At 45.0% G+C, this 51,515-nt stretch carries 39 protein-coding genes and 2 tRNA genes; 22 read left to right on the top strand and 19 right to left on the bottom strand.

The features are described 5' to 3' along the window. Positions 1 to 353: 353 nt before the first annotated feature. Positions 354 to 701 (bottom strand): nuclear transport factor 2 family protein, encoded by a 348-nt coding sequence (locus tag H595_RS0111465; RefSeq protein WP_037054567.1) that lies wholly within the window; start codon positions 699 to 701, stop codon positions 354 to 356. Positions 702 to 831: 130 nt separating this feature from the next. Beyond that, positions 832 to 1,548, bottom strand: coding sequence for an SIMPL domain-containing protein (locus tag H595_RS0111460; protein WP_051219851.1), 717 nt, complete (start codon positions 1,546 to 1,548; stop codon positions 832 to 834). Between the two features lie 145 nt (positions 1,549 to 1,693). Here H595_RS0111460 and fusA point away from each other — a divergent pair, with 145 nt between their 5' ends. Then, entirely contained in the window at positions 1,694 to 3,799 is a 2,106-nt protein-coding gene (fusA, locus tag H595_RS0111455; protein WP_370300555.1) for an elongation factor G, read from the top strand. 106 nt (positions 3,800 to 3,905) lie between these two features. Here the strand turns inward: fusA and H595_RS0111450 are convergent, their stop codons facing one another. From H595_RS0111450 to H595_RS0111430, 5 genes are all read right to left on the bottom strand, one after another. Then, the gene (locus tag H595_RS0111450) at positions 3,906 to 5,699 is read right to left on the bottom strand and encodes a M14 family metallopeptidase (protein WP_156885968.1); all 1,794 of its coding nucleotides are present in this window, start codon (positions 5,697 to 5,699) and stop codon (positions 3,906 to 3,908) included. 1 nt (position 5,700) lies between these two features. Then, a complete protein-coding gene (locus H595_RS0111445) occupies positions 5,701 to 8,769 on the bottom strand; it encodes an efflux RND transporter permease subunit (protein ID WP_027671341.1) in 3,069 nt (1,022 codons plus the stop codon). A 2-nt stretch (positions 8,770 to 8,771) separates the two neighbouring features. Beyond that, positions 8,772 to 9,866 carry an efflux RND transporter periplasmic adaptor subunit gene (locus H595_RS0111440; protein ID WP_037054565.1) on the bottom strand — a complete coding sequence of 365 codons (1,095 nt, stop codon included), beginning with the start codon at positions 9,864 to 9,866 and terminating at the stop codon, positions 8,772 to 8,774. A gap of 139 nt (positions 9,867 to 10,005) precedes the next feature. Continuing rightward, the gene (gene uvrB / locus H595_RS0111435) at positions 10,006 to 12,003 is read right to left on the bottom strand and encodes an excinuclease ABC subunit UvrB (protein ID WP_027671339.1); all 1,998 of its coding nucleotides are present in this window, start codon (positions 12,001 to 12,003) and stop codon (positions 10,006 to 10,008) included. Next, positions 12,000 to 13,358, bottom strand: a complete 1,359-nt coding sequence (locus tag H595_RS0111430; protein ID WP_037054562.1) for an MATE family efflux transporter — start codon at positions 13,356 to 13,358, stop codon at positions 12,000 to 12,002. Before H595_RS0111430 ends, uvrB begins: the two co-directional genes overlap by 4 nt. A 525-nt stretch (positions 13,359 to 13,883) precedes the next feature. On the opposite strand from H595_RS0111430, the gene H595_RS0111425 reads away from it, so the two are divergent. The 10 genes from H595_RS0111425 (at position 13,884) to nth (ending at position 22,648) form a co-directional block, all read left to right on the top strand. Beyond that, a tRNA-Asn gene (locus H595_RS0111425) sits at positions 13,884 to 13,960 on the top strand. Between the two features lie 28 nt (positions 13,961 to 13,988). After that, positions 13,989 to 14,065: transfer RNA gene (locus H595_RS0111420), tRNA-Asn, on the top strand. A gap of 142 nt (positions 14,066 to 14,207) precedes the next feature. After that, positions 14,208 to 16,133 carry an EAL domain-containing protein gene (locus H595_RS0111415; protein ID WP_027671337.1) on the top strand — a complete coding sequence of 642 codons (1,926 nt, stop codon included), beginning with the start codon at positions 14,208 to 14,210 and terminating at the stop codon, positions 16,131 to 16,133. A 114-nt stretch (positions 16,134 to 16,247) separates the two neighbouring features. Then, entirely contained in the window at positions 16,248 to 16,829 is a 582-nt protein-coding gene (gene rsxA / locus H595_RS0111410; protein WP_027671336.1) for an electron transport complex subunit RsxA, read from the top strand. Continuing rightward, a complete protein-coding gene (gene rsxB, locus H595_RS0111405; RefSeq protein ID WP_027671335.1) occupies positions 16,829 to 17,380 on the top strand; it encodes an electron transport complex subunit RsxB in 552 nt (183 codons plus the stop codon). Before rsxA ends, rsxB begins: the two co-directional genes overlap by 1 nt. Before the next feature lie 4 nt (positions 17,381 to 17,384). Then, the gene (gene rsxC, locus H595_RS0111400) at positions 17,385 to 19,604 is read left to right on the top strand and encodes an electron transport complex subunit RsxC (protein WP_027671334.1); all 2,220 of its coding nucleotides are present in this window, start codon (positions 17,385 to 17,387) and stop codon (positions 19,602 to 19,604) included. Then, complete coding sequence (gene rsxD, locus H595_RS0111395; RefSeq protein WP_027671333.1) at positions 19,601 to 20,668, top strand: electron transport complex subunit RsxD; 1,068 nt, start codon at positions 19,601 to 19,603, stop codon at positions 20,666 to 20,668. The genes rsxC and rsxD overlap by 4 nt, the downstream gene beginning before the upstream one ends. Then, positions 20,665 to 21,294 (top strand): electron transport complex subunit RsxG, encoded by a 630-nt coding sequence (gene rsxG, locus H595_RS0111390; RefSeq protein ID WP_027671332.1) that lies wholly within the window; start codon positions 20,665 to 20,667, stop codon positions 21,292 to 21,294. Before rsxD ends, rsxG begins: the two co-directional genes overlap by 4 nt. 13 nt (positions 21,295 to 21,307) lie before the next feature. Continuing rightward, positions 21,308 to 22,003 carry an electron transport complex subunit E gene (locus H595_RS0111385; RefSeq protein ID WP_027671331.1) on the top strand — a complete coding sequence of 232 codons (696 nt, stop codon included), beginning with the start codon at positions 21,308 to 21,310 and terminating at the stop codon, positions 22,001 to 22,003. 12 nt (positions 22,004 to 22,015) lie between these two features. After that, entirely contained in the window at positions 22,016 to 22,648 is a 633-nt protein-coding gene (nth, locus tag H595_RS0111380; RefSeq protein WP_027671330.1) for an endonuclease III, read from the top strand. A gap of 414 nt (positions 22,649 to 23,062) precedes the next feature. Here the strand turns inward: nth and H595_RS0111375 are convergent, their stop codons facing one another. From H595_RS0111375 to H595_RS0111365, 3 genes are all read right to left on the bottom strand, one after another. Then, positions 23,063 to 23,680, bottom strand: a complete 618-nt coding sequence (locus H595_RS0111375; RefSeq protein WP_027671329.1) for a hypothetical protein — start codon at positions 23,678 to 23,680, stop codon at positions 23,063 to 23,065. 126 nt (positions 23,681 to 23,806) lie between these two features. Then, positions 23,807 to 24,376 (bottom strand): hypothetical protein, encoded by a 570-nt coding sequence (locus tag H595_RS0111370; protein ID WP_156885967.1) that lies wholly within the window; start codon positions 24,374 to 24,376, stop codon positions 23,807 to 23,809. Positions 24,377 to 24,467: 91 nt separating this feature from the next. Beyond that, the gene (locus H595_RS0111365; protein ID WP_027671327.1) at positions 24,468 to 25,019 is read right to left on the bottom strand and encodes a hypothetical protein; all 552 of its coding nucleotides are present in this window, start codon (positions 25,017 to 25,019) and stop codon (positions 24,468 to 24,470) included. Between the two features lie 179 nt (positions 25,020 to 25,198). Here H595_RS0111365 and H595_RS0111360 point away from each other — a divergent pair, with 179 nt between their 5' ends. The 4 genes from H595_RS0111360 to H595_RS0111345 all read left to right on the top strand — a co-directional run bounded on the left by H595_RS0111360 (position 25,199) and on the right by H595_RS0111345 (position 29,624). After that, on the top strand, positions 25,199 to 26,650 hold the full coding sequence (locus H595_RS0111360) for a hypothetical protein (RefSeq protein ID WP_027671326.1): 1,452 nt from the start codon (positions 25,199 to 25,201) through the stop codon (positions 26,648 to 26,650). Between the two features lie 68 nt (positions 26,651 to 26,718). Beyond that, positions 26,719 to 27,876: an SUMF1/EgtB/PvdO family nonheme iron enzyme gene (locus H595_RS22175; protein ID WP_051219850.1), complete on the top strand. Its 1,158-nt coding sequence runs from the start codon at positions 26,719 to 26,721 to the stop codon at positions 27,874 to 27,876. An 89-nt stretch (positions 27,877 to 27,965) separates the two neighbouring features. Further along, positions 27,966 to 29,042 (top strand): SUMF1/EgtB/PvdO family nonheme iron enzyme, encoded by a 1,077-nt coding sequence (locus H595_RS23480; protein WP_051219849.1) that lies wholly within the window; start codon positions 27,966 to 27,968, stop codon positions 29,040 to 29,042. Positions 29,043 to 29,177: 135 nt separating this feature from the next. Beyond that, positions 29,178 to 29,624, top strand: a complete 447-nt coding sequence (locus tag H595_RS0111345; RefSeq protein WP_027671325.1) for a hypothetical protein — start codon at positions 29,178 to 29,180, stop codon at positions 29,622 to 29,624. A 39-nt stretch (positions 29,625 to 29,663) separates the two neighbouring features. Here H595_RS0111345 and H595_RS0111340 read toward each other — a convergent pair whose 3' ends face one another. Continuing rightward, complete coding sequence (locus tag H595_RS0111340; RefSeq protein WP_027671324.1) at positions 29,664 to 30,578, bottom strand: DUF808 domain-containing protein; 915 nt, start codon at positions 30,576 to 30,578, stop codon at positions 29,664 to 29,666. 199 nt (positions 30,579 to 30,777) lie between these two features. Here H595_RS0111340 and gloA point away from each other — a divergent pair, with 199 nt between their 5' ends. After that, positions 30,778 to 31,179: a lactoylglutathione lyase gene (gene gloA, locus H595_RS0111335; RefSeq protein ID WP_027671323.1), complete on the top strand. Its 402-nt coding sequence runs from the start codon at positions 30,778 to 30,780 to the stop codon at positions 31,177 to 31,179. A 50-nt stretch (positions 31,180 to 31,229) separates the two neighbouring features. Here gloA and H595_RS0111330 read toward each other — a convergent pair whose 3' ends face one another. From H595_RS0111330 to H595_RS0111320, 4 genes are all read right to left on the bottom strand, one after another. Continuing rightward, positions 31,230 to 32,129: an aspartoacylase gene (locus H595_RS0111330; RefSeq protein ID WP_027671322.1), complete on the bottom strand. Its 900-nt coding sequence runs from the start codon at positions 32,127 to 32,129 to the stop codon at positions 31,230 to 31,232. Between the two features lie 132 nt (positions 32,130 to 32,261). Next, positions 32,262 to 32,468: a bacterioferritin-associated ferredoxin gene (locus H595_RS23845; protein WP_084153583.1), complete on the bottom strand. Its 207-nt coding sequence runs from the start codon at positions 32,466 to 32,468 to the stop codon at positions 32,262 to 32,264. A gap of 139 nt (positions 32,469 to 32,607) precedes the next feature. Next, positions 32,608 to 33,810, bottom strand: a complete 1,203-nt coding sequence (locus tag H595_RS0111325) for an ABC transporter permease (protein WP_027671321.1) — start codon at positions 33,808 to 33,810, stop codon at positions 32,608 to 32,610. Further along, a complete protein-coding gene (locus H595_RS0111320; RefSeq protein ID WP_027671320.1) occupies positions 33,810 to 34,616 on the bottom strand; it encodes an ATP-binding cassette domain-containing protein in 807 nt (268 codons plus the stop codon). Before H595_RS0111320 ends, H595_RS0111325 begins: the two co-directional genes overlap by 1 nt. 300 nt (positions 34,617 to 34,916) lie before the next feature. Between H595_RS0111320 and H595_RS0111315 the strand changes: the two genes are divergently transcribed. Continuing rightward, positions 34,917 to 36,416 (top strand): OmpA family protein, encoded by a 1,500-nt coding sequence (locus H595_RS0111315; protein ID WP_027671319.1) that lies wholly within the window; start codon positions 34,917 to 34,919, stop codon positions 36,414 to 36,416. Here the strand turns inward: H595_RS0111315 and H595_RS0111310 are convergent. Next, entirely contained in the window at positions 36,413 to 37,234 is an 822-nt protein-coding gene (locus tag H595_RS0111310) for a DUF3025 domain-containing protein (protein ID WP_027671318.1), read from the bottom strand. The genes H595_RS0111315 and H595_RS0111310 overlap by 4 nt on opposite strands. Before the next feature lie 201 nt (positions 37,235 to 37,435). On the opposite strand from H595_RS0111310, the gene asnB reads away from it, so the two are divergent. After that, complete coding sequence (gene asnB, locus H595_RS0111305; protein WP_027671317.1) at positions 37,436 to 39,100, top strand: asparagine synthase B; 1,665 nt, start codon at positions 37,436 to 37,438, stop codon at positions 39,098 to 39,100. A 65-nt stretch (positions 39,101 to 39,165) separates the two neighbouring features. Here asnB and H595_RS0111300 read toward each other — a convergent pair whose 3' ends face one another. After that, positions 39,166 to 42,339, bottom strand: coding sequence for an efflux RND transporter permease subunit (locus tag H595_RS0111300; protein ID WP_027671316.1), 3,174 nt, complete (start codon positions 42,337 to 42,339; stop codon positions 39,166 to 39,168). Between the two features lie 3 nt (positions 42,340 to 42,342). Further along, positions 42,343 to 43,563: an efflux RND transporter periplasmic adaptor subunit gene (locus tag H595_RS0111295; protein WP_027671315.1), complete on the bottom strand. Its 1,221-nt coding sequence runs from the start codon at positions 43,561 to 43,563 to the stop codon at positions 42,343 to 42,345. 451 nt (positions 43,564 to 44,014) lie between these two features. On the opposite strand from H595_RS0111295, the gene H595_RS0111290 reads away from it, so the two are divergent. After that, positions 44,015 to 44,323 (top strand): isoamylase early set domain-containing protein, encoded by a 309-nt coding sequence (locus tag H595_RS0111290; protein ID WP_027671314.1) that lies wholly within the window; start codon positions 44,015 to 44,017, stop codon positions 44,321 to 44,323. 56 nt (positions 44,324 to 44,379) lie between these two features. On the opposite strand, the gene H595_RS0111285 is transcribed toward H595_RS0111290, so the two are convergent. After that, positions 44,380 to 45,495, bottom strand: a complete 1,116-nt coding sequence (locus tag H595_RS0111285) for a beta-ketoacyl-ACP synthase III (protein WP_027671313.1) — start codon at positions 45,493 to 45,495, stop codon at positions 44,380 to 44,382. Positions 45,496 to 45,701: 206 nt separating this feature from the next. Here H595_RS0111285 and tamA point away from each other — a divergent pair, with 206 nt between their 5' ends. From tamA to H595_RS23840, 3 genes are all read left to right on the top strand, one after another. Next, positions 45,702 to 47,432: an autotransporter assembly complex protein TamA gene (tamA, locus tag H595_RS0111280; RefSeq protein WP_051219848.1), complete on the top strand. Its 1,731-nt coding sequence runs from the start codon at positions 45,702 to 45,704 to the stop codon at positions 47,430 to 47,432. Further along, the gene (gene tamB, locus H595_RS0111275) at positions 47,429 to 51,214 is read left to right on the top strand and encodes an autotransporter assembly complex protein TamB (RefSeq protein WP_027671311.1); all 3,786 of its coding nucleotides are present in this window, start codon (positions 47,429 to 47,431) and stop codon (positions 51,212 to 51,214) included. The genes tamA and tamB overlap by 4 nt, the downstream gene beginning before the upstream one ends. A gap of 88 nt (positions 51,215 to 51,302) precedes the next feature. Continuing rightward, positions 51,303 to 51,515 (top strand): transposase (locus tag H595_RS23840; protein WP_156885966.1); only part of this gene is annotated, 213 nt, incomplete at its 3' end.

Raw genomic sequence — 51,515 nt, 5'->3', positions numbered from 1 at the left:
ACTGGAAACCGGCGATGAATCAGTTCATTATCATGTATGGTGACCGTGTATCGCTATGAGAAACAGCCACTTACACAGAAAATTTTACATACTCGCCTTATTTTTTCCATAACATCAGCCCAGTGTCCATCTAGACCCGCTTGGTATATTTGACCTATTAGCTCAGAAACAATCGGTAATGAAATGTTAGTTATTTTTGTAATGTCCATATTCTTATATCTAGTTATCATCACTAGTAACAATACTAAGACTATATATTTTTACAACACTTCGTCAATTTTCAATTTTTTATATAAAATAGCGAAGTAAACAAATTGAAAATGGCATAAAACACAGATTTAGTGGTACCTTGCTTACCCAACAGGATAAAACCAGGCATTAAGTATTAAACCTTGCTTTACTTCGTATACCACAACAACGTCATTTGGCTGTTCAGTCATACCGTAAACTCTTTCATGATCTATCACTTTGTTACCCACCACCATTCGGTTTAATACTTCGGCGCGCAGCGCGGCTATGGTAAAGCGCTCGGTTTTATAAAACGCTTCAAGTGCAGCGCGGCCTTTTAAGGAAGGTTCCGGAGCCGGCATGCGGTAAATGGCAATATCGTTGTGGTAACAAGCAATAAAGGCAGCTAAGTCTTTTGCGTTGTAGGCATCAAGCTGTTGCTGCACCGGTTGAACAATATTTGCATTTGACATCGAGTGTTCTCATCATAAATACACTATTGGGGTCTTCCGGTGACGTGGCATACATATCATCTAAATACCCCTGCAAGAGCTGCACAACCGTAGCTTACTCCAGCATACCGGGAGCAATTTTTAGCATAATTTAGTTTACCGTTAAATCGTAAACCGCATTCACGGTACTTTTAAACGTTATTGTTGCCTGCAAATAACGTCCAGCGCTAGCATTGATATTACGAGAATCTACTCTGGACCCTGTAACTTCTATGCGCTCATAACGGCCTTGCTGATGCTCAGTGTTAGAATTAATGCTATACACTTTGCCCAGTGTCGCATCAAAAGCATTGGCCATCGCTTCGGCGTTAGATTTCGCATTTTCAACTGCCAGGGCAGCAACTTTTTTACGTAGTTCATTGTTTTTTGTTGAGTGCAATCGAATATCTTTCACTTCATTTATTTGTTGTTCTAAAGCAAAGTTTAACAGGCTGTTTAATTGGTCAATATTTGTCAAACAAACTGAAAGTGAACGACTGGCACGATAACCACTTAGCAACTCGTTGCCATCGCTATCGTAGGTATAGTGCGGTTCAGTCAACAAATTAGTGGCCGTAACACCTGCTGTTTGTACAGCAAAAGCATCCAGTCCATCGAGAAACTGGTTCACGCGTTTGTCGACATCGTTTTTTGCATCTAACGACGTGGCCTGCTGGCTGCTTACCATAAAAGAAATAACGGCAATATCCGGTGTAGTAGTCAGTTCGGCGCTGCCCCTTACAGCAATATGGCGGTTTGCGGGTAAACTGTTGTCGGCTAATGCACAAAAACTGCAAACCAGTAATAGCGCACCAAACAGGGTTTTCATAATTTATCCTTATTATCAATGACGACTGTCAGTCTGCATTGACAGCATGGATAAAAAAATAGCGACCGACAACATTTTTTTTCCTGCAAATGTTTAAAAAATCCTGTATATTGTCGCACTATTTTCAAACCCCTAGCTTATAGAGATGACTATGTCAGCAGATTTATCCTTATACAGAAACATTGGTATCTTCGCCCACGTTGATGCCGGCAAAACCACGACTACCGAACGTATCCTGAAACTGACCGGTAAAATCCATAAGTTAGGCGAAGTTCACGAAGGTGAATCAACCACCGACTTCATGGAACAAGAAGCTGAGCGTGGTATAACTATCCAGTCAGCTGCTGTTAGCTGTTTTTGGAAAGGCTACCGTTTTAACGTTATCGATACACCAGGACACGTTGACTTCACTGTTGAAGTATACCGTTCACTGAAGGTATTAGATGGCGGTATCGGCGTATTCTGTGGTTCAGGCGGTGTTGAGCCTCAGTCAGAAACAAACTGGCGCTACGCGAACGACGCTGAAGTATCACGTCTGATTTTCGTAAACAAGCTGGACCGTATCGGTGCAGACTTTATCCGCGTAACCGAACAGGTTAAGAAAGTATTAGGTGCTAACCCACTTATCATGACCTTACCTATCGGCCGTGAAGACACGTTCTCTGGTGTTGTTGACCTGTTAACTCAAAAAGCTTACATCTGGGATGAAACTGGCCAGCCAGAAAACTACACTATCACTGATATCCCTGCCGATATGGCTGACGACGTTGAAATGTACCGTCAACAGATGATCGAAACTGCTGTAGAGCAAGACGACGACCTGTTAATGGCGTACATGGAAGGTGAAGAGCCTTCAATAGAAGACATCAAGCGTTGTATCCGTAAAGGTACACGTGACCTGGCATTCTTCCCAACTTACTGTGGTTCAGCCTTTAAAAACAAAGGTATGCAATTACTGTTAGACGCTGTTGTTGATTATCTGCCAAGCCCAACTGAAGTAATTCCTCAGCCGCTGACTGACGAAGAAGGTAACGAGAACGGCCAGTTTGCAGTTGTTTCTGCTGATGAGCCTTTCCGCGCCTTAGCATTTAAAATCATGGATGACCGTTTCGGCGCCCTGACCTTCGTACGTATATACTCTGGTGTATTGAATAAGGGTGACACCATCCTTAACTCATTCACGGGTAAAACCGAACGTATTGGCCGTATGGTTGAGATGTACGCGAATGACCGTATCGACCTGACAACTGCACAGGCCGGTGACATCATTGCGCTTGTTGGCATGAAGAACAATACGCAAACAGGTCACACCCTGTGTGATCCTAAGCACCCTTGTACACTTGAACCAATGGTATTCCCAGAGCCAGTAATCTCTATCTCTGTTACACCAAAAGATAAAGGTTCAGTAGAAAAAATGGGTATTGCTATCGGTAAGATGGTTGCTGAAGATCCAACGTTCCGTGTTGAAACTGACGTTGACTCTGGTGAAACCATCCTTCGTGGTATGGGTGAATTGCACTTAGATATCAAAGTAGACATCTTAAAACGTACTTACGGCGTTGAGTTAGTAGTAGGCCAGCCACAGGTTGCTTACCGCGAAACCATCACTCGCGAAGTTGAAGATAGCTATACGCACAAGAAACAATCTGGTGGTTCAGGTCAGTACGGTAAAATTGATTACCGCATTCGTCCGGGCGAGCAAAACTCTGGCTTTACGTTCAAATCAACTGTAGTTGGTGGTAGCGTACCAAAAGAATTTATGCCTGCAATCGAGAAAGGCTTCGAGTCAATGATGTCAACCGGTACTCTTGCTGGCTTCCCGGTACTAGACGTTGAAGTTGAAGTATTCGACGGTGGTTTCCACGCCGTTGACTCATCAGCCATCGCGTTCGAAATCGCTGCTAAAGGCGCTTTCCGTCAGTCAATTCCAAAAGCTGGCGCCCAGTTACTTGAGCCGATCATGAAAGTTGACGTGTTCACGCCAGAAGATCACGTAGGTGATGTTATCGGTGACTTAAACCGTCGTCGTGGCATGATCTCTGGTCAGGAAGCTGGCGTTACCGGCGTACGTATCAAAGCTGACGTTCCACTGTCAGAAATGTTCGGTTACATCAGTACACTGCGTACTATGACGTCTGGTCGTGGTCAGTTCTCTATGGAGTTCTCGCACTATTCACCATGTCCTACTAACGTAGCTGACACGGTAATTGCGAAAGAGAAAGAAAAGAAAGCTGCCGCTGCTAAAAACTAAGCAGTAAGCTGACAAAAAGCCCCGCCAGTGCAAACTGGCGGGGCTTTTTTTATTGCATCTATTTAATGACTAGGTGTTCATTTAAATATGTTGTTATAAAACTACGTTACATCTCAATCAAAACCGGGTATTTCAAATACTGCTGGTCATAATATGGCATCTGACGGTAGAACCAATTGTAGCGCTCACGTGGGTTATTCTTGAGCGCTTCGTCTTTGGCTAATGCCTGATCAAACTGTGTTTGTAGTTCTGGGTGTTGCACTAACATACGCGCAATTAATGGCTCTATGGCATAGGGCTCAAAATATTCGGTCCGCTCAAACATACCGGGGAAAAAGCCCCAGCTGAAGAATGAATCTGGTGCTGTTGGCTCCAACAAAGCAACAGCTAAACGCCCCAATGGCTGATCGGTACTGACCTTCATCCAACCGGCTGGCAAAGTACGGTTAACAGTCGCGCGGCTAAACATTGCCTCTGTCAGCATAAAACGGCCTTCAAACGGTTTATCGGCAAATTTATAGGCAGTTACGCCAAGCTGCTGTGCGCTGACTTTTTGCGGTTTTTCCAACACGCTGACATCAATGCCGTGTAATTTAAGCCGTTGCATTACACTGTATTGCTCCGGCGGCAGCCAATAAGCTTGCGGTATGGCTACCTCTTTATCTGTCACCTTGTCCCAATACACAGGCAACTGGGGGTATAGTTGTGGCTTACCGGTCCAAGCGACATAGCTGTCACCACTGATTGACGATTGGCGCAGCTCGTAACTCATGCCATTAAAATCGATAACATCGGCCTGTTCAGCGGTTTTAAAACTCAGTGCCATGCGTTTGGGTCTGGCTTGTAAATCGGCCTGGCGGGCTAATATCAGTGCTTTGCCCTGCTCGTTTAACAAGGTTAAACTTTGTTCCAGCAATACATAGGTACCTAGTACACGCTGTCGATAGGGTTTTAGGCTGTGGTTTTCAACCAGTACCGTTGGTAAATGCCGCACATCACCATAGCCATTGGAATAGCGCGGACTGGCCGTCCAGCCATTAATGCCTTTACTGAAGTCCTTACTGTCTACTCCAAATACCAAAGGGCCAGGAATATGGCCTGCTAGCTCCAGGGCGGCATTAACAGATGGACGATACAGTTTTGCCAACCAGGTTGCGCCATTCGGGCTAATAGCCGCGAAGGGCTCATTAAAGCCATAGGTTATGTCGTACTGGTAATCTTCGCCGTCAGTGACATGCACATCAATATATAAGTCTGGTTGGTAGCGATTAATCAGTGCCAACATAGCCTGCATTTCAGGTGCATCGGCTTTGGTATAATCTCGATTCAAATTCAGGTTTTGTGCCGTTGCACGCCAGCCCTGTTGTACCGGTCCGCGTTGATTCATTCTGTTGGTCGTTGAACGACGCTCGTGGCCATCGGGTGAAAATACCGGTATAAACAATAAATCTGTATTAGCCAATAAATGCGATTTACCGCCGTGGGCGATATCACGCAACAGCATTAAGCCGGCATCTTTGCCATCAATTTCGCCGCTATGAATTCCAGCCTGCACCAGTAATAAAGGCCGCTGAGGGTTTTGTGCAATTTTGTGTAATGCTTTACTGGCTTTGACAACATATAACGGCCGTCCTTGCGCACTTAAACCAAACTGCTCTAGTTCAAGCAAGTCTGAGCTATCAACCAACTTACGCAAATATTCCAGCGTGGTTGCATAATCCGGACTATCCGCTAAACCCGATAATTCGGCTGGACTAACCCAAGGGTTTTGCTTAGTAGCAATTAATGCTTCACTAGCTCCGCGCCATGCTGGTAAAGGGGGTAACCAATCATCTGCGCTATAACCACCCGCACTAAAAAGCAGGCTACTGCTTAGTAAAAAACTCCACGACTTGTTCATATTAGGCATTACCTGTTTTTATTTTAAATACACTACAATACAACACTGGTAAAAACAGCAGTGTCAGTACAGTGGCGAAACCTAAACCAAACATAATGACCACCGCCATACTCGCGAAAAAGTCATCTGCTAATAACGGCAGCATACCTAAAATGGTGGTAACCGCAGCCATCGCAACGGGTCTAACCCGACTCACTGCACTGTCGAACACCGCTTGGTAAGCCGCTTTACCCTCTTCCAGTTCAAGCCTTATCTGTTCTATCAATACAATTCCGTTTTTAATTAACATACCGGACAAACTCAAAAAGCCCAACAAGGCCATAAACCCAAAAGGGGCACCCATAATTTTTAAACCAAAGCTAACACCAATAATGGCCAGGGGTACACATGCCCAAATCACCAGTGCACATCGCATTGAATTAAATAGTAATACCGTGATGATAAACATCACCAGATAGCCCATGGGTAAAGAACCAAACAGCGCTTTTTGTGCTTTTTGCTGCGCTTCAAACTCCCCCCCCCATGTCAGGAAATAGCCCGCTGGCAATGGTATTGCCTCTATTTGTGTTTTTACGCGTTTTAACAAGTTGGCGGCGGTGTCATCACCTAAAATGTCGTGATCAGCCATCACCGTGAGAGTACGTTTACGGTCTCTGCGCTGCACTTGAGGGTCTTCCCATTGCAATTCAAAACCATTAACAACCTGCGTAATAGGGATATATCGTGCCAGTTTACTGCTGTACACCTGTATGTCATACAGGGCATCAACATTATCTCTTTCACTTAATGGCGAGCGCACAACGATAGGCAATAAATGCGTACCATCACGATAAACACCGAGTGTTTTCCCCGAAATACTGGTTAACAACACATCATCAATATCCTGCTTACTCACCCCTGCCCGGCGTGCCATCGCTTCATTAAAACGCGGGCGAATAATTTTCTGCCTGTCGCGCCAATTGTCGCGCACATTTCTGGCGCCATCGTCAGCACGCAAAATTGTTTGTGCCTGTTCAGACAAGGCTCTTAGTACGTCAGGATCGGCGCCGCTAAAACGTGCTTCAATTTTTGCCGGTGTCGAAGGACCTACCTCCAGCCGCATCAGCTTAGATTCTATCGCCGGGTGTTGCTGGTAAATATAATCACGCACCTGAGCCATCAACAGCGGTAGCTTATCTTTATCGTCCATCCGCACAATCAGCTGACTGTAGCTGGCATACATTTTTTCCGGTTGATAAGTCAGCATAAAACGTTCAGCGCCGCGACCAGAGGTTGAGGTAACATTGGTTACCCCATCCTGCAGCAACAGATACGCCATAATTTCTTCTGCTTGTGCGGTAGAATGACGGATGTCACTTCCGGCAGGCTGCCATAAATCGACCAGAAAAATTGGCGTATTTGATGGCGGGAAGAACACTTGTTTTACCTTACCAAACACCACTATGCTGCTAAGCAGTAACAACGCAGTCAGCACATAGGTTAAGCCACGATAACGCATGGCGCCGTGCAGCAAGGCACGATATACGTTAAAGATAACCCCCTGGTATATATCATCGTTATTATCTTGCTCAACCGCATCAGGCTGCGTTTTGTCTTTAAATAAAATACTGGCAAAAAAAGGTGTCAACGTTATCGCTGTTACCCAACTTAGCAGTAAAGACACTAACAACACCCAAAATAAGCTTCCTGCAAATTCACCGGTGGCATCACTGGATAAACCGATGGGAGCAAAAGCGGTTACAGCAATAACGGTTGCGCCTAGTAACGGCCACTGAGTTTGTTTAACAATAAGTGACGCAGCATCTGCAAATTTCAACCGGCGCTGCATGCCAATTAAAATGCCTTCGGTTATGACTATGGCGTTATCAACTAACATCCCCAATGCAATAATTAACGCGCCCAGTGACACGCGCTGCAGTTCAATCTGCATTTGCCGCATAAAAATAAAGGTCCCCAGTACCGTTAGCAGCAAAATCAGGCCAATTAAAAAACCACTGCGCAGTCCCATAAAAACCAACAGTACAACTACTACAATAACAACCGCTTCTGCCAGGTTAATGATAAAACCACTCACTGAATTAGCGACTTCATCCGGCTGGTTATAAATAGTATGCAGTTCTATACCAACAGGTTGATTATATTGAAGTTGCTTCAGGCGCTGTGCTATTTGCGCGCCGGCATCTACCACATTAACGCCCGAGGTAAAAGAAATGCCCAACGTTAACGCATTTTCCCCACCATGGCGAACCACCTGCATTGGTGTTTCCGTGGGAGCCCGATGAACCGTAGCAATATCACCCAGGTAAATCAGCTCACTGGCTGCAGGGTTACTAATAATCAGGTTTTCCAACTCAGACACCTGCTGAAACTCGCCAGTCGGAAAAATGCGCAGCCGTTCAGCACCGACCCGAATTGATCCGGCATTAGATACAACGTTTTGACTTTGCAGCAAACTGGCAAGTTGCCCGGGAGAAATGCCCAGTGCCGCTAAGCGCGAACGCGACATTTCCACAATAACTTGCTCTTGCTGCACACCACCAACGGCTATTTTGCCCACTGCAGGCACAGTGACCAGCTCACGTCGTAAGAAATCAACGTAATCGCGAAGTTCGTCATCGCTAAAGCCTTCACCGGTTATCGCATACAAGATGCCATACACATCACCAAAATCGTCCCGCACGGCGGGCGTGCCAACCCCTGGCGGTAACTGGCCTTGTAAATCGGTGATTTTGTGTCGTAATTCATCCCAAATTTGTTTTAACTGCGCCGCACGGTAAGTGTCTTTCATTTCTACCATGATTTGCGACTGCCCCGCCGTAGACACTGACGTAACGTGATAAACATAAGGCAGTTGCTGTATAGCATTTTCCAGCGGATAACTCACTTCCTCTTCAACCTGCTGCGGCGACGCACCAGGATATTGTGTCACAACCATCGCCTGTTTTAAGGTAAACTGCGGATCTTCCAGCCGGCCAAGCCCGCTGTAAGCAATAATGCCGCCAATAAACAGAATGCATGCAAACAGCCAGGATGAAGTCCGGTTTTTGATAAAATAACTGGCGACATCCATCGTTATAGCCCCCGCTCACGCACCCAGGGCCGCACTTGCTGGCCATCTTGTAGCTGCTGCACACCTGCACTCACAATTTGCTCACCGGGAGCTAAGCCATCGGTTACAGCCAAGCCTGCGCTTGTTAATTCGCCAACACTCACCTGACGAAGGGCAACGAGATGAGATTGCGGGTTATAGACCCAGACAAAGCTGTCTTTATTCTGCACGCTTTGCTGCGGTGGGCTAAAAATAGCACCTGCGGGAATATAACTGACATGGTTTTCAATGCGGCTAATTTTATCCATCTCAACAATCACATTTGCCGTCATGCCTGCCAGTAAATTAAACTCCTCTGGATTTGGCATACTAAACACGACCTTATAACTATTGGTCGCAGGATCGGGCCGGGTATCCCATTCTTTAACTTTGGCGCGGTATCGGTATTGCGGATGAGAGTCGAACACCACTTCTGGTTGATAATCCAGGTCTTTTTTTACATTTGAAATTACGTCTTCCGGCACTTGAATAGCAATATCGATACTGCCGCGTAACTGCAACTCAAGAATAGGTTGCTGAGCTGCAACGTTCTCATGATTTTCAATCAGTTGCCTCGAGATAATGCCGGAAAACGGCGCATGTAATTCAGTGTAACTTAGTGCGGTATTGCTGGTTTTCAAGTCGGCGGTTGCCACCTGAAATTGCGCTTTGGCTTCATCATATACAGACTGCGATACCAGTTTTTGGTTAATGAGTTGCTCTGAGCGTTCAAACTGAGTTTTTGCCAGCTCATAACGGGCACTGGCTTGCTCCATCTTTAAAGCAAAATCGGTATCATCTAATTTGGCTAACAGCTGCCCCTCTGTCACCGCCTGGCCTGGCCGAACCAGCATTTGCGTTAATTTTCCACTAACCCGAAATGTCAGCCTGACATTTTCACTTGGCTCTGCCACCGCGGGAAACTGCCGTATTACACCGACACCACCCGAATTGACCGTAAACAACTTTACAGGCCGAACCAAGGGTTCAACGGGCTGCTCTGAAACCTGATCGCAGGCTGAAAGAAAAAATACCGACGAAAAAACCACGGCCGGGAAAAGAGAATAGTGAGCAGACATAGTAAACATTCCTGACTTTAAATTTAACAGGCAATGGCCGCTGTATTGCTATATTTATTGCAATAACAGCAACATAAAGAGTACGAAACCAAACAAGTATAAACCCGTTGTTAAAATTCAGAAAGGAAAAACCTGTGCGCTAAATCTCCAGTAAAGCTTGTTTTAACAGCTGCACTTTGTCACGTAACTGTGCGGCTTGCTCAAACTCTAAATCACGGGCATGCTGCAGCATCTTCTGCTCCAATTGTTTTATTTCAGCCTCAACCTGATAAGGCGTTTTACCTTTAACTAAGCGCACCTTTTCTGCCACCATGGGCAATGTGGCTTTGGCGTCTTGCCCCAGATCCATCACGTCACCCACTTTTTTCGTAATCGCTTTGGGTGAAATACCATGCTCAATATTGAACTGCTGTTGTTTCGCCCGCCGCCGATCGGTTTCATCAATGGCTCGTTGCATTGAACCGGTAATACGGTCGGCGTATAAAATGGCTCGGCCAGACAGGTTCCGCGCTGCACGGCCAATGGTTTGAATTAACGAGCGTTCAGAACGCAAAAAGCCTTCTTTATCGGCATCAAGAATAGCCACCAATGACACTTCAGGGATATCCAGGCCTTCACGTAACAGGTTTATGCCCACCAAGACATCAAAGACACCAAGGCGTAGATCGCGAATAATCTCCATTCGCTCGACGGTATCGATATCAGAGTGCAAATAACGTACTTTAATACCATGATCGTGCAGGTACTCGCTAAGGGCTTCGGCCATTTTTTTGGTTAACGTGGTGACTAACACCCGCTCTTTACGTTCTGCACGAATAAAGGCCTCAGACAGTAAGTCATCCACTTGCGTTGCAACTGGCCGAATTTCAATTACAGGGTCAACCAATCCGGTTGGCCGCACAACCTGCTCAATAATATCACCAGCGGATTGCTCAAGCTCATATGCAGCTGGAGTTGCTGATACATAAACACGTTGAGGTGCAATGGCTTCAAATTCATCAAATTTAAGCGGCCTGTTATCCAGAGCGGAAGGTAAACGAAACCCATAATTGACTAAGTTTTCTTTACGCGAACGGTCACCTTTATACATAGCGCCAATTTGTGACACCGTGACATGCGACTCATCAATAAACATTAATCCGTCGGCTGGAAAGTAGTCCAGTAAGGTTGGTGGTGGTTCGCCATTGGCTCGACCAGATAAATAACGGGAATAGTTTTCAATGCCCGAGCAGTAACCCAGTTCTACCATCATTTCAATATCAAACAAGGTACGTTGGCTTAGACGCTGCTCTTCTACTAATTTATTATTCTGTAACAGCTCGTCGCGACGCTGTTTAAGCTCAACTTTTATGTCATCAACAGCCGCCAGAATTTTCTCACGCGGTGTTACGTAGTGTGTCTTGGGATAAACGGTGTAACGGGTGACCACTTTCTCTACTGAACCAGTAAGCGGGTCGAAAATACTGATGCGTTCAATCTCTTCGTCAAATAACTCTATGCGTACGGCAACATCGTCAGATTCTGCAGGGAAAACATCAATAACGTCTCCCCGCACCCGATAAGTTGCACGTTGAAATTCAATGTCATTTCGCGTGTACTGTAGTTCTGCTAAACGGCGCAATATAAAGCGCTGGTCGACAATGTCCCCTACTTTCAAATGTAACAACATTTTCATATACGATTCGGGATCGCCCAAACCATAGATAGCGGACACAGAAGCAATAATAACTACATCGCGTCGCTCCATCAGAGCTTTAGTCGCTGATAAACGCATTTGCTCAATATGCTCGTTAATTGACGCATCTTTTTCTATAAAAGTATCCGTCGATGGCACATAGGCTTCTGGCTGATAGTAATCATAATATGAAACAAAGTACTCTACCGAATTATGAGGAAAAAACTCTTTCATTTCGCCATACAGCTGCGCGGCCAGCGTTTTGTTATGCGCCATAATAAGTGTTGGTCTGTTCACGCGGGCAATAACACTGGCCATAGTAAAGGTTTTTCCGGAGCCGGTAACACCGAGCAGTGTTTGATGCGCCAATCCAGATTCCAGCCCCTCGACCAGTTTATCTATGGCTTGAGGCTGATCGCCTGCAGGTTTATAAGGTGATACCAGTTCAAATGCGCGTGTCATAACAATGCCTCTTCAGAGGTACGCCGAAGCGCCCGGTTAAACCAATTCCAGGCTAAAATAGCGGTAAAAAGGTTGGCAATAACACAACCAACAAAAAGCCCAACTACGCCATAAAGTTTGCCACCCAGCCAGGCGAACGGTAAATAAAACACAAACAAACGTACCAGACTGAGCAACAGCGCACTGCCAGGCTGATGCAAGGCATTGAAAGAAGAATTAGTTAAAATGGTAATGCCTTGCAAGCCATACGCTAACGGTAATATCCAGATAAACTGTCGTAAAATGGTCAGTACATCAGGTTCATCGCTAAACAAGCTTGCCAATGGCCAAGCCAATGCTGCCATTACCAGGTAGACGCCTAACTGCCACAACATGACAAAACGTCCACATAAACGATAAGCTTGCTGCACCCTGGACATTAGTCCAGCGCCGAAGTTTTGACTGACGAAAGGCGGTAACGTCATCGATAAAGCCAGTACAACCAGGCAAGCAAGGCTTTCAAGACGGGCGCCAACACCAAAAGCTGCGACGGCAGCAGCACCATAACTGGCCATAATAGCGGTTAATACTCCCATTGCCAGTGGCGTTAACATGTTGGCACCCGCCGCTGGTAGTCCGATACGGAGAATTTTGCGGCACACACTTAATAGCAACGTTATCGAAATCCAGCCGGTACTGATAAGATCACGCTTCACCAGCAGGTACAAGATCAACGTAGAACCAAATATCCACGATATTAATGTCGCAATAGCAGCACCTTGCATCCCCAACGCAGGCAACGGGCCAACACCGAATATCAGCACAGGGTCAAGTACCGCGTTGACCAAGCCTGAACTGGCCATAATGATACTAGGCGTTTTAGTATCGCCGGCAGCGCGCAGCACTGCATTACCTACCATCGGCAGTACAAGCAAAACCGCACCACAAAACCAGATATCCATATACTGCCGAATGTAAACCAACACCTCTTTCGACGCGCCAAGTGCCGTAAATAATGGTTCAGTTAATAAATACCCTAGCAGAGCAAGCGCAGCAACTAACGCTGCCGACAACCCCAGCGCAACCTGACCATCAGTTCGGGCTTCTGACAATCTTCCGCCACCCAGCGCTTTGGCAATTACTGCTGAGGTCCCAATACTTAATCCGATGGACAAGCTAATAAGAGCGAAAGACACTGGAAATGTAAAACTGATTGCAGCCAACTGCACAGTACCCAACATACTAATGAAAAAGGTGTCGACCAAATTAAACGTCATCAATGTAATCATCCCCACAAGCATGGGCAACGTCATTGATACCAGGGTCGTTTGAATATTGTCTTTCGTTAGCGAAGCAGGAGATTTGGCGTTTGTCATAGTCACAGCTTGAATTCGGTAATGGGTCATTGTAGATAAAACAAGGGCTACAGGCCATGGTGTTTTGGTACGAATTGATAAATTGTACCAATCTTCAGCTTTATATCGCCAACCAGGCAAAACAGTTCACAATTTCAACGTGATTTACTGCTACCTTTCTGTTTGACACGACGACCGACAACCAAATACTTAAGCCATTGTTTATATTGAATATAAATTTTCATCGCAAGTTACTTGACCTGCAACAAAACCAGTGAAAACAAGCCTTAGCCAAAGTAACACTCACACCGTACACAGAGTTATCCACAGATTCTGTGGGTAACTCTGTGTAATCCCTGCCAGCAAAGGGTTGATCGATAATTGGAATTGTCATTTTTTTCTGTCGGCTTTTTGGCCAAAAAATGCTCCTAGAATCGACGCTTTGTTCAAACATTATGCAAGTGATGCAACTTAGCAAAAATCCCTGTGGCAAAGTGTTGACAGGGGGTATAGCTGGCATTAGTATTGCGCCCCGTTGAAAGCTGTTCCCTAGTAGCTCAGTTGGTTAGAGCGGCGGACTGTTAATCCGTAGGTCACTGGTTCGAGTCCAGTCTGGGGAGCCACCTGTTTTTAACGTTACTGATTCACCCTTCCCTAGTAGCTCAGTTGGTTAGAGCGGCGGACTGTTAATCCGTAGGTCACTGGTTCGAGTCCAGTCTGGGGAGCCACCTTTACTTAACGTTTTTCCTCCTTTCTGTCTTATTTTGTATATTTATCACTATTTTGATTTAATTAGCTTTCTATTGCGCGTGCCTAAAACTATATTAAGCGTTAGGACAAGGAAACTGGTTTATCTGGTGGTCATTGCTTATGAGAATATTGCGTACTTTATTTATTAGTCAGCTTTTGTCGGCCACTGTGCTGGCAGTTGCAGCTATGGCTGTTTTGGTGTCTTACACTCAACAAGAGCTTTCAACAACAGAAGAAAATAGCCGGACGACAATCAGTCAAATTTTAGCGCATCACATTACTGGTGATGCAAAAGTGTTAAGTAGACAACTCGATCGTAGTTTTACGCTAAAAAATCTGCGCATAAGCCAAACGGATGGCACTGTGCTACATGAACAAAATGTGTCTGACAATAAGGCTCCTTTTGCGGTTTGGCTGTTGAAGATGTTTGGTTCAGAATTTAAACAACAAACGCTGCGTAACCAGGAAAATAACATTCAAGTCAGTTATCAGCTTGATTTCGGTCAACGACTGGGACAGTTTCAGTTAATGTTGTTTATCCTAATGATAATGCCGTTTTTACTTGGTTGGTTCCCTGTTTTACTTAGCAAAAGTAGCATTACCCGCAGCTATCGCCGCACCACAACGGCAGTCAACGATCTAATAGACCGCTTTATTCAAGACCCACAAAAAGCGGAACCAGATTGGGATAAAATCCCCGCAGAATTTACCGAAATTAACACTGCGTTGCAAAAACTAGCCAATTATACCCGGTCGCAATACAGTGAGATGGCATCAAACGCCCATCAGATAGCTGAAGAAGCCTATAAAGACCCGGTAACAGAGCTACCCAACCGTAATCGCTTTGTACAATTCTACGAAGAAACTATCCGACAAAGCGAAACCAATGATTTTGGCATTTTTGCCATCACGCGCTGCACTGAACTACAAACACTTAACCAAACACGTGGCTTTCAAGAAGGCGATAACTACGTAAAAGAAGTCGCAGACCTGGTGAAAAAGCTGTGTGGTACTTATACCGGACATAAAGTTTACCGCCTTAATAGCTCTGACTTTGGTATTTTGTTACCGCGGGTTACCCCCAAAGAAGCTGAAAATTTTGCGCTGCAGCTACAAAGCCGTTTTAACGAGTATCAAAAAACTGCAGAACTGGACTCTGTGGCGTATACCGGTTTGGTAAGCTACGAATCTGGCAAAGCACTTGGAGAACTACTCGCGATAGCGGATACGTCGATTAGTTTGGCACAAACCAAGCAGCCAAACGCCTGGCATTTACAGAAAGAATCTGCTGGATTAGAGATGTCTAGCAGTGGCTATGGTAACCAAAACTGGCGTAATGTCATCGATGACGTGTTAACTAATCATCGTATTTCATTACTGGCGCAGCTCATTCAACCGTCAAACCGATCCGCCAAAGCTTATTCTGAAATTTTGGTTCGTTTTAAAACCCAAGAAGGTCAGATATTACCTACCGCATCCTTTTTGGCTATGGCCGAAAAATTAGACCGAATTGTCGCTGTAGACAGACTTATTATTGAAACAGCGTTAACAACGATTAAAAATAAAAACCTTCAAGACCAATACTTTGGCTTAAATTTATCGGCTCGTTGCATACATGATGATCAATTCATTATCTGGCTGGAACGACGTTTATTAAAAGACGCACACATTGCAGCCAAGTTGGTATTTGAGGTTACTGAATTTGGTTTACAACAAAATCTAAAAACATCAAAACGCTTTATTGATATGGCACACAGGGCAGGCGCACGTGTCACAGTAGAAAAATTCGGTGTTGGCATTACGTCGTTTAAATTTTTCCGTGATTTAAAACCTGACTACGTCAAGATGGATGGCAGTTACACCCGACATATTAACGAAGACAAAAACAACCAGTATTTTATGCGTTTAATGATTGACCTTGCACACCGTATAGGGGTTGGCGTATTCGCTGAAAGTGTTGAAACACAAGAAGAGAAACATATGCTTGAATCGTTGTTTATTGACGGTAATCAAGGTTATTACGTCGGTAAACCCGCCGCACTTTAATTCACTACAGCGGCTGAGATTTACACTTGGCCGCAATACCCTCACGCTTTGTCTGGTTGTGTCTGGTGCCGCTTAATAGCATAATATAGCCCTTATTTTCCCCTGAGCGATACGATGACTGAATTTCTGCTGTTGTTAATCAGTACCGTACTAGTGAACAATTTTGTGCTGGTGAAATTTCTCGGCCTATGTCCGTTTATGGGCGTGTCCGGTAAACTAGAAACCGCTATAGGTATGTCGCTTGCCACGACCTTTGTTCTAACCCTTGCCTCTTTATGTAGCTATTTAGTCGACCATTATTTGCTGGCACCGTTAGATTTACTCTATTTACGCACCCTTGCATTTATTCTGGTTATCGCTGTAGTGGTACAGTTTACTGAGATGGTCGTGCATAAAACCAGCCCAACCTTGTACCGTTTGCTCGGTATTTTTTTACCCTTAATCACCACTAACTGTGCCGTACTTGGGGTGGCCTTATTAAATGTTAACGAAAGGCACAACTTCATTAATTCGGTGGTGTATGGGTTTGGAGCTGCAGTGGGCTTTTCTCTAGTATTAATTTTATTTGCTGCCATGCGCGAACGCCTTGTTGCTGCCGATGTGCCAGTGCCGTTTAAAGGCGCAGCCATTGCCATGATCACGGCGGGTTTAATGTCACTGGCATTTATGGGCTTTACCGGTTTGGTGAAAGTCTGATGACAATACTATCTGCACTTATTTCCATTGGATTACTGGCGCTGGTATTCGGCGCGGTACTGGGTTACGCCGCTATTCGATTTAAAGTAGAAACTGACCCATTAGTTGAGCAGATTGACGACCTACTGCCACAAACACAGTGTGGTCAATGTGGTTATCCAGGCTGCAAACCTTATGCCCAAGCCATTGCCGATGGTGATGATATTAATAAATGTCCTCCAGGCGGCGAGGCAACCATTCGTAAATTGGCCGATTTAATGGGCGTTGACGTAAAACCATTAAATGAAGCTCAAACAGAAAATGTAAAACGCGTGGCATACATTCGGGAAGATGAATGTATTGGTTGTACCAAATGCATTCAAGCTTGTCCGGTTGATGCCATTGTTGGCGCCTCAAAACTAATGCATACCGTTTTGGTTGACGAATGCACCGGTTGTGATCTGTGTGTTGAGCCTTGCCCGGTAGATTGTATTGATATGATACCGCTACCGGCGACAACAGATCGCTGGAAGTGGGACCTTACAGCAATTCCTGTAAAAGTGGTGGAGTAAAGTCGTGCCAAGTTTATTTAAGCAAATTCAGGCCGGTACCGTATGGGATTTTCATGGCGGTATACATCCACCTGCACGCAAAACACAAACCAACCAAAAACCTATTGCCACTCTGCCGATGCCAGATCGTTTGTATATCCCTCTGCGACAGCATATTGGTGTACCCGGGCAATTATTGGTGCAGATTGGCCAACGAGTATTAAAAGGCCAAGCGCTTACCAGCGCAGATAATTCAATGGCAGTGCCTGTTCATGCCCCTACGTCTGGCGTGGTGCTAAGTATTGCCCCGCATACCAGCCCTCACCCGTCAGCACTGCCTGAGCTCACGTTAGTCCTTGCTCCAGATGGTTTGGATGAGTGGCGAGTACGTGAACCATTAAATATTAGTCACTGTGACAAAGTTCAGTTACTCAACCGTATCCAAGACAGCGGTATTGCTGGCATGGGCGGCGCAGGCTTCCCAACACATTTAAAAAGTGGCGTGGCGCAGCCGGTCGATTATTTAATCATAAATGCAGTAGAATGCGAACCTTACATAAGTGCTGATGATTTACTGATGCAGGAAGCCGCCACCACTATCGTTAAAGGTATAGACATTCTTTGCCGGCTGTTAAGCCCCAAAGCAGTGTTAATCGGCATAGAAGATGATAAACCGATTGCAACCGCAGCCATGAAAGCGGCTTGCAGCCAACGCGAGCATTATTATGTTCGCACGGTACCAACGAAGTACCCGTCAGGTGGTGAAAAACAACTGATCCAGCTACTTACCAATAAAGAAGTTCCCAATGGACGGCGCCCTATAGACATTGGTATCGTTATGCAAAATGTCGGCACCGCGTTTGCTGTTGCTCAGGCTGTTTTAGACGACCACCCGCTAATATCCCGTATTGTTACAGTAGCGGGCGATACGCTGTCCCAACAACAAAATGTATTAGCTTTGCTAGGCACGCCCGTTTCAGACTTGTTAGATGCCTGTGGTTTTCAACCTGAACATAAACAGCGCATTATTATGGGCGGCCCTATGATGGGCTTTACCCTGCCCGATTTAAGTGTGCCCGTGGTAAAAACCACCAACTGCATTTTAGCTCCTACCGTGGCAGAACTCCCGGCTGCAACAGAGGAAATGGACTGCATTCGCTGCAGCGCTTGTGCAGATGCATGCCCAGCGTCTTTATTACCGCAGCAACTGCTTTGGTACAGCAAAGCACGAGACAATGAAAAACTAGCAGAATATAACCTTGCCGACTGTATTGAATGTGGTGCCTGTGCATATGTTTGCCCCAGTGAGATTCCGTTGGTGCAATATTATCGTGTTGCCAAAGCAGATATACGCGAGCAACAACGTGAAGCGTTGAAAGCCGAGCAGGCCAAAGCACGATTTGAAGCACGCAATGAACGATTAGAACGTGAAAAGCAGGAGCGACTCGAGCGAAATCAACAGTTAGCTGCTGCACGACAACAGCAACAAACATCCGGTGCTGGCAATGCCGTCGCTGACGCTCTGGCGCGTATTAAAGCCAAGCAAGCTCAAGCTGCACCACAGGATGAGCAAAATAAAGCACAAATACTGGCCGAGCGTGAATTGAAAAAACAGCAGGCTCGCGAATATCAGCAGCAAAAAGCGCAACAGCAAGCCGTTGAAGAGCACGCTGAACAACACAGCCAAACGCCTGCTACAAGCAATAGCACTGACAGCAAAGCCGCTGCTGTAGCCGCTGCAATTGCCCGCGCTCAGGCTAAAAAAGCAGCGCAAAAACCTGAACAACTAATAAAGCCGGCTCAAAGCGTTGACGAAATGAACAAACCAGTGCGAGCAGCTGAGGCTGATCCACGCAAAGCAGCAATTGCTGCAGCTATTGCACGGGCTAAAGCTAAACAACAAGCGCAAACTGAAACTGAAAGTGAAACTAAAACTGAAACTGAAACCACTGCGCCACTAATTGCAGCAGATGCAGTAAATAAATCAGCCGTAGAGTCTAACGCAGCTTCAGCAATAGAAGATCCACGCAAGGCTGCCGTCGCCGCAGCTCTGGCTCGTGCTAAAGCTAAAAAACAAGCCAATGCCGAACCGACAGAACAAACCGAAGCCAGCACAACTGACCCGGTTGTGCCAGAAACAGTTGTGGCAGAAACGGTTGTAGCAGAAGACCCGCGTAAAGCCGCTATAGCAGCGGCGATAGCGCGAGCTAAGGCTCGTAAACAAGCAGATAGTGAGAACTCATGAGTTTTAAAATAGCCAGTTCACCGCATCAGCATAACCAACGCAGTACAGCTCAAATTATGCGGTTAGTGGTGCTTGCGTGTTTGCCTGGTATTGCAGTACAAGCCGTTTTATTTGGCTATGGTGTATTAATTCAGCTTTTATTAGCCATCATTACAGCTTGGCTTAGCGAAGCATTGATCCTAGTCCTGCGCAAAAAAGCAATAATGCCACGCCTTAAGGACAACAGCGCTTTGCTAACCGCAGTATTACTTGCCGTTGCCATACCGCCCTACGCCCCATGGTGGATAATCGTTATTGGTACCGCCTTCGCCATCATTATGGTTAAGCAGCTATATGGCGGCCTTGGGCATAACCTGTTTAACCCCGCTATGGCAGCTTATGTTTTACTGTTGGTGTCATTTCCGTTGCAAATGACGCAGTGGTTACCGCCAATGTCACTCCAAAGTGTTGATTTAACACCACTAGATGCCGTATGCAGTATTTTCACCCAGTTTAGCTGTAGTGGTTTTAGTTTAACGCAACTGCAAACTAGCGTAGACGGCATAACAATGGCAACGCCGTTAGATACCTTACGCACCGATCTCAGCCGCGGCTTAACATTAAGTGAGTCCATGCAACGACCGGTGTTTTTTAGCTTTGCCGGTACTGGTTGGTTGTGGGTCAATTTAGCTTATCTTGCTGGTGGCATATTATTGATCCAGCAGAAAATCATCAGCTGGCGCATTCCGGTATCTATTTTAGCAGCACTGTTTTTGTTGTCTGGTATTGCAAGTTTGGCATCTCCTGACACTGTTGCCGGCCCATTATTTCATTTGTTTAGCGGCGGCACTATGCTGGCGGCTTTTTTTATTGCCACAGACCCCGTATCTGCATCGACAACAAACCGTGGCCGACTGATCTTTGGTGCAGCCATTGGTGTAATCGTATTTTTAATACGTAATTTCGGCGGCTATCCAGATGCTTATGCGTTTGCTGTTTTGTTAGCCAATATGGCCGTGCCACTGATTGACTACTACACCCGGCCACGCACATACGGCCATCGTACCCGGAGCGAACTAAAATGATCAGAGTAGTCAGTAAAAATGCTCTGGCACTTGGCGCAGTAGCCATATTTTGTGTTGCTATTCTCAGTGTGGTTAATCAGCTAACCGCGCCACGTATTAGCGAGCAAAAACTAGCCAACAAAATGGCCATATTGGCAGAAGTGTTACCGGGTGTTGAAATTAACCAGGCTCTGCTGCACGACTGTGTGATGGTGACCGATGAAGAACTTCTCGGCCGATCAGAAGCTCAAACAATGTATCGCTGGCGCAAAGAAAACGAGCTGGCAGCCTACGTTATTGCAGCAACCGCACCAGCTGGCTACAGCGGTAATATTGATTTAATTGTTGCGATAGACCCTAACGGCACCGTGCTGGGCACCAGAGTTTTAAGCCATCAGGAAACGCCTGGCCTTGGAGACAAAATAGAAAGCCGCCGTTCGCCATGGATACTTAGTTTTAGCGGTAAAAGTGTGACTGAAGACAATGCACAGCAATGGGCTGTGCGCAAAGACGGTGGCAATTTTGACCAGTTTACAGGCGCAACGATAACGCCGCGTGCTGTAGTCAATGCAGTTAGAAATGCCGTGTTATTTGTACAACAACATCCTGAACTGGCCACATTGACTGCCAACTGCCCCACGGAATAAGGTGCCAAAGCGTATGAGCCAATTGAAAGAATTAACCCTACAGGGTTTGTGGAAAAATAACCCTGGCCTGGTGCAATTGCTTGGCCTGTGTCCGCTATTGGCTGTCACCTCAACAATAACAAACGCGTTAGGGCTAGGTTTAGCAACCTTACTGGTATTACTTGGATCTAACGTTGCCGTATCACTGGTACGCAATCATATTGCCAATGAAATACGGATCCCGGTGTTTGTTTTGATCATTGCCAGCTTAGTCACTGTTGTTCAGCTAATGATGAATGCCTATACCTTTGGCTTATATGAATCGTTGGGGATTTTTATTCCGCTTATTGTTACCAACTGCGCCATTATTGGCCGGGCAGAAGCGTTTGCCTCAAAAAATGCCGTACTGCCCTCAGCGTTGGATGCCATTATGATGGGTTTAGGCTTTTTACTGGTATTGCTTATCCTCGGTGGTATGCGTGAAATACTTGGTCAGGGCACCTTATTTGATGGCGCTGATTTATTGTTCGGCAGCTGGGCGAAGGGGCTGCGCATAGAGCTATTTACTGTCGACAGCCATTTTCTGTTGGCCATGTTACCGCCTGGCGCGTTTATCGGCATGGGGCTACTTATCGCGTTGAAAAATGTCATCGATAACCGGATCAAACAACAAAACGCTATTGAAAAAGGCAGTATCGCCCGCGCCCGGGTTACCGGCGCGGCGCAATAACGCAACGACCTTATGAATAAACAAAAACGTATTGAAATATTAAGCCGGCTTAGAGCACAAAATCCACATCCAACCACCGAGCTTGAATACAGCTCGCCGTTTGAATTGTTGATAGCCGTGCTGTTATCCGCACAAGCGACTGATGTTGGGGTAAATAAGGCGACCAAACATCTGTTCCCTGTCGCTCGCACCCCCCAGGCAATGTTAAATCTGGGTGTTGATGGTCTGAAGCACTACATTAAAACCATCGGTTTATTTAACACCAAAGCTGAAAACGCCATTAAAACCTGCCGTATGTTAGTAGAACTACATGGTGGTAAAGTACCCGAAAACAGGGAGGCCTTAGAAGCCCTGCCCGGCGTTGGCCGTAAAACCGCAAATGTGGTGCTTAATACTGCCTTTAAATGGCCAACTATCGCCGTTGATACCCATATTTTCCGCGTATCCAACCGCACCAAACTGGCACCGGGTAAAAATGTCGACGAAGTCGAACACAAATTGCTTAAAGTGGTGCCCGCCGAGTTTAAACTCGACGTACACCACTGGTTAATTCTTCACGGACGCTACACCTGCGTGGCACGTAAACCGAAATGTGGCAGCTGCCTGATTGAAGATTTGTGTGAGTTTAAAGATAAAACCGAATAATTACAGTCAACATAATTGCTTCAATACCACGCTGACAATCTGGGTTAACCGCGTTGACTGTCAGACGCGACCAAGCATGCATTAGTTGCCGAGTGCCATATTAAAGTGCTTCTGTCTTCAAAAACTACAGCAACACCTTATCATTTTGCTTTTGACCGCTGCCCTGCCAAGTTTGTATTCATAATACTAATTGCGCCAATTTCGGTCTGCGCTTGGTATCTTAAGATGGCGCTTTCTGCCCGCCCCCATCTGGCGTGGGTTGATTTTTCTTGCTGCCCTGTTTAATGGCAATAAATAAGGTTAAAGCAGGACCTGCGTTAAGGGTAAAGAGCAGCAGTATTCTTAACCGTCGTATTTTTATCTGTATAGCCCACACAGGAAGCAGCTTTAATCTGGCAACTCAAGCTATCGTTATTACAAATCTACCGCTTTTTTAGCGCCAAAATGTTTGATTAAATTTTTTCTCAATTTTTGGAGTTCTTTAACACTGTAATATCGTTGCATTTCAGGCGTCAGTAAAATCTTATCGATAAAATCAATAATCGTTTCAGGCTCGCCATCAACATATTCGACTGCGTTAACATCAACCTGCTTATCTTTAAGTAAAAAACGATAGAAAAAATTACTGTCTTCCCCAAGATTAATCATACGTTTTAGCAAGTGCTCTGACTCGCGGTATTGTGTATTGATTTTCCCCAAACAAATAAAATCGTTTTGGTTGGTATTCCAAAACTGGGTGACCTTGGTTTGATAGTCTGGGTCAGTGACGTTAATGCCTAGGTGTTTGGCAAATTCGTTTTTAATCAGGGTGGGGATGTCTTCGCCTGACATGTTTCTAGCATGATGCACAGCAAAACAAAGGTCTTGTGCAAACTTTCTATTCTGCTCATTTTTAGCCAAGGAGACGGAGGTAACACTACCCATGTTGTCAGTTGTTGCGGAACTTGATGATTTAGCCAATGCTGCTGAGTTAGCAGCCAGTGCAAAAATAACACTGCATAATAAATGAAGTCCTTTGCTGTAAATTGCCATATATGCCCCTGTTATACCTTAAATTGACGTTACAACATCAATGCTAATGATGCCTAAAGCTTGCAATCTCAGCAAAGACGCGAGAAAGAAACACTCAAAATTTGAATCTTTCGACGCCAAAGTTGGCTACAAATCTACGGCTTTTTTAGCGCCATAGTAATCGACTAACATTGTTCTCAATCTTTTGAGTTTGTCAAAACTGTAATACCGTTGCTTTTCAGGCGTCAGTAAAATCTTGTCAATAAAGTCGATTACCGTTTCTGGTTTGCCATCAACATTTTCTAACGCATTAACCCGAACATTCATATCATCAAGTAAGAAGTTATAGAAAAAATTACTGTCCTCATTCAAGTTAATCATACGTTTTAACAAGTGCTCTGACTCGCGGTATTGTGTATTGAGTTTACCCGAACAAATAAAATCAGTTTGGTTGGCATTCCAAAACTGGGTGACCTTGGTTTGATAGTCTGGGTCAGTGACGTTAATGCCTAGATGTTTAGCAAATTCATTTTTAATCAAGGTAGGAATGTCTTCGCCTGTTGCATTTCTTGCAAAATGAATTCTTGTACACAATGTCTCTGCAAACTTTCTATTCTGCGCTTGTAGGGATTGCTTGGTATTGCTAGTTGAGTCAGCGTGCACGCTAAAGGTGATACTTGCCAATATCAACGCTGACAAAAAGGACAAAAATCGCATAAGTAAAATGCCTCTTGCAAAATGAATAAAATACAACAGCAAAGACTAAGTGCCAGGGGTGTTTAGTGCAACTGATGGCGTGATAATACGCTCAGTCTTGCTTAAATATATCAATAATACCGCTGCAGCCTAAAGCCTCTGGCTTATCACAGCCATTGCTATCTAAAAACCTTATTTCGGCCATGCCGTTATCATCCAAGCTTTCTAAGCTGGCAATAAAATAGTCTGAAATCACCGCAACAGGCTTAACAGTTGAGGCGTTGCTTAAATACGCATCTGTCAGGTAAATAATAAAACTGGGGTGGCCTTCTTCGGCTTCACCCATAATGGTGTATTTACCCCCTGTTGAAAAACCATGTAGCCACATCAATGCTATATCGCCATGTTTAGCGTGAAGCAAGGTTAATTGCTGTTGTTTATCACGATGATAAAACACCACATCGTTTACGGGGTTAAACTTGGCTTGTGTGGTGGCTACACATATTTGCTCATGACGAGTAGGAATGGTTTTACATTCAAGCGGCAGATTTACTGTGGCACTAACTGTGGCAGGTAAAAAATCTGCAATATCAGCTTTTTCTCTCTTTTGCACTGCGCAGGCCGTCATAACAACTAGACTGATACATATCAGTGACTTAATCATTCTGCTCATCCTAATCATTCTATTTACATTCCACTTTTAACCTAAAGGCAGAAAATTTGATTTTATATTCATTAATGGTTATTAGTATATTTTTTGTGCCGCTAGTCTTAATTAGTGATGCTCGACTGATATTACTGCTCGTTAATTACCAACGAGCTTTTTTAAAATAAGAAGAAAAAATGCTAGAAAAATTCAAGCTTAGTATTGCAAGAGTCATCGCCATCACCTGTTTGGCCGCTGTATTTACCTTACCAACGTTCGCAAGCTCAAATTGGGACGATTATGATAGTAAAAACAGTGAAGATTACAGCGCCACCATTCAGTTAAATGCCAATAAGCGTTTTCACGGGCAAATTAAAGGCTATGGTGACTTTGATTATATGCAGGGCTTCACCTTACAATTCCAGTGGTGGACTTCCATGGGCGAACCCATTGAACTTTATGCCTTTGGTTGGAAATCCCGCGATAACAAATACCCTTATGGCGATAAGAACCAGCCTACTTTTTTAAAACGTGCAGATTTACTTGCCCACAAAGATTTATTGCATCGTTTTGATGTAATCAAACCAACTAAAATTAATCTTCGACTTGAAGGGACTGCGCGCAGAAAAGAGGGAAATTCGGGTTATGAGTCTGAACATTTTTTCTATGACATACCGGATAGTAAACTGTTGTATGGCGGCAGTGGTCAGTTAGTCAGCGACCCTGTACCTGGTAGCCCTCAAACTTGGAATGATTTTATACATTACCACTACTCCGCCAACTCACTAAGCAGGCAAAAAGCCGATCCGAAAGAATTTGATGCCCTCTCAGCGACTCAAAAAAAAGCGCGTTTAACTAGCCTTAAAAACAAGTTCATCAACACTAACCAATTGATTGGCGTAAAAGTTTCTATTACTGAGATTCAATGGCCTAAATCTGAAATCGCCGCTATCGCAAAAGCCTTGCAAGAACGAAAAGACAAACAAAACAAAACGAACAAAAAAGACGATGACTTTTGGAGTGGTGAAGATGATACCGCCAAAACAGACTCCCAAAAAGATGATGATTTTTGGTCGGGTGGCAGTGACGCACAAGTAAGTAACAGCAGTAGCAAAAAAGATGATTTTTGGGACGGTGCGGACAGTAAAAACGATAAATCCAAAGACGGATACTGGTCTGGTGAAGATGGCGCTCTCGACAAGGATGATTTTGCAATAACCAAAAAAGACGGCAAACAAGGCGTAGTGGCTAAAAATGGTAAAGTCCTCATCCCCTTTCGGGATTGGCAGATTGTTTCGTACCGGGATGGCTTGGCCGAGGTGGAATTTGACTCAAAGTGGGAGCAAGGCGAAAAATGTGAGTATTGGGGGGATGATGAGTATTGGTCTTACACAGTCTTTATTCGTAAAAAAGCCATGGTATCAAAAACAGGGGAATATTTAACCACCCCAACGATGCAGGTGAGTGGAAGAGCCGGAAATCATACTGGGTTTTATTTAACGGTAACAAATGACAACTGCGACCAAGCTTGCAAGCAAAGAAGTGCAAATAATAAGGCGGAAAAATCGCAACAGTGCAAAAACAGAGTAATGAACGACATGGAGAAAGTTATTCAAGATTATGTGCGCCAAGGCTACAAACGGCAATAGTCAGCTTATAAACCTAAAAATACACAAGCACAAACTAAAGAAAACAAAAAAACATGGAGAGTCACCCAATGAGAGTAGTTAACACCCTGCTTATCGTCATAATTCTGAGCCTTGCGCCACTTAGCCTGCACGCGCAATCCTCGAAAGACAATCAAGCCAAGGCTTATTATTTTGTCGCCCTAGAAGCCTTTGAAGCAAAGCAATACGATGAAGTACTGGCATCGATTAAAAACGTCGAGGACCTGCTCGGCAGCAGCAATGCACGATTGTCTGCCTTAAAGGTAAAAACCTACTTTGAGCAAAACAAATTGGATAAAGCCAAAGCCGAACTCGATACTTTTTTTAGTTACCAATCAAGTGATGAGCAAGGCCGAGAAATGGCCTCTTATTTGCGTAAAATAGAGAGTGCTAAAGCGCAAATAGAAAAAGAGAAGGAAGCAGAGGCAGCAAAGTTGCTGAAATTAAAAGCAGAAAAAGAGGCTGAAATAGCTAGGTTAGTCAAAACACTGGGGATGGTAACCATCCCTGCAGGCAGTTTTATGATGGGCAGTAATTATGATACTTATTATTTTGGTATTCAGGACACAAAACCTGTTCACCAGGTAAATATAAACACTTTTAAACTAATGGAAGGCGAGGTCACATTTGCCCAGTGGGATGCCTGTATCAGTGCTGGGGGTTGTTGGCACAAACCGGATGATGAGGGTTGGGGTAGAGGTAACCGCCCGGTTATCAAAGTCAGCTATAACGATATCACCCAGCAGTTTATTCCTTGGCTAAATAAACTTACCGGCCAAACCTATCGCCTGCCGAGCGAAGCGGAATGGGAATACGCCGCGCGCGCAGGCTCCACCACAAAATACAGCTGGGGCGATAGTATTAATTGCTCACTGGCTCGATATGGTCAGTCTTCTTATAAAGACGGTGGCGAATGCGGTAAAGGTGGAAAAACCGTGCCGGTCAAAAGTTATCAGGCTAACGCTTTTGGTCTTTACGACATGCATGGCAATGTGGGGGAGTGGATCCAAGATTGCTGGAACGAAAATTATAACGGCGCACCGAGCAATGGCCAAGCCTGGACAAGTGGAGACTGTGCAAAACGGGTTAAGCGCGGTGGCTCCTGGGCCATGGATTCGAACTACCAGCGTTCTGCTGGTCGCGACTACATTTCCTTAAAGACACGTCTCTGGGGTCTCGGCTTTCGTTTAGCCCAGGACATTCAGTGAGCAACGCGAGCGTATACTTTTGCGTGCAGCGCTTTATTCTGTATCTCTAATAAAAAGATAGTAAAAAGAAAAACACGGAGAGTCACACAATGAGAGTAGTTAACACCTTGCTTATCAGCATACTATTAAGCCTTGCACCACTTAGCCTGCACGCGCAATCCTCGAAAGACAATCAAGCCAAGGCTTATTATTTTGTCGCCCTAGAAGCCTTTGAGGCCAAGCAATACGATGAAGTACTGGCATCGATTAAAAACGTCGAGGACCTGCTCGGCAGCAGCAATGCACGATTGTCTGCCTTAAAGGTAAAAACCTACTTTGAGCAAAACAAATTGGATAAAGCCAAAGCCGAGCTAGACCGGTTTTTTAGCTATCAGTCTAGCGATGAGCAAGGCCGAGAAATGGCCTCTTATTTGCGTAAAATAAACAGCGCAATTGAATTAGAAAAGAATAGTGGCGCATTAAAAAGTAAGTTTGGCATTGGCATGATAACCATCCCCGCAGGTAGTTCTATGATGGGCAGTAATGATGGTGATGCTGACGAACAGCCCATCCATCGAGTAACTATCAATGCTTTTAAATTAATGGAAAGTGAAGTGACCTTTGCCATGTGGGATGCCTGTGTGGCCGCAGGGGGCTGTAGCCACAAACCAGATGATGGAGCCTGGGGCAGAGGTAATCGCCCGGTGATAAATGTGAGTTGGAATGATGTTACAACGGAATTTGTTCCTTGGCTTAATCGCGCCACAGGCCAAACCTTTCGCCTGCCCAGTGAGGCAGAGTGGGAGTATGCGGCGCGTGCGGGTAGCACCACTCAGTACAGTTGGGGCAACGACGTAGGGCGTAACAATGCCAACTGTGATGGTTGTGGCAGTCAGTGGGATGACAAACAAACAGCGCCGGTTAAAAGCTTTAGGCCCAACGCCTTTGGTTTATATGACATGCACGGTAACGTGTGGGAGTGGACACAGGATTGCTGGAATGACAGCTACAGTGGTGCCCCCAGTACTGGCAGCGCCTGGCAAGCTGGCGATTGTTCACGCCGTGTGGTGCGGGGCGGCTCCTGGTACAATGCTCCGTCCGGCTTGCGTTCGGCTTTCCGCAACTGGCCTTCGGCCTCTGTTCGCTCCTCCTCCCGCGGCTTTCGTTTAGCCCAGGACCTTCAGTGAGCGCAGCGAGCGTATCCTTTTGCGCGCAGCGCTTTATGCTTTGTCCTTTTTTAGATTTAAAGCGCAGTAGATGGATAATAAAACAAGTTTGAACAGCATACCCGCGTAGCGGGTACGATTTTTCACAGGAAGATGATGCCCGCTGAGTTACAACACTTTGGGTTAAGGCTCCACCCGCATGAAGGGCGTGAGCAGGTGTTTGAGTTATTGGTTGATTACCAGCCATATTTACCTGTGCTGAGTGATTATGAAACCGCTTTTGCTGGCAGAATAGCGGGCGACTACCAACCAGGCTTAAGTTTAAAATCACTTATTGATAACAGTAGTAAAGTAGTGCCCTTTGTATGCACCTGCCCCGACCCATTTTGTTGGTTTATCACCGTAACCGTTGAGATAATAAAAGACATTAACGCCGATTATGTGATGTGGCACCGCTGGCGCAATCCGTTTCGTGCAGATAAAAACAAAGCCTCGCAAGGCCTGTTTTGGAATTATTCAGGCTTACCGCCTTTGGTGTTTGCCTATGATCAATACCACGCTGAAATAGAACGGGCGCGTCTGTTAGTCACTCAAGGCGAATAAAGTAGAAGAATATAAGCTGCTTATAAGCCAGCGTGGCTGCTAGCTTTTTCGCCAGCGGGCAATCAGGCTCCAACTGCCCAGGACAATAACACCGGCGACAAATCCTGTGAAACCGTCAAATAACAACGATATAAACCAGCTGAGTGCCGGGGCGGCTTGCAGCACAGCTAATGACAGATGGAGAAGCACGGTAATGTTATGGCTAAGGATACCGCCACCGACCAGAAACATCGCCAGAGTACCTATAATACCCAGCGCCTTCATCAGTAGTGGCGCCGCTATTAGCAATCCCCGACCCAGCATGCGTTGTATGTTATTCCACTTGCCGCTAACTGCTTTTCTAAGCAGGTATAAACCCGCGTCATCCATTTTCACTATTGCCGCCACCAGACCGTAAACGCCTATAGTGATCGCAATACAAACAGCACTGAGCACGCCTACCTGAGTAATAAAATCGGCTTGTTTTACGCTGCCAAGTGCAATGACCACAATCTCGGCAGACAGAATAAAGTCAGTACGAATTGCGCCTTTTATTTTTTCTTTTTCCAGCGCAACAATGTCGATATTGTCATCTGCTAACGCCTTAAGTCGGGTTTCACGCTCCACCGGCGATTGATGCAGGAAAAACCGGTGTATAACTTTTTCTGCGCCCTCATAACATAGATATAAACCGCCCAGAATAAGCAACACGGTGATGAGTACCGGTAAAAAGGCGCTTATCAGCAATGCTGCTGGAACTAAAATAAGTTTGTTGAGAAAAGAACCTTTTGCTACCGCCCACACCACGGGAATTTCCCGCTCAGGTTTAACACCAGTCACCTGATTTGCGTTTAACGCCAGATCGTCGCCCAGCACACCTGCGGTTTTCTTAACTGCCACTTTTGACAGCACGGCGACGTCGTCAAGCAAAGTAGCAATGTCATCAATGAGGGCGAGAAGATTAGCTGCAGCCACAAATAAATCCTTTTATTATCAATAAATATTTCAGCATAATGAGGTTAGCCGGATTTGTACATGTTATGTTGCAGCTATTGGCGACATGGCACATCACGGTATATTACGGTTATAGCTGTGTTGTCCGAAAACCACGTTGTGGCAATTATAATATTGAAAATATAGGTAAGTTTAGAGCCAAAACCGAATAGGAGTTTGTATGCGAATGCTACATACCATGCTACGCGTGGGTAACCTGGAAAAATCTATCGCCTTTTACACTGAAGTATTGGGCATGAAACTATTACGGCAGTCGGAAAATACCGAATACAAATACACGCTGGCCTTTGTTGGTTATGGCGATGAAAGTGAGCACACTGTGCTGGAGCTAACTTACAACTGGGATACCGACAGTTACGATTTAGGCAATGCTTATGGCCATATCGCGCTGGAAGTTGAAAATGTGTATGAAGCTTGCGATAAAATTCGTGCCAAAGGCGGCGTAATAAGCCGTGAGCCCGGTCCGGTAAAAGGCGGCAGCACAGAAATTGCTTTTGTACGTGACCCCGACAACTACGCTATTGAATTGATCCAAAAGAAAGAACGTTATGAAACGCTATAATATCCGCCACAGGCCAGAGATTCTATGATCTGTGGCCTTATCATAAGTTTTTACGCATCTTCCAGGGTAATCAGTACTTTTTCATTTAGCGACATCGCCAGATTATTGTCGTAATACGCCGCTTCGTTAATAAAGGTAGGGTACACCGTAACATCGCCGTCGTAACAAATTTCAGAGCCGTCAAACAAAGTAAATATTGGATCACCCGGGTTTATCGGTTGGTAGTCATTGTCTTGCACATTTTTATGTACCATACCAATACGTTCGCCTTTTTCATTCATCGGTAATTTGATGCTATGTAAATAACGAAACGCTTCAGTGTGCTTGGGTAGTTCAGGCAAACTATTACTATTGTATAACTCAACGAAATCGAGGATATGTTGTGTCATCGTGTGCATCAATTCCAGAATATCCTGACGCAAAACGGATTGAGATTGCGGCCCTACTTCAACCAAAATCCCATAGCGGCCTACTGTACACATTAACGCATGGTCTTCTGCGGCGAAATGATCTTCATCCCGTGAGATGATGGCTTCTGGCATCACCATTTTGACATAAGCCGCCAGCCGATTATAAAACGGCCCGGCTTGCGTTAAAATTAAGCAAGCGCCCATATTGCTGGTGGTGTTATGTAAATCGATCAACAGATCAGTTTTGGCGTTGCCCTTAGGCCCCAACTGCGCATTTAATACTTTAGCGCGGCTTTGTTCATAGTTGGCGAGCGCCGGATTACTTAAATCAGCATTTTTGAACTGCCGATTTAAATCTGCGTGCAAATAACGTTTATTGGCGTAATGCGCTTCAGGGTTAGCCCAAACAAGCTCGGTATTAAAGCTGTTCCGTGTGGCGAATCGAGGAAAAGCCTGGTACTTTTTAATTAAATAAATACCCGAAAATTCATTGCCATGCACCCCGCCAACAATAGCGACCTGATTAATTTTGTCTGTCATCGTAATTACCATTCATTCGTGTTGAGCTAAGCATTAAGCTTAGCCTAAAGTATTGAAACGATTATGAACAGCTTTAAGCAGAAAGAGAATAGAAGTTGAATTTAAATTCGAATTAAAAGAATATAAATTCAATTATGCTGCAGGTTGGGCTAATTTGAGATCACTGTCAGACAAACGCACTAACTCGTTGTGAATAATTTGCGTTGCCTGGCATGTACATTTACCGCATTGACTCCCTGCCCCCGTGCACATTCTTAACTCGCGCATAGTGGTTATACCATCAGCTACTTTTTGCTTTATGGTTTTATCAGTCACCGCTTTACAAAGACAAACGTACATAATAGTGCCTCATCAGTTAGACAAAATTATTTTAATACTATTAAGAACTATTATCAATAGTATTTATAAACTGGAGCTATTCGTAATAAAAACGCCAGCGAATGCTGGCGTTCTGTAATTGCAGTTAATTTGGTTTGTTTTAACGAAATAACACTTTTTCTTGTTGAAACCAATGCACGCAAAATGCAATTGCCGCAGTGGCTAACGCAATGGTTGAAGCAAAAATTAACGCTAACAAACCATAATCAGCGGTGCCTTTTATTAACTCTTTAATGGCCAATGCCACATTCATAATAGGCACTAATGCGGTTATGGCCGTTAATTCAACACCGGGCATCATTGCCGCAACTAACGGCAAAAATATGAAAATTGATAATGGGCTAATGTAATTTTGCGCTTCTTTAAAGGTTCTGGCATAAATAGAAATAGCCAATAACAGTGCCGCAAACACTGCAGAAATGGGTAGCAACAACGAAAATATTAAAATAAGCTCAGTAATTGCGATTGCGGACATAGCCTCTTGCACCACCGCCATACCGCCTAAGGAGCCAATAACTGCGCCCCAAATACCAAAGCTGGCAACGGTAATAAGCGCCCCCACTAAGCCCGTTGTCAGCACGGTTAAAAACTTACCTAAAACAATACTGACCCGGCTAATTGGACAAATTAGTAAGGTTTCCAACGTACCACGCTCTTTCTCGCCGGCCCCCATATCAATAGCCGGGTACGATGCTCCTAACAAACACAACGGAATTAAAATATACGCAATTAGCGCACCGAACTTTTCACCGATATTTTCGCGTTTAGCAGCGGTATCTACCTTCTGAACATCAACAGGTTTGATAATGGCGCTTAATTTGGTTTGATCTACATTGAGCTGGGTTAATGCCGCACGCTGTAAGGTTTCATTATAATCAGACATCATTTCGTTAAAGTAACGATACATAAAATCGAATTGTGATGACTGGTTATAAATAATTTGCCATTTAGACTGTTCAACTTGTTGGCGCTTAGTCGCAAAATCAGCAGGTATCACCACAGCAACATCAAACTCATCATTGCGTATGGCTTCTATTAAATCAGCTTCAGATGTTTTATCTGAGTTAACTTGTTTAAAATTTTTATGATAAAACACCTTTTCAGCAAAATCAGGCGCTTGATCGGCATTTACAATGACATAGCGGTGTTCTTCCTGCATTGCTTTACTGGTCGTGCTAGACAACACTAATCCCATAACACCAAAGATAACCGGGAAGATGAAAATTGGTAACAAGATTACAAAAATCAGCGTCTTTTTATCCCGCATTAGTTCGGTAAGCTCTTTAAAATAAACCTGCCACATTATGCTGCTCCTTGCTGTTGGGTTATAACACTGCCTTGTAACACGGATAAAAACGCATCACGCAAATCGCCATTGTCAGACAACGCTCTAAACTGGCCAATGTCGCCACTAAACGCACTTACGCCTTTATCAATTACCACCACCCGGTCACACAAGGACGCAACTTCGTCTAAATGATGAGTAGAGAAAATAACGGGTGTACCAGCAGCTTTTAAGCCTTTGATAAAATCCAATACCGTTTGCACGGTCATAATATCCAGCCCTGTTGTAGGCTCGTCCAGAATAACGACTTTAGGCCCGTGCACAACGGCACGCGCAATAGCGGTCTTTTGCTTCATACCCGTAGACATATTATCCGCGCGGCGATTGGCAAAGTCATGCATGTTTAACAAGGTAAATAGCTCATCAATACGTTGCTTTAGGGCCTCTTCTTTCATGCCATGTAAACGGCCAAAATAAGCAATATTTTCAAAGGCAGTCAGCTTGCCATATAAGCCGGTGTCGGCAGATAAAAAGCCAATTTGTTGCCTGGCTTTAACGGGCTGCTTTAACACATCGACACCATTTAATAACACTGAGCCAGCATCTGGCTTTAGTGCTGTTGATAGCATACGCAGCGTAGTGGTTTTACCGGCACCATTTGGCCCGAGCAAACCCAACACCTCACCCGGCCCACAGCTAAAGCTAACATTACGCACTGAATGAAACGCGTCTTTGCTATAACGTACATCTTGTTTTTCGGTGTCAGATAATTTGCTGCTTTTACCAAGCGCAAAAGCCTTGGCTAGCTCCTGAATTTCTATCATGTAACCATCCTGTCGTTATAATTCTACATTTAATTATCAAGAAGACTCAGATCAGAAGCAATTAGTTGATGAAATTTAAGGCAAATAAACTGTAAGCAGTTGTTTGTAATTAGCCAAGTTCCATACTCACTATGATAACGGGGCTCATTGTACTTTAATAAGTTCCATCAATAGTGTTAACTTACTATTAGCACACGTACTGCTATCATTACACCCGTTTTAGAGCCATGCGTAACCCAATAGCTATTTGTTACTCGGTTTCTACTTTTACAACGTCTTTTAAAAAATATAAGGACTGTTATGCGTTTTTTGTTACTCATTTTACTATTTTTAACCAGCACTGTGCTTCTGGCCGAAGTGGATCACCCGCTGGTAGGGGCTTATCCCGGAACTTCGATTAAAAGCTACGCCGTGACAAATTATGCTGAAATAGTGCTGCCACTTAATAAAATCACCGACAACGCCGAATTTAGTAGCAAGTCAATTCTGGGTAAGCACACCGGCCATATTTACTTTATTGAAGGCGAACATTCGCCACTGCAAATAGCTGAAAATTATCTCGATGTTGTAAAACGCTTGGGAGGAAAGCTGATTTTGGTTTGTCGTTCTGACTGCGGAAGAAATTTTTCTGATGAATTATTAAAAAGCCGACATTGGACACGTAACGTTTTTCTTAGCATGGCTACCTTTTCGCAAGGCAGTAACGAGCATTATTATATTCTGGCGCAGCTAGGGCCTGATACACATCCTACTTACATACAATGGTTCATTAGACAACCTTATGGCGACAGAGTTGAAATTGGCCAAATAATTAGCGAGCCTCAGCAATTACAACTGGGGCTGGTAACTATTTCGCCTGAAGCATTAAGCAATTCGCCAGGTAGCAGCCCAGCTGCAACCAGTTTAGGGCCAGATAGCGCTAAAGGTGGTGACCACCCGCTTATTTCACGTTATGCCGGCGCTAAGCTTACCCACCGTACTGACACCGAATATACCGAAGTGCGGCTACCAACCGGTATTGCCAATAATAACAAGCAGGTTCCACATTTAACGCTGGCAGGTAAGTCTACCCTGTTGCACTACGAAGCCAGTAAAGATCAGTCTACCTTGCAGGTGTTTCGTAATTACCAACAGGCGCTTAAGGATGCTGGCTTTAACATTTTATTTAGCTGTGAGCACCAAAGCTGTGGCGATGAACAACGTAAATTATTGTGGCAAGGCAGCCCCGATTGGAATCGTTTTAAAAGTTATTTAAGTAATAGTAACGATAAAGATGATGACTACCGCATGCTAACAGCCCATAAAACAGTAAACAAACAAGACATCTACCTGTCGATATATGTACTAAAAGCGAGTGGCTCAACCAATGTGAATATCGCACACGATATTGTTGAGCTAAGCAGCATGCAAACTAACCGCGTCAGTATTGACACCGCCTACCTGCAAAACGAGCTAAGCCGCAGCGGTAAAGTGGTATTGCATGGCTTACATTTTGCCACCGACAGCGCCAGCTTGTTGGCAGAATCGGATACTGCTTTAGCAGTTATTACCGACTACCTGAAAACCCATCCATCGCAGCAGTTTTATGTGGTGGGCCATACTGATAACAGCGGTAGCCATAGCCACAATATACAACTGTCTAAAGCACGCGCTAACAGCGTGTTGCAGGCTCTAATTAAACAAGGCATTAGTACCGAGCGGTTATTAGCAGAAGGTGTTGGCGCCATGTCACCACAGCAGCACAATGCCAATACCGAGGGTAAAGCCGCTAACCGCCGGGTAGAGCTGGTTTTACGTTAAACGGTACTGTGCCGCTTGGGGCGAAAGTAATCCTGATTACTATAAAATTGCGGCTGCTGGTTGGCCGCATACCATAGCGGCACACCTAACAACGGCAAAGGTGTTAACTGTGATTTATTTAACAAATCACCTTGGGTTATTTGTCTTACTAACTGCTCATCCACATACGCATAAGCTTGGGGTAATGGCCATTGGCAAAAACCGCTTGGTACTTCAACAAACAATGCTTTTGCCGTTAAGCCAATAAAAGGGGCTGTCGCCATTTCATATAGTGCATGGCCAAAAATCATTGGCCGTATGCCTTGCCACCAGTCGTGACGTTTATTAATAAAACTGTGCTGCCATTGATGTTCTCGAAGCAGGTTAGCATGTTCATAAGTACTGGGTTGCAAACAAATGACTAAGCCGCATTCATCAAACAACGTGAGCTTATTACGTAACTTGCTACGTTGCTTTAATCCGTGTTCAGTTATTTCGTTGATATGCAGCTTATTGAGTAAACTTTTGGTCTTTGGAAACAAACTCCAGATTAAAGCACCAAAAAAGTCATGCCAATTTTGCCGCCGGGTTGGCACCCGCTTAGTTGCATAAATATATTCTTCATAATAGCGACCATCTGCACTGAGCTCATCGTTATCAACAAAGGTAACAGCGGTATGTTGCGCGCATTGGTTCAACCAGTTTAGATCTGGCCAGTGCTTGAGCTGGCAAACATTAAAACACTGACACAGGTCGTTAAAGATGCTGTTGCTATTTAACACAGTGGCATCCCAGTGCAGTGGTGGCATAAAACGGTTTTTTACATCAGTTTTTTGCATAAGCATTATTTTCTGTTGCTGTGGCTGAAAGTTCTCAGCATGAATTACTTACAAAAAGCGCGAAAAAGCGCTTGCAATTTTACCATGGCATGGCACATTCAAGGGGTGCGTTTAGACGTACATACTGCCAAATTACCCGCGTAGGTTGAAATCTATAGGGTACAAAATGTGTTTACACTAAATTAATTAATAGAGGTTATCATGTGTTCGATATTCGGGGTGCTTGACATCAAAACTGATGTTAAAGCCTTGCGCCAACAAGCGCTACAGTTATCCAAGTTATTACGTCACCGCGGGCCAGATTGGTCTGGCGTGTGGAATAACGACAATGCCATTTTAGTGCACGAGCGCCTGGCAATTGTAGATACTGAAAATGGAGCCCAACCCCTTATCAATGATAATCGAAATCACATTCTGGCAGTGAATGGTGAAATCTACAATCATAAGGCGCTGGAAAAACAACTTGGCGAGCCTTATCCATTCAAAACAAAGTCAGATTGTGAAGTGATATTACCACTGTATTTGGAGCATGGCGTCGAGTTTATTGACATGCTACAAGGGATGTTTGCATTTATTCTGTATGACGCAGAGCAAAACCGATACCTGATAGCACGCGACCATATTGGTATAATTCCACTGTATTATGGCTATGATGAACATGGTCAATTGTTTGTCGCCTCGGAGCTAAAAGCATTAGTACCGGTTTGTAAACAAATTAAAGAATTCCCGCCAGGCCACTACTTTGATAGTAAAGTTGGTGAGCTACGCAAGTATTATCAACGTGACTGGCAAAGCTTTGATGCAGTAAAAGACAACCCTGCCAGCCTGGAAGAGCTTAAAGCGGCGTTGGAGAATAGCGTTAAAACGCATTTGATGTCAGACGTACCTTACGGGGTATTACTGTCGGGGGGCTTAGACTCGTCGTTAACGTCAGTTATTGCCCAGCAATACGCCAAACGCCGGGTAGAAGATGACGACCAAAGCGAAGCCTGGTGGCCACGGTTACACTCGTTTGCTGTTGGCCTTGCCGGATCACCGGATTTAATTGCCGCGCAAAAAGTCGCTGATGCCATTGGCACAGTGCACCATACGGTGCATTTTACTGTGCAAGAAGGCTTAGATTCATTACGCGATGTGATTTACTTCCTGGAAACTTACGATGTAACCACCATTCGCGCCTCTACCCCTATGTACTTAATGGCGCGTAAAATTAAAGCCATGGGCATTAAAATGGTATTGTCGGGTGAAGGCTCAGACGAACTATTTGGTGGTTATTTGTACTTCCATAAGGCGCCGAATGCGAAAGAGTTTCATGAAGAAACGCTGCGCAAACTTGACCGGCTACATATGTTCGACTGCAACCGTGCTAACAAAGCGATGTCGGCTTGGGGTATTGAAGCCCGGGTACCATTTTTAGACAAAGAATTTATGGACGTGGCCATGCGCTTAAACCCACAAGCCAAAATGTGTGGTGGCGGCAAAATGGAGAAACACTTTTTACGCCAGGCGTTTGATGGTGTGTTGCCTGACGAAATACTGTGGCGGCAAAAAGAGCAGTTTTCAGACGGTGTAGGTTACAGCTGGATTGATAGCTTAAAAGCCCATGCTGAAAAAGAAGTGTCGGATCAGCAAATGGCTACTGCCAGCTTCCGTTTCCCCATCAATACCCCAGATAGCAAAGAAGCTTATTACTATCGGGTCATTTTTGAAGAGCACTTCCCACATGCGGGCGCTATTGCCTGTGTACCTGGCGGTAAATCAGTAGCTTGCTCTACGCCAGAAGCCTTAGCGTGGGATGAAAAAATGGCACAAATGACCGATCCATCAGGTCGTGCGGTGCGGGACGTTCACACTCAAGCTTACTAAAGCTTAACCTTATACAAAATCAAAGGCCACGCTATTGCGTGGCCTTTTTGCTTTAGATTTTTTAATTACTCAATTTGAGCAGAGCCTAATCGGGTATCTTGTTTTTGCTCTTTGCTACGAAACAGGTTTTTCACATCTTCTAGTATTACGTACAGCGCCGGTATTAGCACTAAGGTAATTACAGTCGCAAACAAAATACCAAAGGCCAGGGATACTGCCATCGGCACCACTATTTTAGCTTGCAAGCTACGCTCTAACACAATGGGTGCCAAACCTACAAAGGTAGTCAGCGATGTCAGTAAGATGGCTCTAAAGCGCTGCGAGCCGGCTTGAGACACTGCATCTCGCACTGATAACCCCTCTTCCCTCGCTCGGTTAACAAAATCCACCATAACCAAAGAATCGTTCACGACAACGCCAGCGAGGGCAACTAAGCCAAACACTGACATAATACTCATGCTCAACCCCAGTACCATATGGCCAATTACCGCTCCCACCAAACCAAATGGAATGACACTCATTATTATCAGCGGTTGGCTGTATGATTTTAACGGAATAGCCATTAACCCGTAGATACAAAACAGTGCAAAGATACCCGCTTTAATTAAGTCGGCTTGCGCATCCATTTCATCCTGACTTGCACCGTCTAGCTCACCGGTTACCCCTTCATATTTGTCACTAATTTGCGGAATAAAGTCGCGTTGCATCTCGCCAATAACTTTACCCGGTTCAACTGTCGCCTTGTCTACAGCCGCGGTTACGGTAACAGCACGTTCACCATTAACACGATTTATTGCGCTATAGCTTGGCTGCAAGGTGTAACTGGCAACCTGAGCAAACGGAATTTCACCACCCCCGGCAGTACGGATACGCATATTTTCCAAGCTGCCAATAGAGCTTCGCTCATTGCGTGGATAACGCACCATCACTTTTACTTCTTCGCCATCGCGCTGCATACGCTGTGCTTCAGCACCATAAAAACCATATCGAACCTGACGTGCAACATCAGCTAGTGTTAAACCCAACAAATGCGCTTCCGGTTTAAGCTCTAATACAATTTCGTCGTTGCCGCCAAGCAAATTATCTTCAATGTCATACACACCGGCATATTCCGCTAACTTTGCTTTTAGCTCTTCCGTTGCCAGTTTAAGGTTATCCAGGTTTGAACCTCGTAGCTGCAATGCTACATCACTGCCACCACCGCCACCGGTTGCCGCATCAATTTTAAATGCTTTTAAACCCGGAATTTCTGGCATTTCTTCGCGCCAGCGATTGGCAATTTCAAAACCGTCGATTTCACGACCTTCGCTTTTCTCAAGCTCCACCACCATTTGACCGGCCGTGTCACCATTTAAGAAAACTAAACGGTGCTTAACAATATCTTCATCAAACTCAGCATTGAGCTTTTCGTTAGCTCGCATAAGCGCAGCTTCAGCTTCACGCATGGCATTTACGGTTGCCGCATTTGAAGACCCGTCCTGCATCGTCAAGTTTGCATTGATAAAATCACTTGGGATATTGGGGAAAAACACCCAGCGCACAAAGCCGCCACCCAGTACACCAAACATTAAGATCAGCATGGCAAAAAAAGCGGCCATAGTGACATAGCGATAACGAATGCAGCGTTCAACAAACGGCTGGTAGGTATTGTAAATAAAACGATTCATCACATTTGAAACCGATAGGCGAACGCGTTTTAAGCCATTGCTGCAGGCACGGCCCATGCTGTAAAACAGGCCTTTGCGATCCGGATCCCACGGTTTAGTGTCCATATTGACAATGTGTGATGGTAGAATCATTTTTGACTCTACCAATGAGAAAATTAAACACAGCACAACGACCCAGGCAATGGAACCCCAAATAGGCGCCTGTGCCCCACCGACCATAAGCATTGGTGTAAAGGCTGCAATAGTGGTGAGTACACCAAAAGTGGCGGGCATAGCGACCTTTTTCGCACCGGCTATTACGGCCTCAGCTGACTTACCACGTTTTTCAATTTCACTGTAGGCACTTTCCCCGATAATAATGGCATCATCCACCACTATCCCCAACACCAGGATGAAACCAAATAAACTGATCATATTGATAGAAACATTAAACAACGGCAGGGGTAACATCGCCATTGCCCCGAGGAAACACACTGGGATCCCAACCATTACCCAAAAGGCTATACGAAACTCGAGGAATAACGTTAATGCAAGCAATACCAAAAAAGCTCCCATTAACAAGTTATTGCTCATCAAGTCTAACCGGCCTTGAAGGTAATAACTTGCATCGCCCCAGTGCGCTATGGACACAGACGATGGCAGGTCTTTTTGCTTTTTCTCAACATACTGTTTAACTTGTTCGGCAATTTTAAGGGTATTGTCATCACCGACAGCGTCAACACGAATAGATATCGAGTTTTTACCATCAAAGGTTGATAAATCTTCGCGCTCTATAAAGCCATCGTTAATCACGGCAATGTCGTTTAACGACAAGCGCGTACCATCAGCAAAGGTCAGCAGCACAATGTTTTCAAAGTCTTGGGCAAAATATGCCTGACCTTTAGTACGCAGTAAAATATTACCACTTTCTGCTTTTATTGAACCGCCTGGCAAATCGACCGAGCTACCACGAATGGCCGTTACCACCTGGTCAAAAGTTAAGCCATACTCTTTAAGCTTGGCTTCAGAAAGTTCAATAGACACTTCATAATCGCGCGCGCCAATAACATCTACTTTGCTTACGCCGGGAAGCTTTTTCACTTCATCACGTACGTCTTTTGCTAACTCTTTTAACGTGCGCTCGCTGGCATCACCATATAGCGATAACCACATAACATTACTTTGAAAACGAACCCGATAAACTACCGGCTTTTCGGTTTGCTCTGGCAAAGAAGAAATGGCTGAAACTTGCGTTTTAATCTCATCCATAACCTCTTGCACGTTATAGTTACTGGCAATTTCAGCCCGAACCGTTGCTAAACCTTCTACAGCAGTAGAACGAATTCGCTTGATACCATTAACCCCACGTAAACTCTCTTCTATTTTATCAATAACACCCGTTTCAACCTCTTGAGGTGCAGCCCCTAAGTAAGGCACACGGATGTTAACTTGCTCCAGCACAATTTCAGGGAAAATTTGTTTTTTAATAGTAAATAAAGATGCTACACCAGCGACCAAAATAATCGCCATTAGCAGGTTGGCTGCGACGCTATTGCGCGCGAACCACGCGATAATGCCTTTGTTAGTATCCATACCTTACTCCTTTACCTGACTGGTAAGCGCTGTGGCCTCCTCTGAAGCGGCGTCGTCGGCAACCTGTTCATCCGTGTCGCCCGAAACACGCACCACAGTTCCAGCCAGTGGGTTAGCAATAGCAGACACGGCTAAGCGGTCACCGTCTAAAAAACCACTGCGTACATAGGCATGACGTTCGTCACTGCGCTCTAAAACAACAGGCCGGAACTGCAGTTGACTATCTTTATCAACCACCAAAACCTGTTGCTGTGCTAATAACAAATAGCGCGGCACTACAATAACATTGGTTGTGGCATCACCCAGAATCTCTGCCTGAACAAAGCGGCCAAAGCGAAGCGGTGTTTTGTCTGGCGAATTACGCTGATACGGGTCTTGCACTTGCGCTACCGCATAGATAACGCGGCTGCGTTCATCTAAAACACCCTCTGTACGCACTAATTTCGCAGGCCACTGCACCACTTCACCAGAAACCGTAGCGGTAAGTGTGACATCAGGCTTAACTGAATCGTCTGCAAAGTCGGGTAGCTGAATAAAACCTGCATCATTGTCCGTTAATGGTAAGCGAATTTCGGCTACATCAGTGCCATAAATGGTGCCGACACTGCTACCACGGGTAATGAACTGTCCCAGGTTTGCATTTCGGCTTTTCACCAAACCTGCGTATGGGGCTCTGATTTCGGTGCGGGCCAAATCACGGTTTGCACGCTCTAACTCTGCCTCAGCAGAACGAACGGTTGCTAGTGCACTGGCTAATTGCGGGCGGCGTAATCCTAATTCTGGCGCCGTTCCATCAGTAAATGAACGCCATTCTTCTTCTGCTACACGACCACGGGCTTTTTCTTCCTCTAAAGCCGCTTGCGCATTAGCTAAACTCGCCTGTGCTGCCTTTACATTGGTTAAATAGTCAGATTGCTCTACCCGAACCAGTAAATCGCCTTCGTTAAAAAAACCGCCCTCGATAAAATTGTCCGCCACCTCAACAATGCGTCCATTAACCTCAGAACTTAAATTAGTTTCTAAACGCGGTTTTACGGTACCTTGCGACCGAATTTTATAGACCAAATCTTCGGTTTGGATAGTCTCAGCATTAACCAGAACAGACTGACGCTGCTCCTCTTTTTTCTCAGGTGGTTTACGCATACTTATTAGGGCGCTTGATGCCACCACAGCCAACACAATGATGACGACTGGAACTGCAATTTTGATAACTTTTGATGCCATGACAATTTCCATGATGCTATTTACTTAGCGCTATACTAAAACGCTTACCTATTAAAGTAACCTACTGAATGTTACGCTTTGTATCTGTAGAGTTTAGGTTAGGCTGGCAAACCCGGACAGTTGATGCATAAGATCATTGCAGGTTGGCATCATCACCCCCAGTGTTTTCAAGCTTTGAACACAACAAAAAGACAAAAACCGTCTGCATCCCCATCCTGCTGAAAACACATTTAAGTAATATCTTGTTACAACTGCACTTAAAAAGTTTCGCTTTATGTATCATTAAAATCAGTTATATCGTTCACTCAAACTATTATTTGCACTGGATAAGAAAATTCCCTATGGTATTTCAACCAGCGGCATGTTCATATTTTCACCATAATAAAACCGCATAATTTCAAAGACACTGACAGACGTATTGAATTTTAACCATTATGTTGAGGGAATAATTATGAGTATTAATAAGCAATATCTAAAAACCAAACCGCTGTGCAAAGTCACTTTTACCCTACCTGCACAGAGGCTGGAGAAAATAGAGAACGTCGCTTTGCTTGGAGAGTTTAACGACTGGGATCCGCAAGCATTACCGATGAAAAAAAGTAAATCGGGTGACTTTACTGCAACGTTAAATTTGGAAAAAAACAAAGAATACCAGTTTCGCTACCTGGTCAATGGCGGTACCTGGCTAAATGATGAAGCGGCTGACAGTTACCAACCCTCGCCGGTATCTTACGATAACAACTCTGTCGTTCGACTTTAGATGCTAACGCAATAGAAAAAGGGCGCCGCAGCGCCCTTTTGTTTATCTGCGACCTGTTAGCACTTTTGTAATACTAAACACCCCACTGAATATCCGGCACCAAACGAACATAAAATGGCAAAATCGTCCGCGTTGAGCCCTTGTTTATTTTTATGAAATGCAATAATTGAACCTGCCGAAGCTGTATTAGCATACGTGTCCAAAACCAGTGGCGCCTCTTCGGGCAAAGGATCTCGGCCCAGTATCTTTTTCGCCGCAAAAATATTCATATTGATATTGGCTTGATGCAACCACAATCGTTTTAATTGCTCAGGGGCAACGTGTTGCGCGGCCATCTCACCAAGAATAACATCGGCTACGATTGGCAGTAGCTCTTTGAACACTTTTCGGCCTTGTTGTTTAAAAAAAGGCACCATCGGATCTGCGGGCAAACAATGCTCGGTATAACCCACATCGCATCGTATGTTGTTGGAAAACTCTGTTTTTAATCGCATACCGTTAATTCGCCACGCATTGTCACTGCTGCAGGTGTCTTCGCCTTCAATAATGGTCGCAGTACACACATCGCCAAAGATAAAATGACTGTCGCGGCTACGATAGTTCACCTGAGGTGAAGCAAATTCAGGGTTAACCACCAATACCACTTTGGCGGTACCACCTCGAATGGCATTTACGGCATTACTAATAGCAAACGTTGCAGACGAACAGGCCACATTCATATCGAATGCATAGCCTGCAGCACCCAGTTGTTGTTGTAATTCAATAGATAACGCAGGATACGGCCGTTGTATGTTGGACGCGGCACAAATAATTAAATCGATATCAGCTGCTGTTTTGTTTGCTTGAGCCATGGCTTCATGCGCGGCAACCAACGCCATTTCAACCATTTCTGGCAGTTGATCTTCATTACGTCGTTCAAACACCGGACGCATAATAGCGGGGTCAAGAATACCGTCTTTGTACAACACGTGGCGGGATTTAATGCCAGAGGCTTTTTCAATAAATTCGCAGCTGGAATGCTCCAAGCTTGTGACGTCACCTTCAGCAATCCCGTTGACATTTTCCTGATTAAACTGATCAACATACTGATTGTAGCTGGACACCAGCTCCTCATTTGTAATCGTCTGCGCTGGTGTATATAAGCCAGAACCGCTAATAACCACATTCTTCATCTCTAGGGCCTTGTTCTTGACAGCATTTGTTACCATCTTATATGTGTGGGCAGTATAACTGAATTTAGGTGACGATATAAAACGCTGAAATAACAACTCCAGTATTCAGTACCCGTTTATGCAAGCTGGTATACAGTAACGCCATGTCTGAGCCGTAATAGGCTCGCTTTTGCTTTTTTCATGATTTTCAGGACAACACTCTTCTTATGTCGATGACCCGCTTGCTCAATAGTACGTTGCTGCTAACCATGTTAACAGTAAGCGGTATGGCTATTGCACAGGCTAAGTTAACACTGCAAATAAAAGGCGTTAAGGGCCCGTTAAAAGCGAATGTAGACATTTATTTGCAAAAATTTCGTGACACCGAATTTAGCGCCGGAATGCGCTTTTATACTGAACTGGAACAAGAGTCCCGAACAGCGTTAGAAGCATTGGGGTATTACCATAGTAAAATTAGCATAGATGCCTCTCCCGAATCACCACATGCTTTAACAGTAAATATTGAAGCCGGAGAACCCGTTCGTATTGCACAGGCTGATATTCAGTTACTTGGCGAGGCGTCCTCCGATGCTGATTTTATACAAAATCTGCAACAACAAGGCCCTGCCAAAGGTCAAGTTTTACATCATGGTCAATACGAGGGTTTTAAGCGTGCCTTGCAAAATCTGGCACTGCGAAAAGGCTATTTTGACGCACAGTTTCGCCTAACCCGAATTGACGTTGCTGCAGAGCTTAATCAGGCATTTGTGCATGTACATTTTGATGCCGGCAGCCGTTATCAATTTGGTGAAGTGCGTTTTGAAGGCAACCAAATTGAAACGGCACGCTTGCAGTCTATGCTTCCATTTTCCACTGGAGACAAGTACCAAGCTAGTAAATTAGGTGAATTAAATCAAGCACTCGCTGCAAGCGCCTGGTTTTCCTCTATTTTGGTTGAGGGAGAAACAGATAATATGACCCAGTTTGCTTTACCTATTAAAGTTACACTGGAACCTGAGCGTCGAAATATCATTGAAACCGGTATTGGCTACTCGACTAATGACGGACCACGATTAAAGTTAAACTGGTTAAAGCCCTGGCTAAATAAGGCAGGACATAGCCTACGTTCGGACTTGTCCGTGTCTGAAAAAGAGCAAAGCATTGAGGCCGGATACAAGTTGCCTCTGGCGTCGGTAGCCACAGATTTTTATCAATTGCAACTCGGGTTTCGACATCGTGATCGTGATGACACTGAAAGTCAGGAATTGAATCTGTTGCTTGAGCGTTACTGGTTAATCAGTGATGACTGGTATCGTACAGCATCCATCCGCTGGCTTTATGAAGACTTTATACAAGCTGATCAGCGCGACAACATCAGCCTGATTATGCCTGGGATCAGCTATAGCCGCAGCAGGCGAAAAGGCGGCGCTTTGCCCTACTCAGCTGACAGACTGTCTTTGCGGGTTGAAGTATCGAATGAAGCCTGGGGTTCTGATGCCAGTTTTGTCCGGCTTCGTGGCCGCGCAGGTTGGATAGGCAATGCGGGTGACAATCATCGCTTTGTCACCCGACTCGATGGTGGTGCCATTTTAATGGAGACGCTGTTAAACCTACCGCCTTCATTGCGCTTTTTTGCCGGCGGAGATAATAGTATCAGAGGCTATGGCTATGAGTCGGTTGCGCCGCGAAATGAAGCAGGCGAACTTACCGGTGGCCGTTACATGTTAACTGGTACGGTAGAATATCAATACCGGTTAACAGGCAATTGGTGGCTTGCCGCGTTTACTGATTATGGTAGCGCCTGGGATGATACACCCGACTGGGTGCGCGGTTTGGGTGCAGGTGTGCTCTGGGCCTCCCCTATTGGCCCGGTTAGACTGGATTTTGGCTTTGGTCTTGATAAACCCAACGGCGAAAGCGCATTTCAACTGCATTTTTCGCTAGGGCCTGAAATATGAATTGGCAACGCACTACACATCTCACTAGACGCAGCCTGAAATGGATGCACTGGACAGTTGTCCTGCCTATTCTACTGTTGCTTCTGCTAGTTGCCTCATTATTGTTTAGTGCACCGGGCTTGCGACTAAATCTATGGCTGGCCGAGCACCTGGTTGAAGGATTTACCGTAGAAAGTAGCAGCGGAAGTTTGCTTGGCGGGCATGTACTACACAATATACGTTTCCAACAAAATAATATTGAGTTTACCTTGCAGCGCTCTGCATTGCAGATTAACAGCCGCTGTTTGCTTAGCTTGTCTGCTTGTGTAGAAAGGCTATCGCTATCAGGCTTAACATTGACGGTCTTAGCTAATGACAGTACCACTAACCACGGTACCTTCAAAGAGGAAGCCCCAAGCACAGCAGCAACTATCCCCTCGTTATGGTTACCCTTCCCACTCACTATCACACAATTTACGGTTGACGATGCCATCGTTACGACCCCGTCAATGCAGTTAACATGGCAGGGCTTTAATACGGGGCTCGCCGCATGGGGGGATAAAATTCAGCTTAGCCGGCCAACCTTTGAGCAAGTCCGACTAACCTTACCTGAGCAACCAAAAACGCCTGACACTGTGCCATTTCGTTATCAACCACTGGTGTTACCCGAACTTACTATGCCAATGCGGCTATTTATCGACCACTTTACGGTGCGCGATGCGACATTGGTCCAACAAGGTCGTAAACAACACCTCACGGAACTAAACCTATCGTTACAATGGCAGCAACAACAACTACAAATACTGCAACTGGATGCCTTTCATACCGACGCAACATTGCATGCCAACGCCGCAGTAACGACAACAGGGCCGTATTCACTTCAAGCCGATGTTAGGTTGTTACTGACCAACGCTGATCTCAACGGCCAACAGCTTTCACTAACTTCAAACGGTGATCTGGCAACGCTCAATCTTAGCGCCCGTTCTACCGGGCCTGTTGCTGCAACGCTTGATGCAACACTTAACTTATTGCAACCCGACCTACCACATCAATTAAAGGTGTATAGCGATAAAGTACAATGGCCCATTGTGTCTTCACAGCCAGATATTGTATTGCAAGGCACTGAGTTTGCATTACACGGTGACTTGCAGCGTAGCCTTTTTAGTGGTCATACTGATGCAATTGCTAATAGTGCGCCTAATGTTAACGCTGAATTTGCCGGCACGGCCGGGCTTAATGGTGTTGAAATTGAACAACTGCTTTTAAAGACATTAGACGGGCAAATTACCACCAGCGCACATCTTGATTGGCAAAACGGTATTCAATGGCAGGGGCAGGCCACAGTAAAACAGGTAAAACCCGGCGCTTACTGGCCAGAATATTCCGGCTTACTCAATGGCTCGATGCATTTTACCGGCCAGCTCACCGCCGACAATAGTTGGCAAATAGCGTTAAACCAATTGAAGTTAGATGGCACCTTACGTGACTATATATTTAACCTGGATGGCACTTTTTATGCCGAAGATAGCAGCGGCACGGGAGATTATCAGTTCAGCACCCCGGGTTTAACACTGCGACATGCTGACAATGCCGTATCCGTACAGGGGCGCTTGCAACAAGACTGGCAACTGCAAATTAATGTCGATATTCCTGATTTAAAACAGTCACTTAATGCAGAAGGCGGAGCAGTAGATGGTCAATTTACACTCAGTGGGCCACGTGCACAGCCAAAGTTTAATGGCGCATTAAACATTGACAACCTGCTGTGGCAAGACCTTAGCATTACGCAATTAAGCCTAACGTCTGACATATGGCTGGATAATGCCAGAAAATACAATGTAATCATTAGCATTGACGCCAGTGATGCAAAATACCAACACCAATTACTGCAGCAATTTAGTCTAACTCTAAACGGAAATGAGCAGCAGCATCAGCTTAATATGGCGTTGATAAGTCAGGAACATCAAGCTGAACTTGCGCTAGCTGGCTCGCTGTCTTCTGACCAACAGCATTGGCAAGGTGAATTGCTACAGGCAAAAATAAACAGTTTACTGGGTGCCTGGCAGCTACAGAAAACAGCGCCGATGCAGTTTTCGCTGCAGCAGCAACGCTTTGAACTTGCAGCACATTGCTGGCAACAGCAAGATAGTAATATCTGCCTAACCAAGCCCCTAAGTATCAGTGAATCTAAGTTTGATTTAGCACTTCACATTACGGAGTTTGATTTAGACACACTCGCTGAATTAATGCCTTACGGTACTGCCCTTAACGGCGATATAAATGCGCAGTTAACCGCGAACTGGCAGAAGAATTCACTTCCCAAGGCTACGCTAAACCTGACCGGTAAAGCAGGAGGTTTTAGTCAGCAGCTGGATAAACCGTTAAGGTTAGACTGGCGCCAACTCACGCTCTCCAGCGCTTTGGCTAACGATAACATTAACAATACACTACATATCAATTTTAACGACGAATCGACACTGAATAGTGATGTGAAAATTAGCGGACTGCAACAAGGTAGCCGGCAATTGCAAGGCGAGTTGAAGTTACGCCAGTTCACCCTACAGTTTTTACAACCTCTGTTGGGGGAGTTAACAGAACTCAGCGGTGTGCTATCAAGCGATATAAAGTTGGCAGGAAACGTGGATACACCAGAAGTTACCGGTGATATCAACCTTAGCCAGGGACGAATTAAAGGCAAGCTAGCACCGGCTGATATCGACAATGCCGAGATTGCATTAACATTTGCTGGCCAGGAAGCTAAAATGGCAGGCCTACTCGACACGCCCAGTGGCCGAATCGACATTACTGGTAGCGCAAGCTGGCAGCAACTATCGGATTGGCAGGCATCGGTTAATATTAAGGGTGATACGCTTAAATTGCAGGTTCCGCAAGCCAGATTACAACTAGCGCCCGACTTAACTCTGCACGCCAGCCCTCAGCTAACACGCCTGACCGGTACAGTAAATATTCCGACAGCAACAATCAATATCAATAGCCTGCCCAAAGAGGCGATAGAGCTGTCTGACGACGTGATATTAGTGGATACCCAACTACAGCCGTTACCGCAAAATGCTAAATCGACTTTTATGTTCGAAACAGATATCAATGTGTTGCTTGGAAACAACGTCAAACTATCCGCTTTTGGTTTAAAAACGTTGTTAAACGGTAACCTTCGTGTGCGCCAGCAAGCACAACAACCGCTGTTGGTGCATGGTGATGTCAATTTACGCAACGGTACGTTCCGCGCCTATGGCCAAGATTTGCTGATCCGCAAAGGTAAAATGACTTTCAATGGACCATCTGATCAACCCTTCTTGAACATTGAAGCCATACGCAATCCAGAAAATATGGAAGACGATGTTATTGCCGGTATCCGGGTTAATGGTTCGGTGGATGATCTTAGCGTTGCAATATTTTCAGAACCGGCAAAAGCACAGGCTAATGCACTGTCGTATTTATTGTTGGGACGAGATATGGAAAGCGGCTCAGGTAGCTCAGGCAATGCAATAACAACTAGCCTGATCGGTATGACACTCGCATCAAGTAGCAAGGTTGTAGGTGAAATAGGTGAGGCATTTGGCTTACAGAATCTCACGTTAGACACCGCCGGCGCGGGCGATGATTCTAAGGTGACAGTCAGTGGCTATCTATCCCGCGATTTACAGGTTAAATACGGCTACGGCATTTTTAATGCCGTAGGAGAGTTTACTCTGCGTTATCGTGTAATGCGGCGATTATATCTGGAAGCCGTTTCAGGCTTGGATGAGGCTGTAGACTTACTCTACAAATTTGAGTTTGATTAGGGCTTGTTGATCTTTCGAGATGGATTATTAGACAGCATGATGGGCTGGTACAATTACTTTCGCCAAAAACTAACCATGACAACCCATCATGCCAAGGACAATGTTAACAGACGAGTGCTGGTCAAAGCTAATCAGATTGATGCTTAAAACAGGCCGCATTTATGACAAACCGGAACACAGAAATACTTTCGAAGGCATTTTGTACCGGATGCGGGTCGGTTGCCCATGGCGCGATGTGCCAGAAACTTTTGGAGATTGGAGCGCCATCTACCGGCGTTTTAACTTGTGGTCTAAAAAAGGC

Source organism: Rheinheimera baltica DSM 14885, assembly GCF_000425345.1.
Taxonomy (GTDB): Bacteria; Pseudomonadota; Gammaproteobacteria; order Enterobacterales; family Alteromonadaceae; genus Alishewanella; species Alishewanella baltica.
Note: the sequence above shows the minus strand (reverse complement) of the source record. Positions and strands in the feature narration are given on the sequence as shown.

Coding starts and splice junctions, on each gene's coding strand:
- H595_RS0111465 (WP_037054567.1), bottom strand. CDS start 701: ATGTCAAATGCAAATATTGTTCAACCGGTGCAGCAACAGCTTGATGCC.
- H595_RS0111460 (WP_051219851.1), bottom strand. CDS start 1,548: ATGAAAACCCTGTTTGGTGCGCTATTACTGGTTTGCAGTTTTTGTGCA.
- fusA (WP_370300555.1), top strand. CDS start 1,694: ATGACTATGTCAGCAGATTTATCCTTATACAGAAACATTGGTATCTTC.
- H595_RS0111450 (WP_156885968.1), bottom strand. CDS start 5,699: ATGAACAAGTCGTGGAGTTTTTTACTAAGCAGTAGCCTGCTTTTTAGT.
- H595_RS0111445 (WP_027671341.1), bottom strand. CDS start 8,769: ATGGATGTCGCCAGTTATTTTATCAAAAACCGGACTTCATCCTGGCTG.
- H595_RS0111440 (WP_037054565.1), bottom strand. CDS start 9,866: ATGTCTGCTCACTATTCTCTTTTCCCGGCCGTGGTTTTTTCGTCGGTA.
- uvrB (WP_027671339.1), bottom strand. CDS start 12,003: ATGACACGCGCATTTGAACTGGTATCACCTTATAAACCTGCAGGCGAT.
- H595_RS0111430 (WP_037054562.1), bottom strand. CDS start 13,358: ATGACAAACGCCAAATCTCCTGCTTCGCTAACGAAAGACAATATTCAA.
- H595_RS0111415 (WP_027671337.1), top strand. CDS start 14,208: ATGAGAATATTGCGTACTTTATTTATTAGTCAGCTTTTGTCGGCCACT.
- rsxA (WP_027671336.1), top strand. CDS start 16,248: ATGACTGAATTTCTGCTGTTGTTAATCAGTACCGTACTAGTGAACAAT.
- rsxB (WP_027671335.1), top strand. CDS start 16,829: ATGACAATACTATCTGCACTTATTTCCATTGGATTACTGGCGCTGGTA.
- rsxD (WP_027671333.1), top strand. CDS start 19,601: ATGAGTTTTAAAATAGCCAGTTCACCGCATCAGCATAACCAACGCAGT.
- rsxG (WP_027671332.1), top strand. CDS start 20,665: ATGATCAGAGTAGTCAGTAAAAATGCTCTGGCACTTGGCGCAGTAGCC.
- H595_RS0111385 (WP_027671331.1), top strand. CDS start 21,308: ATGAGCCAATTGAAAGAATTAACCCTACAGGGTTTGTGGAAAAATAAC.
- nth (WP_027671330.1), top strand. CDS start 22,016: ATGAATAAACAAAAACGTATTGAAATATTAAGCCGGCTTAGAGCACAA.
- H595_RS0111375 (WP_027671329.1), bottom strand. CDS start 23,680: ATGGCAATTTACAGCAAAGGACTTCATTTATTATGCAGTGTTATTTTT.
- H595_RS0111370 (WP_156885967.1), bottom strand. CDS start 24,376: ATGCGATTTTTGTCCTTTTTGTCAGCGTTGATATTGGCAAGTATCACC.
- H595_RS0111365 (WP_027671327.1), bottom strand. CDS start 25,019: ATGATTAAGTCACTGATATGTATCAGTCTAGTTGTTATGACGGCCTGC.
- H595_RS0111360 (WP_027671326.1), top strand. CDS start 25,199: ATGCTAGAAAAATTCAAGCTTAGTATTGCAAGAGTCATCGCCATCACC.
- H595_RS22175 (WP_051219850.1), top strand. CDS start 26,719: ATGAGAGTAGTTAACACCCTGCTTATCGTCATAATTCTGAGCCTTGCG.
- H595_RS23480 (WP_051219849.1), top strand. CDS start 27,966: ATGAGAGTAGTTAACACCTTGCTTATCAGCATACTATTAAGCCTTGCA.
- H595_RS0111345 (WP_027671325.1), top strand. CDS start 29,178: ATGCCCGCTGAGTTACAACACTTTGGGTTAAGGCTCCACCCGCATGAA.
- gloA (WP_027671323.1), top strand. CDS start 30,778: ATGCGAATGCTACATACCATGCTACGCGTGGGTAACCTGGAAAAATCT.
- H595_RS0111330 (WP_027671322.1), bottom strand. CDS start 32,129: ATGACAGACAAAATTAATCAGGTCGCTATTGTTGGCGGGGTGCATGGC.
- H595_RS23845 (WP_084153583.1), bottom strand. CDS start 32,468: ATGTACGTTTGTCTTTGTAAAGCGGTGACTGATAAAACCATAAAGCAA.
- H595_RS0111325 (WP_027671321.1), bottom strand. CDS start 33,810: ATGTGGCAGGTTTATTTTAAAGAGCTTACCGAACTAATGCGGGATAAA.
- H595_RS0111320 (WP_027671320.1), bottom strand. CDS start 34,616: ATGATAGAAATTCAGGAGCTAGCCAAGGCTTTTGCGCTTGGTAAAAGC.
- H595_RS0111315 (WP_027671319.1), top strand. CDS start 34,917: ATGCGTTTTTTGTTACTCATTTTACTATTTTTAACCAGCACTGTGCTT.
- H595_RS0111310 (WP_027671318.1), bottom strand. CDS start 37,234: ATGCAAAAAACTGATGTAAAAAACCGTTTTATGCCACCACTGCACTGG.
- asnB (WP_027671317.1), top strand. CDS start 37,436: ATGTGTTCGATATTCGGGGTGCTTGACATCAAAACTGATGTTAAAGCC.
- H595_RS0111300 (WP_027671316.1), bottom strand. CDS start 42,339: ATGGATACTAACAAAGGCATTATCGCGTGGTTCGCGCGCAATAGCGTC.
- H595_RS0111295 (WP_027671315.1), bottom strand. CDS start 43,563: ATGGCATCAAAAGTTATCAAAATTGCAGTTCCAGTCGTCATCATTGTG.
- H595_RS0111290 (WP_027671314.1), top strand. CDS start 44,015: ATGAGTATTAATAAGCAATATCTAAAAACCAAACCGCTGTGCAAAGTC.
- H595_RS0111285 (WP_027671313.1), bottom strand. CDS start 45,495: ATGAAGAATGTGGTTATTAGCGGTTCTGGCTTATATACACCAGCGCAG.
- tamA (WP_051219848.1), top strand. CDS start 45,702: ATGTCGATGACCCGCTTGCTCAATAGTACGTTGCTGCTAACCATGTTA.
- tamB (WP_027671311.1), top strand. CDS start 47,429: ATGAATTGGCAACGCACTACACATCTCACTAGACGCAGCCTGAAATGG.